56 protein-coding genes (1 of these 56 only partly in view) are annotated in these 57,671 nt (G+C 37.5%); 5 read left to right on the top strand and 51 right to left on the bottom strand.

Features of this window, described 5'->3' with window-relative positions; all coding sequences use genetic code 11:
- From M3189_RS21575 to M3189_RS21595, 5 genes are all read right to left on the bottom strand, one after another.
- A protein-coding gene (locus M3189_RS21575; RefSeq protein ID WP_251637819.1) for a sensor domain-containing diguanylate cyclase crosses the window boundary here: on the bottom strand, positions 1-58 show its beginning. Its footprint begins 1,268 nt before the window's first position; 58 of the gene's 1,326 nt are visible here — the first part of the coding sequence; it begins with the start codon at positions 56-58; the stop codon falls past the left edge of the window.
- 100 nt (positions 59-158) lie between these two features.
- Positions 159-923, bottom strand: coding sequence for a MerR family transcriptional regulator (locus tag M3189_RS21580; protein ID WP_251637821.1), 765 nt, complete (start codon positions 921-923; stop codon positions 159-161).
- 161 nt (positions 924-1,084) lie between these two features.
- Complete coding sequence (locus M3189_RS21585; protein WP_251637823.1) at positions 1,085-1,684, bottom strand: response regulator transcription factor; 600 nt, start codon at positions 1,682-1,684, stop codon at positions 1,085-1,087.
- Between the two features lie 3 nt (positions 1,685-1,687).
- Positions 1,688-2,821: a sensor histidine kinase gene (locus M3189_RS21590; protein WP_251637825.1), complete on the bottom strand. Its 1,134-nt coding sequence runs from the start codon at positions 2,819-2,821 to the stop codon at positions 1,688-1,690.
- A 143-nt stretch (positions 2,822-2,964) separates the two neighbouring features.
- Positions 2,965-3,996, bottom strand: coding sequence for a fatty acid desaturase (locus tag M3189_RS21595; protein ID WP_251637827.1), 1,032 nt, complete (start codon positions 3,994-3,996; stop codon positions 2,965-2,967).
- A gap of 274 nt (positions 3,997-4,270) precedes the next feature.
- Between M3189_RS21595 and M3189_RS21600 the strand changes: the two genes are divergently transcribed.
- Entirely contained in the window at positions 4,271-4,636 is a 366-nt protein-coding gene (locus M3189_RS21600) for a DoxX family protein (protein ID WP_251637829.1), read from the top strand.
- Between the two features lie 137 nt (positions 4,637-4,773).
- Positions 4,774-5,802 (top strand): UvrB/UvrC motif-containing protein, encoded by a 1,029-nt coding sequence (locus tag M3189_RS21605; protein ID WP_251637831.1) that lies wholly within the window; start codon positions 4,774-4,776, stop codon positions 5,800-5,802.
- 34 nt (positions 5,803-5,836) lie between these two features.
- Here the strand turns inward: M3189_RS21605 and M3189_RS21610 are convergent, their stop codons facing one another.
- From M3189_RS21610 to M3189_RS21745, 28 genes are all read right to left on the bottom strand, one after another.
- On the bottom strand, positions 5,837-6,439 hold the full coding sequence (locus M3189_RS21610; RefSeq protein ID WP_251637833.1) for a methyltransferase: 603 nt from the start codon (positions 6,437-6,439) through the stop codon (positions 5,837-5,839).
- Between the two features lie 27 nt (positions 6,440-6,466).
- Entirely contained in the window at positions 6,467-7,024 is a 558-nt protein-coding gene (locus M3189_RS21615; protein WP_251637835.1) for a hypothetical protein, read from the bottom strand.
- Positions 7,025-7,027: 3 nt separating this feature from the next.
- Positions 7,028-7,660, bottom strand: coding sequence for an SCO family protein (locus M3189_RS21620; protein ID WP_251637837.1), 633 nt, complete (start codon positions 7,658-7,660; stop codon positions 7,028-7,030).
- Positions 7,661-7,764: 104 nt separating this feature from the next.
- Entirely contained in the window at positions 7,765-9,447 is a 1,683-nt protein-coding gene (locus M3189_RS21625) for a cbb3-type cytochrome c oxidase subunit I (RefSeq protein WP_251637992.1), read from the bottom strand.
- A gap of 19 nt (positions 9,448-9,466) precedes the next feature.
- Entirely contained in the window at positions 9,467-9,934 is a 468-nt protein-coding gene (locus M3189_RS21630) for a cytochrome c oxidase subunit II (protein ID WP_251637838.1), read from the bottom strand.
- A 15-nt stretch (positions 9,935-9,949) separates the two neighbouring features.
- Positions 9,950-10,093 (bottom strand): cytochrome c oxidase subunit 2A, encoded by a 144-nt coding sequence (locus tag M3189_RS21635; RefSeq protein ID WP_251637840.1) that lies wholly within the window; start codon positions 10,091-10,093, stop codon positions 9,950-9,952.
- 183 nt (positions 10,094-10,276) lie between these two features.
- Entirely contained in the window at positions 10,277-11,215 is a 939-nt protein-coding gene (gene cyoE, locus M3189_RS21640) for a heme o synthase (protein WP_251637843.1), read from the bottom strand.
- A gap of 255 nt (positions 11,216-11,470) precedes the next feature.
- Positions 11,471-13,141, bottom strand: a complete 1,671-nt coding sequence (gene araB, locus M3189_RS21645) for a ribulokinase (RefSeq protein ID WP_251637845.1) — start codon at positions 13,139-13,141, stop codon at positions 11,471-11,473.
- A gap of 29 nt (positions 13,142-13,170) precedes the next feature.
- Positions 13,171-13,767: a KpsF/GutQ family sugar-phosphate isomerase gene (locus M3189_RS21650; protein ID WP_251637847.1), complete on the bottom strand. Its 597-nt coding sequence runs from the start codon at positions 13,765-13,767 to the stop codon at positions 13,171-13,173.
- 44 nt (positions 13,768-13,811) lie between these two features.
- Complete coding sequence (locus M3189_RS21655) at positions 13,812-14,492, bottom strand: fructose-6-phosphate aldolase (protein WP_251637849.1); 681 nt, start codon at positions 14,490-14,492, stop codon at positions 13,812-13,814.
- Positions 14,493-14,522: 30 nt separating this feature from the next.
- Positions 14,523-15,200: a D-allulose 6-phosphate 3-epimerase gene (gene alsE / locus M3189_RS21660; protein WP_251637850.1), complete on the bottom strand. Its 678-nt coding sequence runs from the start codon at positions 15,198-15,200 to the stop codon at positions 14,523-14,525.
- A 40-nt stretch (positions 15,201-15,240) separates the two neighbouring features.
- Positions 15,241-15,810, bottom strand: coding sequence for an SIS domain-containing protein (locus M3189_RS21665; RefSeq protein ID WP_251637852.1), 570 nt, complete (start codon positions 15,808-15,810; stop codon positions 15,241-15,243).
- A gap of 18 nt (positions 15,811-15,828) precedes the next feature.
- A complete protein-coding gene (gene hxlA, locus M3189_RS21670; protein ID WP_251637854.1) occupies positions 15,829-16,455 on the bottom strand; it encodes a 3-hexulose-6-phosphate synthase in 627 nt (208 codons plus the stop codon).
- A gap of 168 nt (positions 16,456-16,623) precedes the next feature.
- Entirely contained in the window at positions 16,624-17,292 is a 669-nt protein-coding gene (rpe, locus tag M3189_RS21675; protein ID WP_251637856.1) for a ribulose-phosphate 3-epimerase, read from the bottom strand.
- A gap of 30 nt (positions 17,293-17,322) precedes the next feature.
- Entirely contained in the window at positions 17,323-18,258 is a 936-nt protein-coding gene (locus tag M3189_RS21680; RefSeq protein WP_251637858.1) for a PfkB family carbohydrate kinase, read from the bottom strand.
- 16 nt (positions 18,259-18,274) lie between these two features.
- Positions 18,275-19,333: an ABC transporter permease gene (locus M3189_RS21685; RefSeq protein ID WP_251637860.1), complete on the bottom strand. Its 1,059-nt coding sequence runs from the start codon at positions 19,331-19,333 to the stop codon at positions 18,275-18,277.
- A complete protein-coding gene (locus tag M3189_RS21690) occupies positions 19,334-20,371 on the bottom strand; it encodes an ABC transporter permease (RefSeq protein ID WP_251637862.1) in 1,038 nt (345 codons plus the stop codon).
- 18 nt (positions 20,372-20,389) lie between these two features.
- Positions 20,390-21,868: a sugar ABC transporter ATP-binding protein gene (locus M3189_RS21695; RefSeq protein WP_251637864.1), complete on the bottom strand. Its 1,479-nt coding sequence runs from the start codon at positions 21,866-21,868 to the stop codon at positions 20,390-20,392.
- 193 nt (positions 21,869-22,061) lie between these two features.
- On the bottom strand, positions 22,062-23,150 hold the full coding sequence (locus M3189_RS21700) for an autoinducer 2 ABC transporter substrate-binding protein (RefSeq protein ID WP_251637866.1): 1,089 nt from the start codon (positions 23,148-23,150) through the stop codon (positions 22,062-22,064).
- Between the two features lie 69 nt (positions 23,151-23,219).
- On the bottom strand, positions 23,220-23,777 hold the full coding sequence (gene hxlB, locus M3189_RS21705) for a 6-phospho-3-hexuloisomerase (protein ID WP_251637868.1): 558 nt from the start codon (positions 23,775-23,777) through the stop codon (positions 23,220-23,222).
- A 301-nt stretch (positions 23,778-24,078) separates the two neighbouring features.
- Positions 24,079-25,728, bottom strand: a complete 1,650-nt coding sequence (locus M3189_RS21710; protein ID WP_251637870.1) for a response regulator transcription factor — start codon at positions 25,726-25,728, stop codon at positions 24,079-24,081.
- Entirely contained in the window at positions 25,715-27,571 is a 1,857-nt protein-coding gene (locus tag M3189_RS21715; RefSeq protein WP_251637872.1) for a cache domain-containing sensor histidine kinase, read from the bottom strand. Before M3189_RS21715 ends, M3189_RS21710 begins: the two co-directional genes overlap by 14 nt.
- Positions 27,555-28,586 (bottom strand): autoinducer 2 ABC transporter substrate-binding protein, encoded by a 1,032-nt coding sequence (locus tag M3189_RS21720; protein WP_251637873.1) that lies wholly within the window; start codon positions 28,584-28,586, stop codon positions 27,555-27,557. Before M3189_RS21720 ends, M3189_RS21715 begins: the two co-directional genes overlap by 17 nt.
- Positions 28,587-28,862: 276 nt before the next feature.
- The gene (locus tag M3189_RS21725; protein ID WP_251637876.1) at positions 28,863-29,615 is read right to left on the bottom strand and encodes a TPM domain-containing protein; all 753 of its coding nucleotides are present in this window, start codon (positions 29,613-29,615) and stop codon (positions 28,863-28,865) included.
- Complete coding sequence (locus M3189_RS21730) at positions 29,612-30,190, bottom strand: LemA family protein (protein ID WP_251637878.1); 579 nt, start codon at positions 30,188-30,190, stop codon at positions 29,612-29,614. The genes M3189_RS21725 and M3189_RS21730 overlap by 4 nt, the downstream gene beginning before the upstream one ends.
- Before the next feature lie 86 nt (positions 30,191-30,276).
- A complete protein-coding gene (locus tag M3189_RS21735; RefSeq protein WP_251637879.1) occupies positions 30,277-30,510 on the bottom strand; it encodes a hypothetical protein in 234 nt (77 codons plus the stop codon).
- 29 nt (positions 30,511-30,539) lie between these two features.
- The gene (gene hpt, locus M3189_RS21740; RefSeq protein WP_285889776.1) at positions 30,540-31,043 is read right to left on the bottom strand and encodes a hypoxanthine phosphoribosyltransferase; all 504 of its coding nucleotides are present in this window, start codon (positions 31,041-31,043) and stop codon (positions 30,540-30,542) included.
- A gap of 130 nt (positions 31,044-31,173) precedes the next feature.
- Complete coding sequence (locus tag M3189_RS21745; protein ID WP_251637881.1) at positions 31,174-31,374, bottom strand: hypothetical protein; 201 nt, start codon at positions 31,372-31,374, stop codon at positions 31,174-31,176.
- A gap of 279 nt (positions 31,375-31,653) precedes the next feature.
- Here M3189_RS21745 and M3189_RS21750 point away from each other — a divergent pair, with 279 nt between their 5' ends.
- A complete protein-coding gene (locus M3189_RS21750; protein WP_251637883.1) occupies positions 31,654-32,082 on the top strand; it encodes a VOC family protein in 429 nt (142 codons plus the stop codon).
- A gap of 49 nt (positions 32,083-32,131) precedes the next feature.
- Here the strand turns inward: M3189_RS21750 and M3189_RS21755 are convergent, their stop codons facing one another.
- From M3189_RS21755 to M3189_RS21775, 5 genes are all read right to left on the bottom strand, one after another.
- A complete protein-coding gene (locus tag M3189_RS21755) occupies positions 32,132-32,878 on the bottom strand; it encodes an amino acid ABC transporter ATP-binding protein (protein ID WP_353057479.1) in 747 nt (248 codons plus the stop codon).
- A gap of 15 nt (positions 32,879-32,893) precedes the next feature.
- Positions 32,894-33,553: an amino acid ABC transporter permease gene (locus M3189_RS21760; RefSeq protein WP_251637886.1), complete on the bottom strand. Its 660-nt coding sequence runs from the start codon at positions 33,551-33,553 to the stop codon at positions 32,894-32,896.
- Between the two features lie 64 nt (positions 33,554-33,617).
- On the bottom strand, positions 33,618-34,394 hold the full coding sequence (locus tag M3189_RS21765; protein ID WP_251637888.1) for an amino acid ABC transporter substrate-binding protein: 777 nt from the start codon (positions 34,392-34,394) through the stop codon (positions 33,618-33,620).
- A gap of 120 nt (positions 34,395-34,514) precedes the next feature.
- A complete protein-coding gene (locus M3189_RS21770; protein WP_251637890.1) occupies positions 34,515-35,060 on the bottom strand; it encodes a GNAT family N-acetyltransferase in 546 nt (181 codons plus the stop codon).
- 14 nt (positions 35,061-35,074) lie between these two features.
- Positions 35,075-36,319: an MDR family MFS transporter gene (locus M3189_RS21775; protein WP_251637892.1), complete on the bottom strand. Its 1,245-nt coding sequence runs from the start codon at positions 36,317-36,319 to the stop codon at positions 35,075-35,077.
- A 99-nt stretch (positions 36,320-36,418) separates the two neighbouring features.
- On the opposite strand from M3189_RS21775, the gene M3189_RS21780 reads away from it, so the two are divergent.
- Entirely contained in the window at positions 36,419-38,065 is a 1,647-nt protein-coding gene (locus M3189_RS21780; RefSeq protein WP_251637894.1) for an ABC transporter substrate-binding protein, read from the top strand.
- A gap of 44 nt (positions 38,066-38,109) precedes the next feature.
- On the opposite strand, the gene M3189_RS21785 is transcribed toward M3189_RS21780, so the two are convergent.
- The 12 genes from M3189_RS21785 to M3189_RS21840 form a co-directional block, all read right to left on the bottom strand.
- Positions 38,110-38,283 (bottom strand): hypothetical protein, encoded by a 174-nt coding sequence (locus M3189_RS21785; RefSeq protein ID WP_251637896.1) that lies wholly within the window; start codon positions 38,281-38,283, stop codon positions 38,110-38,112.
- 126 nt (positions 38,284-38,409) lie between these two features.
- Positions 38,410-40,203: an ABC transporter ATP-binding protein gene (locus M3189_RS21790; RefSeq protein WP_251637898.1), complete on the bottom strand. Its 1,794-nt coding sequence runs from the start codon at positions 40,201-40,203 to the stop codon at positions 38,410-38,412.
- Entirely contained in the window at positions 40,200-41,939 is a 1,740-nt protein-coding gene (locus tag M3189_RS21795; RefSeq protein WP_251637901.1) for an ABC transporter ATP-binding protein, read from the bottom strand. The genes M3189_RS21790 and M3189_RS21795 overlap by 4 nt, the downstream gene beginning before the upstream one ends.
- A 171-nt stretch (positions 41,940-42,110) precedes the next feature.
- Positions 42,111-44,486: a polyprenyl synthetase family protein gene (locus tag M3189_RS21800; protein WP_251637903.1), complete on the bottom strand. Its 2,376-nt coding sequence runs from the start codon at positions 44,484-44,486 to the stop codon at positions 42,111-42,113.
- A 130-nt stretch (positions 44,487-44,616) separates the two neighbouring features.
- Positions 44,617-45,822, bottom strand: a complete 1,206-nt coding sequence (locus tag M3189_RS21805) for an ABC transporter permease (protein WP_251637905.1) — start codon at positions 45,820-45,822, stop codon at positions 44,617-44,619.
- A complete protein-coding gene (locus M3189_RS21810) occupies positions 45,819-46,499 on the bottom strand; it encodes an ABC transporter ATP-binding protein (RefSeq protein WP_251637906.1) in 681 nt (226 codons plus the stop codon). The genes M3189_RS21805 and M3189_RS21810 overlap by 4 nt, the downstream gene beginning before the upstream one ends.
- The gene (locus M3189_RS21815; protein ID WP_251637908.1) at positions 46,483-47,709 is read right to left on the bottom strand and encodes an efflux RND transporter periplasmic adaptor subunit; all 1,227 of its coding nucleotides are present in this window, start codon (positions 47,707-47,709) and stop codon (positions 46,483-46,485) included. Before M3189_RS21815 ends, M3189_RS21810 begins: the two co-directional genes overlap by 17 nt.
- Before the next feature lie 167 nt (positions 47,710-47,876).
- Complete coding sequence (locus M3189_RS21820; RefSeq protein ID WP_251637996.1) at positions 47,877-49,343, bottom strand: protein adenylyltransferase SelO; 1,467 nt, start codon at positions 49,341-49,343, stop codon at positions 47,877-47,879.
- Between the two features lie 107 nt (positions 49,344-49,450).
- Positions 49,451-51,358 carry a ribosomal protection-like ABC-F family protein gene (gene abc-f / locus M3189_RS21825; RefSeq protein ID WP_251637910.1) on the bottom strand — a complete coding sequence of 636 codons (1,908 nt, stop codon included), beginning with the start codon at positions 51,356-51,358 and terminating at the stop codon, positions 49,451-49,453.
- A gap of 743 nt (positions 51,359-52,101) precedes the next feature.
- A complete protein-coding gene (locus M3189_RS21830) occupies positions 52,102-53,241 on the bottom strand; it encodes an NlpC/P60 family protein (RefSeq protein WP_251637912.1) in 1,140 nt (379 codons plus the stop codon).
- Between the two features lie 206 nt (positions 53,242-53,447).
- Complete coding sequence (locus tag M3189_RS21835) at positions 53,448-53,822, bottom strand: MmcQ/YjbR family DNA-binding protein (protein WP_251637914.1); 375 nt, start codon at positions 53,820-53,822, stop codon at positions 53,448-53,450.
- Between the two features lie 21 nt (positions 53,823-53,843).
- Positions 53,844-54,239: a VOC family protein gene (locus M3189_RS21840; RefSeq protein WP_251637916.1), complete on the bottom strand. Its 396-nt coding sequence runs from the start codon at positions 54,237-54,239 to the stop codon at positions 53,844-53,846.
- A gap of 420 nt (positions 54,240-54,659) precedes the next feature.
- On the opposite strand from M3189_RS21840, the gene M3189_RS21845 reads away from it, so the two are divergent.
- Complete coding sequence (locus M3189_RS21845; protein ID WP_251637918.1) at positions 54,660-56,171, top strand: DHA2 family efflux MFS transporter permease subunit; 1,512 nt, start codon at positions 54,660-54,662, stop codon at positions 56,169-56,171.
- 98 nt (positions 56,172-56,269) lie between these two features.
- Here M3189_RS21845 and M3189_RS21850 read toward each other — a convergent pair whose 3' ends face one another.
- Positions 56,270-57,511 (bottom strand): helix-turn-helix transcriptional regulator, encoded by a 1,242-nt coding sequence (locus M3189_RS21850; RefSeq protein WP_251637920.1) that lies wholly within the window; start codon positions 57,509-57,511, stop codon positions 56,270-56,272.
- Positions 57,512-57,671 lie beyond the last annotated feature (160 nt).

The following is a 57,671-nucleotide window of genomic DNA, read 5'->3' on the forward strand; positions in this document are numbered from 1 at the left end:
TCAATTGATAAAATAGATTAAGCCTATTCAAAATCTCTAAACTGTATTTTTCAGCCATAATTTTCGCCTTTCTATTGTAAGTTCTTTTTTTATTCTGCACTATTGCTCTGAAAATATAAAAAGCTCACCCAAAACGATTATTGGGTGAGCATTAACCATTAGTTTTTTAGACCTGTATAGACATGAATCGCATCCCTTAGGAATATTGCGGTTCCAGGTTGTTTTTTGTCATAATAAGCTGTAAACCTTTCATCATCCACATACATTTGAGCTAATCCTGCATGGGCTTCCTCGCTGTATTCTTTCCAATAATAGCTTAGCCATTGCTTATGGAGATGTGCCGCCTTTTGTGCTAACTCATCTGCAGGGTCTCCTGTTTTAAATGCTTCAGCTAAAGTAGTGTGGATTTGTTCAGCTAAAGCTGTTACTTCTTCGTATTGTTCCTGAGTCATATTCATTACTTTTGCATTAGACGCTTCAACTGTATCCTTGCCATATTTTTCACGGATTTCTTTTCCATATTTCTTCTCGTTATCTTCAATCATTTTCTTTTTAAATCCTTCAAATTTCTCTTTATTTGACATGGTTATTCTCCCTTCCGTAAGTGCTATTGTTTTATCGACATTGGCGATTAATAAATCTAGTTGTTCCTTCTTTTCGAGGAGTTTTTCACGATGCTCCCGCAGTGCTTTAGCCCCATCAAAGGTCGGTGCCGTTACAATGTCCTTGATGCTGTCTAAACCGACTCCTAGTTCTCGATAGAATAAGATTTGCTGCAAGCGATTCACTTCCGCCTGACCATAGATCCGATATCCTGATGAATTGATTCTTGCCGGCTTAAGAATTCCAATTTCATCATAATATCTCAATGTTCGGGTGCTAACACCTGCGAGACTAGCAAGTTTTTGTATTGTATATTCCATGTGATCCTCTCCTCATAAACAACAATACACCTTTACGCAACGGTAAGGTCAATACCTTAGTCTGCCTATTTTTTAAAAAATAAAGCCAGTCATTGCTGCGAAAAGACAATGGCTGGCCAAATAGATTATTCAATTTCTGCTAAGGCTGTTTCCTGATCGACCTATTTGAACCAGCCTTTTTCTTTGGATTGTTTGATGGCTTCGATTCGGTTTTTGACGTCTAGTTTGTCTAGTATGGTGGAGATATAATTACGGACGGTACCTGTTTTGATGCTGAGTTGCTCTGCGATTTCTTGAGTGTTTTTGCCATCAGCGACGAGTTCGAGTACTTCTTTTTCACGGTCTGTTAGTGGGTTTTCTTCGGAGTAAACATCGTCCATAAGCTCAGGGGCGTATATCCGTTTTCCTTCCATTACCCGTCGGATGGAGCTTGCCAGCTCCTCGCTTGGACTATCCTTTAACAGATAGCCTCTAACTCCTGCTTTTAGGGCACGTTGAAAATAACCTGTTCGAGCAAATGTAGTTAATATGATTACTTTGCAATCTAAACCTTTTACCTCTTCAGCCGCTTCCAGTCCTGTTTTTCCTGGCATTTCGATGTCCATAATGCAAATATCAGGCTGATGCTTCCTTACTAAAGCCACCGCCTCTTCCCCATTTGAAGCTTTGCCAACCACTTCCATATCCTCTTCCAAATTTAGAAGCGAACCGAAGGCGCCCAACAGCATTTGCTGGTCTTCCGCTATTACAATTCTAATCATATTTTACGCCTCCTCCTTAATTGACGGCTTAACGTCATTGGGCACTCTAATTATTAAAGTTGTTCCTTCTTTTGTTAGAAGCTCTAAGCTGCCATTAATAAACTCCAGGCGTTCTTTCATTCCTAGTAGCCCGCTTCCTCTCATTTCTTTATCATCTTCGCTTTTAAACACTCCATTATCATGGATGGTCAACACCATTTCCTTCCACGATTGCACAATGGATACAGAACAAGAGCTGGCACCACTATGTTTAACAACATTATTAACTGCCTCTTTCAAACACATGCTAAGAATGTTTTCAGTCAATAAAGGAACATTTTTCAAGGAAATTTCCTGGTCTCCTTCGAAGTTTATTTCGGCAGCCTTCAATATTTGTTTCACCCGGATAATCTCATCTTTTAACCTGATTCCTCTCATTGAAGAAACCATTTTTCTCACTTCACTTAACGCGGTTCTTGCTGTTTGCTGCACGTCTTTTAATTCACTACGTGCCTGCTCAGGGTCTTTGGTGATTAATCTTCTGGCTAAATCACTTTTTAAGCCAATCAGCGAGAGCTTTTGGCCTAATGTGTCATGTAGGTCGCGGGCAATCCGCTGACGCTCCTCTAACTTTACCAACTCTGAAATGCGCTTATTGGCATCCTCAAGCTTTTCCTCCAACTGGCCCATTTCCTTCTTATTATGAATATTGAAAGGCAGCAAAATGACACTTATCCAAATGATAATGACAAAAGGCAATTGCTTGAGAAAAAACTCATCCTGCTGGACAATGCTGAAATTAATAGAGGCGGATGTACTAATCAAATGAATAAAATATAAGGTTAAAAACGTTACTCGCTCCTTGATATTTCCAATAAAATAGGAAAGAAAAAAAGCAAAATACACATAGCTAAAAAGGCTGGTTGATGTAATTGAGATACCTATTAAGATGAAGGTCCAGAGATAAACCGGCCACCCTTTCGAAATGAAAGCAATCCGATAGAAGATAAAAAAGAGAATGGTAAGGATAATCCCAACAACGATTTTTATAGGCGAGGATGTTTGGAAAATAAAATAAAAGGGCAATATGCAAAGAATGGTCCAAATATATGGTGATATGCCGCTATTTTTCTGGAATGTCATATACCTTTTAATCATAGTAGAACCTCATTTTCAGTAATAAAAGTTTATAACCTTAATATTACCACAATTACCCACTCTCTTCATTTACTACTATTTATTCGACCCCTGCCATTCTTTAGAACAGAAATAACGACAAGCCCAATACAGGGCTTGTCGTTTCATACTTTCTCCGCTCTAAGAAACTTTTTCTGTTCTTTTACTAGCACTTTAATTTCCTTAAAGCCAACAAACTTCTTGTTTTGTTCATCGAAAAGGCGGAATTTAAGCGAACTTAGACTGGTTGCTAATGTAATGGTTGGAACATTTTGCAAGGGCAGTGTATTATTATGAGCTTCTTCTAGCTTGTAATTGGGTACCCTCGGGCTTAAATGGTGAACATGGTGATAGCCAATATTTCCAGTTAACCACTGTAAAACCTTTGGAAGTTTATAGAAGGAACTGCCTTCAACCGCTGCTTTCACATATTCCCAATGTTTATCTTCCTCAAAGTATGAATCTTCGAAGGTATGCTGCACATAAAACAACCATATTCCCAGCGAACCAGATAGTAAAAAGATAGGGCCTTGTACCAATAGGAATTGCTCCCAACCAAGCGTGAAGCATAGTACAGCTATTAAAGCAGCAATCCCTGTATTGGTTATATAGGTGTTCATACGTTCATTAAACCGTGCACCTTTTCGATTAAAGCGGTTTTTAAGCAAGAATACGTATATAGGTCCTAATCCAAACATTACAAGTGGGTTCCGATACAACCGATATTTTAATCTTTCCCATGTTGAAGCAGCTAAATATTCTTCCACTGTCAATACCCAGATATCACCCGTTCCCCGCTTATCTAAATTACTGCTCGTTGCATGATGCACAGAATGGTCATGCTGCCATTGGTGATAGGGAAAAACAGTCAATATTCCTGTAATCGTTCCAAGAATTGTGTTTGCTTTCCGGTTCTTAAAAAAGGAGTGATGACAGCAATCATGAAAAATGATGAAAGTCCTCACTAAAAATCCTGATGCAAGGATAGAGATTCCCAAAGTTAGTATGTATGAGATGGTAAGACTTTGATAAGCAAGAATCCACAGTAGAAAGAAAGGCAGCAGGGTATTTATTATCTGCCAGATGCTTGCTCGTAGATTTGATTTTTCATAAGGTGCAACTTGTTTTCGTAAATTCTTTTGGTTGTGTTCCATCATAACTTTATCCCCTTCCTTTTATTTGATATCAAAAGTATAACCCTAGTAATACACTCTTTTGTAGATATAGCTGTCATGATTTTGACATGATAAATGTCATAATCCCCCTATTACACGAAGAGAGGAGAAGCTCAAGTTTCGAGCCTCTCCTCCCCTTTTGGGTAGTTATATTTTCTTCTTTCAACGTCATTAATAACCCTAATTTTTAAAATTTTACTATTTCACTCATGGTATGTCCCATCATTTGAATACATTCTATAAAGGGGGAATGGACATGAATCAATCATTGGCAACAGCAAGTTTAATCCGATATGCTGTTGCATTTGTCTTTATTACGTCAGGTGTGATGAAATTATTCAGCACAGAACTTGCTGAAGTTTTTATCGGTTTAGGGTTGCCTTTTCCAGATATCCTGTTGTATGTGACGGCCTTTCTGGAGATAATTTGCGGCATACTTATTTTACTTAATCGCAGTGTAAAAAATGCAGTGATCCCCTTAATTGGAATCATGATTGCTGCCCTTCTGCTAACAAAGCTCCCTATCCTGCACAGCGGAATTTTACCATTTGCATTTAAAGCGAGATTAGACATTGTCATGTTAATACTTTTGTATATTCTCTATTCAAAATCACCTTCATAAGTGCTTATTACCAGATTGTTATACTCAATCTGGTTATTTTTTTATGATAAAATAAAGAAAAATGCGGAATGGGGGCGAGTATTATTTTTATAAAAGAAAAGGTGAAAAACCTTCCCTCGACACCCGGAGTCTATTTAATGAAGGATTCCCGGGGCTCTATCATTTATGTCGGTAAGGCAAAAAACCTTAAAAGACGTGTTCAATCCTATTTCCAACAATCAAAGGCACATCCGCAAAAGATTATTAAACTTGTCAGCAATATTCGAGATTTTGATATTCTGTTAACAGATACAGAATTTGAAGCGTTTATGCTGGAATGTAAATTAATCCAAGAGCTAAAACCGTTATTTAATAAAATGATGAAAAGTCCCCAATCCTACTCTTACATTGCGATTAATAAGAATAGAGAATACCCAGACATAGAGATTACAAACCAACGGGATGAGCAGGACGGAATACTTTATTATGGCCCCTTTCCTAGCAAAGCTAGAGTCGAACTGGCGATTATAGGCATCAAGGAAGCCTTTCAAATTCTTTGCAGCAATCCAAAATGGCAGAATTCACTGTGCTTCAACCATTCTCTTGGATTATGCATAGGAATGTGCGGCGGTGGACCTGCACTGCAACAGTACCAAACCATATTCAATGATATCATTGCTTTACTTAATGGTAAAAATAAGGTAATCCTTGATGAGATGAAAAGGAAAATGGATAAAGCCGCCGCCGATTTCGATTTTGAGGCTGCCGCTAGGTATAGAGATCGAATCGAGGCCATTGGGTTTCTGCTTCGAAAAGAAAGGGTTATTGAGTTTACACAGGAAAATAAGAATCTTGTTGTCATAGAAAATTTAAGCGAGGACTCCTTTAAGCTCTTTCTAATAAAACGCAACGAAGTCCTTACTAGTAAAGTAATTACCATTGATTGTGCCGACGTTACTAAACTTAGCAGCCTCATCACTTCAACCTTTAAGGATACAGCTATTCCTACCGGCAACCATATAAAAAGAGATGAGATTGATGAAGCTCAAATTATCTATAACTATTTAAAAACCAGCAACTGCCGCTATAAGAGGATTCCCGATAATTGGATTCGTAACCACAAAGATAAAACAATCGAAAATGCACTAACGAAATTAATATTTACTAAACAAACCATCAAAAAATAGCCCCGATTGTCGATTTTAGACGGCGAGGGCTATTTTAATAGGCCAAGCGATAAATCAAAAATCGCTCATTGGCATTATTCTCATATAAACCAGGAAGTTGAACCTCTTTTAGTAATTCAAATAAGGTGTGGTTTTCTAAATAGTAGATATAATCCTCTGATGGATAATATAAAATCACATCTACCTCCCGTTTGAATTTTTCTACCGAAACCAAAATATTATTTATGATTTTCCAAAATATTGGGATTGTAAATGGATTGAAAAAATAAAAACGATTATCAAGAGGATTGATTTCATATTTTTCTGCCAAGCAGCACTGAAATTGAATCTCACCTTTATCTTTAGCCTTTATCAAATAATTCGCTTTGTTCTCAATCGCTTCTTCGTATAGCTTTTCATTCATCTCAACCCCTGTAACAGAAGAATGAAATAGGTAATGAATAAAGAAGTTGAGTCTTCCTTTCCCACAGCCAAAATCAACGATATGATCACTGCTGTTTAATTCATATTCTGCGAATAATTTTTCAAGTGCAGTGTAGGGAGTCGGCTCGTATCTGTGATAATGGAAGGACTTATTATAACCCCTTTGATTTCCTTCCGTTTCGATATTCAGCAATTCATCGTAATTTGAGTTCATTCAATACATTCACTCCTGCCTGCCCTCTCATTCATATGCGGAAGGGTCGATAAAAAAGTTGTACCCTAAATAGACTATCATACCAATTGCAGTCAGTAAAAACCCCCATCCAAGAGTTACTTGCTCAATGATTAGATAGTTATTACATAATTGCACCGGGGACCAAATGTATAACCATCCCAATCCTATAAACAGAACCGTGAAACCAATAATAATAATATTTTTCCCCAATGAACTGAGTTTCTTCCAACTATCTCTTAAAGATACTCCAGCTAAAAATGGCAAACTAATAAATTTGAATACTTCAACGCTATTTGTGGTTAATGCCTCATCCATTGTTCGGGGTAACATCCAATATACCACGATGATGACAAATAAGAGAATTCCTGGAATACCGTTACTATTCCACTTTTCAAAAAACGTCGGAAATCTTTTTTGGAAAAATCTTGCCATTAACATTCCCGCAATCACCAGCATCGGCATTTGCATATGCATATGAATGACCATATGGGATTCCATAAAATGGGCGACAGGAGGAGCAACCAAGAAGATTAATAAAAGTAAGCCATAAAACGACTGATTCATCGATTACTCCTCCGATCCATTTTCAAGTATGTTTACTACTGTTTTAGCGGCTTCATCAATTTCTTTATAATCCATAACATTTGCCAAACTGCCTTTTTTATCAACTAAATAAAAGGCGGAGTTATGTGCAAAGTTTCCATATTCATCTGGAATAACAATGACGCCAAAGCTATCTAACAAAGATTTCAATTCAGCTTTATCATTAATTCTTGCCATTCTCCATGTTTCGCCATCACTCTTAAAAAAGTCTTTATATTTATTTAAGGTAGCGGGGTCATCCCGCTCCGGGTCAAAGCTGATACTTAAAAAAACAATATCCTCGCCAATATATTTGCTTGGAACCTTATCATACACTTGCTTCATGTTATATTCTAATTCTGGGCAAACCGTTGTACAGGAAGTATATAAAAATGTAATAAATACATATTTGTCTTCAAATTCAGAAATTGAATATTTACGCCCGGTGCTATCCTCGAGGGTAACTTCTGGGAATTTTGGTTTATCATTTAGTAGTTTATTCACTCTTGCCTTTTCAGCAGTAAATGCACTGAATCCATCGGTGCCTATAAAAAACAACCCTAAGCCAAAAAATAAAACGATAAAAACTGCTATTTTGTTATGTCTATTTTTGATCATACTGATCACATCCAACTCTGTTTTCTGTAGTCAAAATATCATCCAATTAAGCATAAAGAGATAGCTCTGAAACTACGAGCTATCTCTTTATCAATCCATTCACCTTACCAAGTCTTGAATGGTGGTGATCCTGGAGGTGCATTTACAATCATATCAGTCAATGGTATTACATAGGCCATTGCAACTACGATGATCATTAGTACAATCCATAAGCCCCAGCGTTCGGTCCAATAAGGTGTTTTCGTTGCATTTTCTTCTTCTTCAGCAATCGGGAATTCAGTTTCACCCTTTGGTGCAAAGAACATCATATTGAATACAGCGTAGACTTGAAGAATAACACCAATGATTAACAACGTACCGCCAACTGCTAATAACGTCAAGTATGGGTCCCAGCCTAATGCTGTTGCATGATCCCCATAAGTGGAGTAAGAAGTTCTTCTTGGTGAACCAAGCAAGCCAACATAGTGCATAGAACCAGACATACAGATCATACCAACTGTCCAAATCCATGTTTGGATAACACCTAATTTATTGATTTGCGGTGTTAATACCCGGTTTGAAATAAAAGGAACTAACCAATAACTAATTCCAAAGAATGTCATAACAACTGACATACCTAATGTTAAGTGGAAATGTCCAACAATCCACATTGTATTATGAACAACTTGATCTAATTGGTTTGTAGTTTGGGCAATACCACCAGCTCCAGCCGGAATGAAGGCAACCATTGCAATAAATGGTGCTAAGAATCGAACATCGCCCCATGGCATTTTCTTCCACCAGCCGATTAATCCTTTTCCACCTTTTCTTCTTGCTGTACGCTCAAATACTGCGAATAGTGCAAATGCTGTCATTAGTGAAGGGAATCCAATTGCTAAACTCATAAATACGTGCATAAATTTAACAATTTCATTGATTGCAGGGTCAATGATTTGGTGATGGAATCCACCAGTGATGTTCATAATAACTAGAGCGATAATTACTACACGTGTTAGTAGATCACTCCAGCGCTTTCCGCCGATAACTTTTGGTACAACTACGTACCATGCAGATACAGCTGTTAAATACCAGATATTGACCAATGTGTGTCCAAATGCCCAGAAAAGTGTACGAGCGACCATTACATTGATCCCATCAACCCAACCAAATACCCATGGTAGAATCATGAATAATACTTCAACTGCCACGAACATTAGTGCGAAGAATAATAGTACGAATACACCAGTTGCAAAGTAAGACAGGATTGGAACATGCTGTCCTTTGTGATTTTTTCTCCAGTTCGCTACTTGGATAAATGCTCCAATACAGCATAACCAAACACCAACTACGATTAATGCTAAACCGATATAAAATACAGGATGTGCAGCCATCGGTGGATAGAACGTGTACATAACCGAAGCTTCATTCATTAAGATTGGAATAACCGCTAATACAAATCCGACAAGCTTAACGAAGAAACCAACCCAAGCGAGCTTTCTAACTTTTGGAAGAAGCCCTCCTAAATTATGAGAAAGTGTTGCATAAAAGTATCCAATGGTAAAGAATGCAGTTAACACGAGGATTAGCAATAATCCATGTGCAGTCAATACTTGATAATAATTAAACCAAGTTGGTAACTCTAACAATCCTGCTCGGTTTAACCCTTGTAATAGTCCTAAAAATCCACCAACTAATAATGCGATAAATGCTACTGCTATATATGATTTCGATAATTTTGCATCCTGTGGGTGATATCCCAGCATTTTATTTGCTTTTTCTTTAATACCTACTTTTAAATCTGCTTCCATCTTCATCTAATATCCCCCCTTATTTAACCGTAATCGTTGTACTCATAACTTGGTGACCTGCACCACAATATTCATTACAGATAACTAAATAGCTGCCTGGCTTATCAAAGGTTTGAGTGATTTTTTGAATATGCCCTGGCATAACCATCGCATTGAGGTTTGTACCGGCCACTTCAAATCCATGTACTACATCTTTTGAAGTCATAATAAAAGTAACCTCTGCTCCAGCAGGTACTTCAATGTTATTTGGAGTAAAACCAAACGCTTGTAAAGTCATAACCACTTCATATTTATTGTCGCCAATTTCTTTAACTCCTGGATTATCGAATGGAGCTGTTTGATCCACCTTTTGAGGATCAATCGTTTCCATACCGCTTGGTGGTGACATTCCTTGTGCAAATGCTTGGTATCCAGTGATTATCATGAATCCCATGATAATACCAAAGCTTATCGTAAGCCATATTTTTTCATCAAGATGCATTTTCATCTCTCTAATCCCCCCTTATAATCTGGTCATATAAAGACCGTATAGAACTATATACGTAGCAACAATAACGACTCCAACTACTGTTACAGAAATCCATGTTCCCTTTAATGGTTCTTCCTGCTGTTTATTACTTTTATGAGTAACTTTTGAAGCTGCCATCGAAATTCAACCCCCTTTTGTTGTCCTTAGGTATATAATAATTGCGAATTGTTCTCACTGAAGTGAACTGAATCACATTGTGGCATTTTGATGTTTTAAAAGTGACAGATTTATGAACAACAAAAAAAGCTATCCCCGCAAAGTCAGCAGGGACAGCTTTTTTTAAACATTATTTAGTATTATTTAGAAAAGAGGCAGTGTAACAATTATCATTGTCAGGAATAGGATTGTTACATAATTTACAGAATACAGAAAAATAACATGCGCCCATTTTAGGTCATTTTTCGTGAAAAATCCGCTAATACTTACGACTAACCAACCTACGTTAAGTATTGTTGCAATAACAATAAATGGTGTACCGAGAGATGTTAAGTAAAAGGGTAAGGGCAGTAAACATGCGACATATACAACAATTTGCCGTTTTGTCATTTTAAACCCATGAACAACAGGAAGCATGGCAACACCTGCTGCTTTATATTCTTTACATTTCTTCATGGCGATCGCAAAGGTATGTGGCATTTGAAAAATAAATAAAATTAGAAATAATATAATTGGAACAATATGATTGCTAGATTCAATGGCTGTCCATCCGATTAACGGGGTTACAGCTCCTGACACACTTCCAATTACCGTATTAAGGGTATATCTTCGCTTTGACCACATCGTATACAAAATCACATAAGTGAACCAGCCCACGAATGCATATATGGCAGCTTCCACTGTAGTAAAGAGTAACAGGATTAAACCCAGTATGGTCAAAACAATTCCCATTGTTAAAACAACTTTTAATGGGATATTTCCCGTTACTGTAGGTCGATTTTTCGTTCTTTCCATTACAGTATCAATATCAACATCATACCAATTGTTAAGAACGAGAGCTCCTGCCATAACCAATGTACTGCCGACAATCGTTAGTAAAAATACTTCCCAGTAATCACTAAACGAATGATCAGTAAAATGTAATGCTAACCAGAAACCAGTAAAAACAGGCAGGACATTTGCGATTAAAACACCTGCTTTAAAAAGTGCTTTTAAATCGGTGATTAAGCTAGAGGTATTTCGTTCATCTAACAAAGGTTTGTTCCCCGCCTTCTGAATAGATGATATTTTGTCTTTAATCATAACTATACCTCCATACTTATTCTTACACCTCCATTAAACCATACCTGTCAAGCTTTTGCATGATTTTAACTTAAAAATTGCTACTCACTAGCCTCAGCCTGCACCGCCACCTTTAATTACAACGTATGTCTAAATAGTTCCTTATAGCTGTAAAATCTGGCCTGCAGCTACTTCTTCATACATTTTACCCAAATTAAATCATTCCTAAAAAAATGTCAAAAAAACCCCGACATACTTGACAGGGTCAAATCAAAATTATTTACTTTGTTCAATTTTAATATTTTTCAATCGCTTCATGATTTGCTTGTACTCTATCCCAAAGTGGTGATATAGTGTTGTGTATTCACGATATAGCTGGTCATAGACGTTTGCATTGGTAATGTTTGGATAATACACTTTATCCTCCAACTTACCCATTGCTTGCCCTGCTACAAACACATCATCGTATCCCCCTCGTTCCGAACCTGCAGCAACTGCCCCAAATATTGCACTTGCTAGTGCTGGCCCTTGAGAGCCACCGCCAACTTTCACCGGCATCTTAATGACATCAGCATAAATTTGCATTACAAGTGGGTTCTTTTGCGCAATTCCTCCAGAGGCAAAGAATTCGTTAACGGGGACACCATTCTTTCGAAATGTTTCAATGATTTTTCTTGTTCCGTATGCTGTACTTTCAATCAATGCACGATATATATCTTCAGCTTTCGTTTGAATTGTCAGCCCCACGATCATTCCAGTTAAATCAACGTCAACGAGAGTAGAACGGTTTCCATTCCACCAATCAAGAGCAACTAATCCATTTTCACCAGCTTTTAAATTCTCGGCTTTTTGTGTCAAATATTCATGAATACTTATGCCTTCACTTTTAGCCTTTTCATGATATTCCACAGGTACGCAATTATCAACGAACCAAGCAAAGGTATCCCCAACACAATTTTGTCCTGCTTCATAGCCGAAATATCCAGGAACAATTCCGTCCTCTACAACACCGCAGATACCTGGTACTCTTTGTTCTTCTTCACTCAAGATTAAGTGACAGCTTGATGTTCCGATAATATCTAGCATTTTACCTGGGCCATCTATCTTTACGGCAGGGAAACATACATGGGCATCCGCATGGGCGATGGCCACTGCAGTTCCTGCATTTAAACCAGTAAGTTTCGCTGCTTTTTCAGTTATTTCCCCCGCTCTTTGCCCAATCGGAGTAATATCTATGCTTAATTTTCCATCCACCACATTTTCCAAACGAGGATCTAACGATTTAAAGAACGATTTATCCGGATAGCCTTCTTGTTTATGCCAGATAGCCTTAAAACCAGCAGTACATACGTTTCTTGTATGAACGTCTGTTAACTGCCAAACCGTCCAATCTGATGCTTCAATAAAGTAATCTGCTTCATCATAGATATGTGGTGCTTCATCTAATACTTGCCAAATCTTCGGGAATATCCATTCAGATGAAATCTTTCCTCCATAACGACCTAGCCATTCCTCACCCATTTGTTCTGCAATCTCATTTAACTTGTTTGCTTTGTCTTGTGCTGCATGGTGCTTCCATAGTTTCACATAGGAATGAGGTTCCTCTTTATATTGATCGATAAAGCACAACGGCGTACCGTCAGACTTAACCGGCACAACTGTACATGCAGTAAAATCTACACCGACACCAATAATGTCATTCGGAGAAACACCGGACTGTTTTAATACAGAAGGGATAGCTGTGGATAATACATCTATATAATCTTGAGGATGTTGAAGCGCCCAATCAAGAGGTAGCTTTTTCCCGTTTGGTAGTTTCTTATCCATTACCCCGTGTGAGTAATTATGTGTAGCTGTTGCTAACTCTTCTCCTGTTTGTACATCTACTAATACAGCACGGCCTGAAAGCGTACCAAAATCAAGACCTATTGTATATTTTTTAGACATCACAATAACCCCCTAGGCTTGTTACTATTTTAATCGTTATCCTTTTTTGTTAAAGCTTCTCCTACTTTTCCACCTGGATGGATTACCGCAAATTGTTCTTTTGTGTATCCTCTAAACCGAGTCATCGCAATACAAATAGCATCAAAAAGAGCGATGGTTGTAATCGTACTCGATGTAGCTAACATGTTGAAATCATCTGGTTCCTTTGATACTTTAACTTTCAATAGGTAATCTGAATGCTTTGCAATGTATGAGTCTTCTACTTCTGTAACCGCAATTATTGTTGCACCTTTTGCTATACATCCCGGTAATAAATTATTGATTTCTTGAGTTGCTCCCCCCTTAGAAAATACAATAACAATATCTTCTTTTTGAACAACTCCTAATGCACCATGAACAGCATCAGATGGTGACAAAAATAATGCAGGACATTCCACACAGCTTAATGTATGTGCAATTTTTTTGGCAGCTGCACCTGAGGTTCCACAACCTGTCGTAATAATTTTCCCTTTACAGTTCTTTATAAGTTCAAAGACCTTTTCTACTTGTTCATGATCAAAGGTATTATTAATCTCCAAAATAGCCTCTGCTTCTTTTGTAAGTGTATCATGAACTGAATCTATCACATTGGCAAACAAATCTAATCACATCCCTAAAGTAATCTCATCTTTCAAAAATCTAAAAATGTTTTCTCCTTACCGTAAACCTCTTCCCAATCTTTTTTAAAGTCGACTACCGCCGACTCGATAGATGGCATTTTAAGTGAATTACTAAGCAATGCAGGGTCAACAGTTGCACAATGTGCACCACTTTCAAACGCTCTCATTACTTGCCCTATATTCTTAAAACTAGCAGCTAGTATCTTAGTTTGATAGTTACCCCTTTGAATTACTTTCGCATAATGACTAATCACACGATCAGGATCTATATTGGTATTTTCCATTCTATTAAAATAAGGTGCAATATAGTCCGCTCCTGCCATAATCGCGTAATCCCCTTGTGCTATTGTATAGATTGCGGTTGCTGTAATATTGAAATCTTCATTTTTCAGCTGTTTTATTGCTTTTAATCCCTCTTCATTGACCGGTATTTTGATATACACATCTTTTCCTAGTTTCTCTACTATTCTATACGCTTCTCCTATGATCTTTTCGGAATTATCTGTAGTCACTTGAATATGTAGAGAACGATTACTACCAATAATGTTCTGAATCTCTTTAAAATGATCTATAAGTTCTAGCTTTCCCTCATTTTTTAGAATGCTAGGATTTGAAGTGATGCCTACTATTGAGAAGACTCCAATATAATGCCGAATATCTTCTAAATTAGCCGTATCAAACATTAATTCCATTCTTAGTCCCCCATTTCCCTTTTATAATCGTTATACCTTCATTACTTCAGCAAAGTTTTCATATGCCTTGTTGCAAGCAAGGTTAATATCTTCGTTTAAATTAAATAATCCAGAGGACCCAAGCACATAAACATCCGCACCAGCATCTTTTAGTTTTTTGAACGTTTTTTTGTTGACCGCTCCATCTACTTGAATCTTAAACGAAAATCCATTTTCCTCCCTAAGCTTAGCTGCTTCTTTGATTTTTTCAATCATTTCATCAATGAAGGGCTGCCCAGGAAACCCAGGATCAACAGTCATAATGGTTAATAATTCTACTCTGCCCAAGTAGGATTCAATATAACTAAGTGGAGTTGCCGGATTCAGAACGATTCCTATCTTACAACCAACACTTTTAATCATATTTAAAACACGAAAGGCATGATGATTAATGGTCTCAGCTTGTGGTGAAATATATGTTGCACCTGCATTTGCACAAACTTCAATCCAATCTTCAGGATTTGTAGTTGCTAAATGGACATCCATTGGCTTATTCACTACTTTTCTAAAGGCCTTCATCAAGTCAGGTGAAAGGGAAAGATTCTTACTATAGTGACCATCAATAATATCTATATGGTAATAATCAACAAAGTTATTTAAAACTTCCAACTCATTCTTTACATGTAAGAAATCCATACACATAAGAGACGCCGAGAATGTAGGTTTCATAGTTAAACCTCCCGTCTTAAAATAGAAGTAACCTAAACCTCTATTCTAAATTTGCATGGTATTGCCATAAATCTTCTATCACATGTTTCTCTTCTTCCAATATCATCATCGTTGTAATATCACCAAATAATAATAAACTTTGTTCAAATAGTGTTGTCATTGGTTGCAGAGAATTTATTTCATCTACTCTTTTTGATTTACTTGCAACAGGGATTCTTACAAATAAGTCGGTGCATTCGGTAATACTGTTTTCTGGATTACTACCAATATGAATAATTGTTGCACCTAATTGCTTTGCTTTCTTTGCAATTGCAATTGGAAACAATGTATTTCCACTACCTGATCCTACAATTAGGACATCCCTTTCTGTCATTGCGGGTTCTGTAATGTCTCCTACGACAATAGAATTTATTCCAATATGTGCATATCTTTTGCATATTGCCTTTAAAGAAAGAAGTACTCGGCCAACTCCGACAAAGTATACTTTTTCTGCGTTTCTAAGTAAATGTATGTACTCGGAAACGATAACAGGATCAACTGCCTGCAAAGCCCTAGTGCATTCATCAAGTACGATATTACATTTATCTAAATAAAGATTTAGGTTTTGCATGTCGTTACCTTCCTTTCTTTAGTCATGTAAAATGTCACTGATTTTTTTTGCAGCTACTGCTTTATTCTTTTGACCTGTAATACCATTACCCACGATTACTATTTCAGGTTTGAACTCGATTACATTATTTATAGATTCTTCATTGATCCCACCTGCAATAGCACATCTCTCCGAACCAACACTACGTTGAACCTTAGCTAACGAGGCGAAAGGACTTTGTGTAGCTTGAACATCATGGGCAGTATGAACACAAATATAATCCACACCCAGTTCAACTAGTTCTATTGCTCTTTTTTCCAAATTGGTTACGCACATCATATCGGCTAAAACTTTTCCATTTGCTTTTTTAGCAGCTTTTACAGCACCTTTAATTGTCTCATCATGTGTGATACCCATAACCGAAACAATAGATGCCCCTGCATTAAAAGCAATATCAGCCTCAAATTCTCCTGCATCCATAATCTTCGTATCAGCAATCACCAACTTGTTAGGGTATTGTTCTGATACCTTTCGTACTGGTTCCATCCCGTATTCAATTATCATCGGTGTACCTATCTCCACGATATCGATGGAATTCTCCACTTCACCTACAATTTGTAATGCTTCCTCTGTATTACACGTATCTAAGGCAAGTTGTAGCTTCATGACTTTCCTCCCTTTCTAAATAATTCCCCATTAGCTATTTCTACATATCGGATTGCATGCCACGATTTTTTTGCTTTACTAGCATTTTTCAGAGAGTTATTGACCGGGTTAGTTAGTTTTAGGAATGTTTGAAAATCAACTAACTCTATATTAATCTGCAATCTATTATTAACTAATAATTTTTCTGAATTTCTTACAGTTCTCCACAACCGATGCTTCTTTACTGAATACACTTGATGATCCGCCTACGAATATATCAGCACCTTTTTCGTGCATTAGTTTCGCATGTTCAAAGCTTACATTCCCATCTACTTCTATGGATATATGATCGTATCCCTTTTCATCCAACAGCACTCTAAGTCTTCCAATCTTATCAAGCATACTAGGAATTAGTTTTTGGCCAGCAAATCCTGGGTTAACAGTCATTACTAAAACCATATCTAAATCAGGAAGTAGATCCTCAATAACTCCAATGGGTGTTCCTGGATTTAATGCAAGACCTACTTTCACACCCATATTTTTTATCATGCCTAGTGCACGATGAGTATGTGTCGTAGATTCATAGTGAATACAAACAAAATCTTCAGCAGTTAGGTCCTCTAAATAATGAAAACTTTCTTCAGGGTTATCAATCATTAAGTGAATATCTACAGGTATATCTGTAACCTTCTTAATCGACTTTATAAAATCAAAACTTAGTGTAACATTCGGAACAAAGTGGTTATCCATTACATCGATGTGTAAATAATCTACCTTTGCTTCTTCTAGTAATTTAATATCCCTTTCAACGTTCAATAAATCAACACACATCAATGAAGGTGCTATTTTGCCTTCCATAAGATTCCTCCATTTTGTTTATTTGATAGTTTATTTACATAATTGCTTTGTTAAAAATTGTTGCACCTCATCCTGAGAAGGAATCGATACTTGTGCACCTTTTCGGGAAACACAGATTGCCGCTGCTGCTGTTGCAAACTGGATGGCATCATCAAAATCATAACCCTGGCAAATTTTGTTAACAAAGGATGCATTAAATGTATCGCCCGCACCAGTCGAATCAATCGCATCCACTTTCCACGCAGGATACATTTTGGCTGCCTTACCATCGTAAACGTATACACCACGACTTCCCATTTTCAATACAACGTACGCAGGATTTGCTCTTTCATATAACTGTTTGGCAGCTTCAAGTGCTTCTTTCTCACTTTCAACAGCTATACCTGTTAGAGCTTCTGTTTCAGCCTCATTTGGTGAAATAATATGGATTCCCTTTAATCGATCAAGTGGAATATTCATTGCTGGACCCGCATCTAAAAACACCGGAATATTGCGTTCTTTAGCTAGTTCATAGGTTCTATATACGGTTTCTAAAGGCATCTCCAACTGCATGAGTACCATATCAAAGCTAATTTTATCGAGTGCCTTTTCGACGTCTTCAGGGTCCAATTTGTTGTTCGCACCAAGTGTCACATAAGAGAAATACCTGCCTGTGTCCTCTACCATGATCGTCGCTAAACCGGTTTGAGCATCTTTGTCTGGAACGACAAAACCTGTATGAATGCCTACCTTTTCAAGTTCTGTAATAAGGGCATGACCATTGGAATCATTACCAACTCTACCAACCATGGTTACGTTCGCACCCTGTACAGCAGCTGCATATGCTTGATTAGCACCTTTTCCCCCTGTTGCATATGCATAGCTGTCACAACCTACCGATTGTCCAAATTGAGCTATTTTTGGAACACCATATATATTCAAATCCATATTCATACTTCCAACTACCAAGATATTTGGTTGTATCAATTAGAAAACCTCCCAGTTATTGCGAAGTTAGTCGCATTAATTTCGCTTCACTTTTCTTATTTAATACATAGTTAATGATTAGTACTAAAATTAATGCTATACCCCAGATCATATCTCTGTAGAAATTACTGATTTGTGGAAACATGTTTAAGTATGATGACATGAGCTGTACGATAATGGTAGCTAAAAAGATTCCATATATTTTACCTTTACCACCATCCGGATTAATCCCACCTAAAACGGCAATTAAAATGGTTAACATCACAAAACTTGATCCAAAGTCAGCTTTTGCTGAGTTAATACGTGCTAGACTCAATAAACCTGCTGAAGCTGAAATCACACCTGAAAGCATATATGCTCTCATGATGATTTTATGATTTTTGATACCAGCAAATTTAGTAGCCTTTTCATTTGTACCTAATAAGTACAATTTCATTCCATACTTTGTCTTTCCAATGTAGTAGGAAAAGAATGCCACAATAACTAAATAGACAATGAACGATAATGTAAAGACCTGAAATACATTCGTTCGACCTAATTGAGCAAATGGCTGCGGTAATCCACTTACAATACTTCCTCCAGTCATAATGATTGCAATACCCATGTATAACTGCATTGTTCCTAAAGTTGCAAGCATAGCGGGGACACGTAGTTTGGCAATTAAGAAACCGTTAAATAGACCACAAACAACACCTGTAAGTAAACCAAGTAATATGCCTAATACGATAAACAAAATCTGTTCTGTGCCAGTCACAGCTGAAGCAAACGTTTTCATAAACAGCCCAGCAACTATTGCACTTAAGTTAGCAATATAGACAGCAGAAAGGTCGATTCCACCTGCAATCATAGCAATACCTACACCAATAGCCATTAAGCCATACTCTACTAATTGTTTCTCCATGGATAGGAAGTTAGCCAATGATAAAAAGGTATCTGGTTTGGTAATACTTGCGACGATGAATATAGTAAACATGATGATTAATAATCGTAGTATGTTACCATCCATTTTATTAAAAGAAAATTTACTTTTGTTCCTTAAAGTAGCTGTTTCATTTGTCTGTGCTACCGTTTTCATTTACGCCACCCCCACTTTTCTCCGTTTATTTCTTCTGAACCCTTTTAAATCAGAAATTTGAATAACGGATATTGCAGTACCAACAATGATAATTGCACCAATGATAAATTTCTGCCAATAAATTGGAACACCGATAAGAATCAAACTATTTGTAACAATTGTAAGTAGTAATGTACCTAACACACATCCAGTTAGTGTACCAACACCACCCAATAAACGTGTACCACCAAGAATTACAGCGGCAATAACAATCATTTCCTTACCAGCAAATTCAGTTGGTAAGAAATACGTAGATTCAATTGAGTAACATACACCTGCAATAGCGGCTATTCCACCATTCACAGTAAATACACCAAACCGAATTCTCTTTACATTAAAACCTGCTCTTTCTGCAGAAGTTTCATCTCCACCTACTGCAAAAACTCCTCGTCCCGCCATTGTGAAATTAAGGAACAAGTAAGTAAGAATGTACAAACTGACAGCAATTAAGAAAGTCATTGGTAATGAAGATCCTAATCCTGTTCCCGCGTTTGTAACTTCAAAGAGTGACTTGTTACCAAAAGCAATCATTGATTCTGGAAGTTTAATACGACCTGCTTCAAAAACACCTAACAAGATACCACTAAAAATAGATGTTGTACCCAAAGTAACAATCAAGCTTGGAAAATTATAATTTGCAATAATAAAACCATTAATTGCACCCATGATTAAACCGAAGAAAATTGCTACTAAAAACACAACAAAAATCGGTCCGTCAAATCCAGTTACGAAAACGAACTGTGTAGCAAGGTACCCACTTAATGCGGCAATTAATGGGAATGATACGTCTGGCCCTGTACTAATAAAACCTAAGTATGCACAAATCGCATAAATTAACGGAACCGTCATCGATTGCAATAAGTCAACAATGTTATTATTTGAAAAGAAAAGTCCTGACTTAGCCTGGATAAATAAGCTCAAAAGTAAGATAATTATAAATACATAAAATTCAGGACGTGTAGCCAGCTTCTTTAATGTCTTTGATGATAATGTATTCATCATTCACACTCCTATCTATTAAATGTAATTAGCTAAAGTTTTTGCGTTTAAATCCGCTTCTTTCACTTCAGCTGTTATTTGGCCCTTTTGCATCACAATGACACGATCACAAGTGTTGATTATTTCAGATACATCATCGGATACAATGATGATCCCCATCCCCTTACTAGCTAGGTCACGTAACAAATTATGAATATCATGTTTCGCTCCAATATCAACCCCAACAGTTGGACCATTTAAGATTAATACTTTTGGTTCTGAAGCAATCCATCTAGCTAGAAGTACTTTTTGTTGATTCCCACCTGATAGTGTTGATACAGGGAACTCATCATTTTTCGTTGCAACCCCAATATCTCGAACCCACTTGGCGGACTCATCATCTATCGAATTAGTATTTACTATACCTAGTTTGTTAGATAATTCATCTATTCTAGTAATTACGATATTTCTCTTTATTGATTGAGGCAGGAATAAGCCTTCTGTTAATCGATCTTCCGGAACTAATGCAATCCCTAATTCTTGAGCTTTAGCCGGATTTGGAATCTTTACTTCTTTACCTTCTATTTTTATTTCACCTTTATCTGGATTTAATAGTCCAAATAATGCTAGAGATAATTCGGTACGACCTGATCCAAGTTGACCAGTAATGCCAAGGATTTCGCCTTTTCTCAATTGGAGGTTTACGTCATTAAATCCTTGTGCTGATAACTGCTTTGTTTCTAACACTGTTCCACCGATATTTCTTGTTTTTGGAGCTGCATCTTCTTCAAAATGGCGTCCTGTCATATGATAACTAAACTTTTTTTCATCCATTTCTGATACAGGACAGGAGATAACGTTTTTACCATTTCGGAAGATCGTAACACTATCACAAATTTCAAATACCTCTTCCAATTTGTGTGAAACAAATAGGATTGTTACACCCTCTTTTTTCAACCTTTCAATAATCTCAAACATTCTTTTTACTTCTTTTTTTGTTAACGCTGTCGTGGGCTCATCCATAATTATTAACTTAGCATTATCTAGTAAAGCTCTTGAAATAGCGATTAACTGCTTATCTGCTACAGGCAGCGTTTCTACCAATGCGTCAAGATCTACGTCAAAGTCAATCTTACTTATTGCCTCTTCTGCAATTCTTCTAAACTCTTTTCGGCTCACGAATTTCTTCTTATTTGCTAATACTTTATTGAAAGCCAAATTTTCAATTACAGAAAGGTTTGGAAAAACAGAAAAGTCTTGATATATAATTTGAATTCCTTGTTTAATAGATTCCGTTGGTGTCATATAATCATATTTCTGCCCGTCAATTTCTATATCGCCGCCATCGGGTTTGTGAACACCAGATATTACCTTAATGATTGTTGATTTACCACAGCCATTCTCACCAGCTAAACAGTGAACTTCACCTTTTTTAATTTGTAAGTCTACCCCTTTTAAGGCATGAACTCCTCCAAAGTATTTGTGTATTCCTTTTACAGATATAAGGTTCTCAGACATTGTATTCCTCCTCGGATTTGAGCTTAGATTTACGTTATTCTACAATGTGTTCCCTTCCTAAACTATCTCACCAATAAGATTAAATTATGAGTTACCTTTTAATAAAAGAAATACCGTACCATTTTCCTTCCATTTGGAAATAATGCGATACGGTATTTCTAGTTTTTTATTAAAAGTTATTACAATTTACATTCTAGAAATCGTATTCGTCAATATTGTTTTTATCAATCTTTAATGGTGCATTACCAATAATTGTTTTATTAGTTCCTTTTATAATTTGAACGCTTTCATAACCAGTTACTCCAAGATCTGTTCCTTCCTTGATTTCTTCACCAGCCAAGATTTTAGCTGCTATAGAAACCATTGCATAACCAGCATCTTTTGGATCCCATAATAAAAGTTTGTTGATTGTTCCCGCTTTGATATAATCAGAGAACTCGTTAGGTGTACCTACACCAACAATATTAACTTTCCCAGATAGACCAAGTTCTTCAACAGCGTTTGCAATACCTGGGCTGTCAGTTGATGCTACTCCAGTAAACCCTTTCAAATCTGGATATGCTTTTAAAAGTTCTTTTGCTTTTTCATATGCTCCGTCAACACTTTCTTCAGACTCAGCACTTGGTACTTCTCCACCATTGATTAATTCCATTTCTGGATATGCTTCTTCTTGACGAGCTTTTTGAGCTTCAGCATATTCCATGTGTGTTGTACTTGTAGTGTAACCTACCATCATTGCATATTTTCCTTTTTCACCCATTGAACCAGCAAGTGAATCCATTAAACTTGCACCAAAATCTGCTGAAGTAAAGGCTTCTACGTCAAATAAAGTATTCTCTTGGTTAGAAGCTTCGTGCGTTACTACTGCAATACCTTGAGATAAAGCATTTTGTAAAGAGGCTTCGATTGCACCTGGATCAATAGGTACCACCGCTAGTGCATCTACACCTTGAGCGATTAAATCTTCAATTACTTGTACTTGTGATGCAGCATCAGCGTTAGCTGGTCCTTTCTGTATAACATTGATATTCATTTCTTCACCATATTGATTAACTCCAACTTCCATACGCTTGAACCACGCTGCAGTGTTATCTTTTGTTACAACACCAATTGTCCACTCAGATTTATCTTTATCAGATTTATAATTTGCTGGATTTAATAGATCTTTATTTGCTGCACCACCTGAACTTGCTTCTTCTGAACTACCACTTTCACTAGAACAAGCTGCTAGCATTAAACCCATTACTATAACTAAAAATAATGCAAAAAACTTTTTCTTCATCTCTTGATCCTCCATATATATTTTTTTTTTATCAGTTGTGAAAAGGTTTCACAACCGCCCATTAAGGCCCTATTCAAGATTGGCATGGTTACCAAACATTTGCTCTGCATTAGCTGATTTGGATTCCATTAGATCCATAATCAAAATATCCAAGCAAATCAGTAAAGACTGTTCAAAAAGTGTACCCATTGGTTGAATCGAGGTAATTTCGCTTATCTTTGTTGACTTCGGTGTTGGAGAGGGAATTCGTAAAACTACATCAGCCATTTCTCCTAATGTCGAATCTACAAAGCTTGTTACCGTTATCATTTTAAGACCTATTTTCCTAGCTTTGTTTGCATAAGAAATTAAACCACCAGTTTCACCAGAACCAGTACCTACTATTAACAGGTCTCCTTTTCTTGCACCTGGTGTGGTTGCGTTTCCAATCACATGAACATTAAAGCCTAAATGCATTAACCTCATTGCGAACGCTTCCATCATGAAGCCAGATCGGCCCACACCCTTCACATAAATGCGTGGGGCATTCACTATATACTTAACAACTTCTTCAGTTTGTGTTTCATCAATACTTCCAATTACCGAAGCAAGCTCAGATGTAATGGCTTTCAAATTTGTTTTTATCATTTTACAAGCCTCCTTTCTCTTCACAATAGCTAAGTAGTATTTCTAATTAGTACTATATAGTGTATCGATGAGATCTTGTAGGAGATAAAGTTCAGAATAGGTAGGTAGTATTCGGTAATGTGTAAAAGAGAAAGAAAATTGAAATCAAAAGAGGGTGTTTCAAAAGGTTTATTTACCTTTTGAAACACCCTCTTTGCCATGAGCGTAGTTGTGACTCTTATTAAAGTCCATTATGAGTACTTTCCCATAGCGGGCAAATGTAAAAAAAATAACCTCACTGATTTTGACCATTTTTTTACCTTTATTGGATGAATGATCGTTTGAAAAATAAGTCTCGATACTGAGAAGGTGAATACCCTTGCCACTTCTTAAATAATTGACTAAAATATTTTGTATCATGGTAACCAACTGAACTTGAAATATCATAAATCTTAATATCTGGAATCTCTAACAATTCCTTTGCCTTCATCAGACGTTTTTTTGTAATGTAATCCAGTACAGTTACTCCAGTACTATTTTTAAAGTATTCGCAAAAATAAGTAGGGTTCATATAAACATGATCCGCTATCTTTTTTATAGTTATATTATCTCCAAGATTATCATTAATCCAATGTTTAGCCTGCTTTATGGTGTCAGGCTGCGTATCCGTCAATGATTGTATTTTGCTCATCATACCCATTATCCAATACTTTGTTCTTTCTTTAAGTTCATTTAAACTGGTGGCTTGTTTTGTAATTTGCATTGCTTCAGCTAGTAAATAAGGATCTACGCAGTAACCATCATTATCCATCCACATATTAACTATCTTAATAAATAAATAGTGTATAGCCTCTTCAACCAAACTAGGCGATGATATAGTTTCAATCTCATCAAAATAGATTTGTAAATTTTCCATTACTTTTTTCTCATCTTGTTGTTCAATCCTGTACATTAATTGTTGCGTGTGCATATAGATTCCGGAAGATATCCCTTTTGGCCTTTGACCAAACTCATTTTTTATTAAATCAGATTTAAAGATGTTATTTCCACCTTTAATAATTCGAAACTGTAATAGCGACAACAATTGGTTCTTATAACTTGGTAATTGCATTATATCCTGAAACTCAATTCCAATAGCAACGGAAGCAGTAAAGTGAGTAACCTGGTTTATATTATGTTGTAACTTTTTAATAAATTGTTCTGTCAAAGTTGAAAAAGAGTTTATATCTATTTGGGCTTGTTCATTTAGCAGCAGCCAATAGTTAAACTTTCCGTTTCGCCACCACCATGTCATTACGTTAGCGTCTTGAAATTCATTTGTTAACATTTCTTCTAATAGCTTTTCAATAGCAATACTCAGAATCTCCAATTCCTCTGATTCCAATTCTTTTTTCTTCGTTGTAACTTGATCGATACTAATATATACAAGCTTATAGTTACCTATTGGAAATTCCTCATTCCAATTTAGCATGGAGACATCTTTATCCTCCATCCATGTCATCTCACTTAAAAGCTGTACTTGTCTTGTGTAAGTTAGCTTCGATGCTTTATCATAAACATCGTCCAATTCTTGCTGTACTTCTCTCTTCTTCATTACCTTTTCTTTTACTTCTTGTATTTCAATACGAAATTGTTCTCGATCTATAGGCTTTAAGATATAGTTAATAGCACCCTCACGAATTGCTCTTTGTAAGTATTGAAAGTCATCAAAACCACTAATAAAAAATGCAAAAAAAGAATGTGTTTTCTTTAATTCCTTAACGAAAGATAATCCATCCATTTCAGGCATTTTTACATCTGTAATAACTAGGTCTACTTTCATATTATTATTTATGATAGTTTCATAGGCTTCTTTTCCGTCTGAATATGTGCCAATTATGTCCCATTCATCTCCAAGGGACTTCACTAAACGCTCAATTCCTCGGCGAATCCTGGCTTCATCATCAACAATAATTGTCCTAATCGTTGTCATCTCTAAAAACCTCCATGCTTTGGTCGACATACTTGGTCAGATCATTTTCATCAATTAGTTTTGTACGTATGATAACTTCCGTAACTTCATCCATAGTACTATTAATGCTAATACCGTACTTATCTCCAAACATCGTAGCTACCCTTGCATGTACGTTTGTAATTCCAAATCCAGAGTCACGCTTTACAATGGGATCAGATTTCAATAACTCATATATCCTTTGCAATGTTTCTTTATTCATTCCTGGTCCGTTATCACGAATGACGAATAATACATCCTCTTCCCCTAATTCGTTATATTCATTCGTCACATCAATATTAATAGTAAGTTCCCTTCTTTTTTCTAAACCGTACTTAATCGAATTTTCAACAATTGGCTGCAAAATAAATTTTGGAGTGTAGTAATAGTCACAATCTATTGTTTCGTTAATCTTAAAAGTAAGGCGGTCCTCAAATCTAATAGTTTGAAGACTTAAAAAATCACGCACATGCATAACTTCTTGTGAAATACGAATTAACCGGTCCTTATTGCTAAGTGAAAAACGCAGCATTCTACCTAGTATTGTGACCATGTCAACGACTATTTCTGATTCTCCATCCTCTACTGCCATACTAATTGTTTCTAACGTATTGTACATAAAATGTGGATTAATTTGTGATTGCAGTGCATATAACTCAGCATTCTTTTGTCTAAGTTCATTCTGATAGTTCTTTCGAATTAGTTCTCTTATTTTTGTAACCATAGAATTAAAACTTCGAGCAAGTAAACCGACTTCGTTCTTAGAGTGAATAGGAATTTCAACTTGAAAGTTTCCTTTCTCTACTTCCTTCATCAGTCTTCCTAAGGTTTTTATAGGTCTAGTAACAGTTAGAGCTAGGTATATGGAAATCATTGTTGCGATTAGAACAAGGATAATAAAAAATAGAATAATGCCCTCTGCAACAACGTCTGTTCTTTCAGTTAGAAATTTAGTAGGCATACTGTGGACAAGTACCCAATCCATGTTTGTAGTTTCATCCACACTTATCAAAGAACTAGCACCAGCATCTTTATAACGAAAACTCCCATTTAAAATAGGAAAATCCTTAACCCTTTCAAATTTACTGCCTATTTTATCTGGATTTGTATGATAGATAATTCTGCCTTCTTTGTTCATTAGCCAGATATCAGCTCTATCTTGGTTATCTAAATTATTAAATACGCTTTCCATAAAAGAGGTTTCTACAGCAATAAACAGCGTACCTAAAGTTTCTCGATTATCGAAATCTATTATATTTTTCATTAATAAAAAGTAAGGTGGATTACCTTGAAACACTAAATTGCTTTGATTTGGCGGCAGAATTTTTATCCCCTCCACTAAAAGAACCCCTTCTTCATTGGAAGAAAAATCACTTCTAAGACTAAATCCCTCATGATCTAAACGAGAATTTTCAAATACGCGATTATTTGATACCAAGAAAACCCCCAATATTTCAGAATTATTACCTAGGAATGTCTTTGAAAAGAAATTCTTTAAAATATAATGATCTCTATTTAACTCTGAAAGACTTTTATATTTCTCTTTTCTTAAAATGGCCATTACATTTTCTGAGTTATAAACTAATTCAGGTAGAGTAACCAAATCTTCGAAGTTATTTTCGATATTTTCATTGGATTGATGTAATAATCTTGGAATATATTCGCCTACTTGTTGCTCAATGGATTTTGTATATTGCGAATAAGCGATGTATCCCAACAAGGTCATAGGTATAACCGTTAACAAAACATAAGTGATTATTAACTTAGTAGATAATTTGAAATTTTTAAATTTAAACTTATTCCACAGATTAGAAATCATATTCATCTATATTTTCCTTTGTAAAATCAATGGGCAGCCCCATAATTACCATATCTGCATTCACTTTTATCGCTCCAACTTTTGATATAACCTGTCCATCATAAGGAAGCTTTTTGTCCAATAGATCTTTTGCTAAGCTAACAGTTAAGTAGCCTAGTTTCTGAGGACTCCATAGTGTATTAACTTGAACGGTACCATCTTTGATATGTTCCCTAATTAAGTTAGGAGTTGTTGTTCCGATGATAACAATTTCTCCTTCTTTTTTAAGATTTTTAACAGCTTCTGCTGAAGCTGAGGGATTGACCGTCGAAATTGCAACAATTCCTGCTAAATCTGGATACTTTTCTATAATCTTTATAGAAGTTGAGTGAGCCTTCTCATAATTCTCATCCGTCGCAATGATTTCTAATAATTTCAAGTTTGGATAGTATTTTTCATTTTGAATTTTAATCCACTTAATCCAATCATTTAAATTTGCTGAGCTTTCTGATCCTGTCAAAATAATATAATTACCTGACTCATTCGTTCCTAGAGCTAAAGAATCCATTAAATGCCGCCCTAAAGTTTCAGGATCAAGCATATTGATATAAAACTCTCTAAATTCGGGATCAGTGTCTGAATCCCAGGTAATTACTTTTATACCTTGATTTTGAGCTTTTTGTAAGATAGGACTAAGTTTTTTTGGGTCATTAGCAGCAATTGCAATAACATCAACTTCACTTTTTATCAATTCTTCTATTATTTTTTCCTGTCCTTCCCACGTAGCATCACTAGGTCCCCTGAAGATGACTTCTACTCCTAAATCATCTGCTGCTTCTATTACCCCTTCTTGAACAGCATTAAAATACGAAATACCCCTAATTTTAGAAACTATCCCTATTTTATAGGAATCAAGATATTCTTTTTTTTCTTCTTCCAGTGATAGTTGATTATCATTACTATAAACAACTTCATATTGTGCTTTCGTGCTACAACCAGTACTTATCATAACTATGAATAAAATGATAATAATCCTGAACATATTTATCCCCCATACTTTATTAAAACATTAATATTAATTATCACGTTAGTTGAAATAAATGTGAAAAGAATAAAAAAGTTGATTAGAATGCAGCCACTTTCTAGCGTATTCTATTTCTGTTATTCATTTGTTTCATATTTCTTAAGATAGTAATCCACATGATAATGTTTATCAAAGAATATTTATCTCGAGATTATTTTTTTCTATTGCATAAAAATACCACAGCTCCAAGAACTATGGTAGACCCCAAATTTCTAATCTTAGTAAAAAAGGAACTCACCAGCCCCGGCCAGCACCCCCGCCGCCTGAGGAACCTCCCCCGCCACCTCTGGAACCGCCGCCGCCTCCACCTCTGCCAAGAGAGATGATGGATAGAAGTAAATAGGTTAGTGTCCCGCCAAAAAATTTAAAGTCTAGAAACACAACGACAATGACTATGAGAATCACAAGCCATGAAGGTATTCCAAACCCGCCATCGCTGGTCTGTTCAACTTGTCTGTCAGGGGAAGACAATCCACCTTCTTCTTGCCCATTTTCGGCTAAAACTTCATCCGCTAGTACCTTATAAGTTTCTAGTATTGCTTTGTTTGGCTGTTCATTTTGAAGGTAGGGGATGGCATGCTCATCAAGGATTCTTCCCGCTTTACCATCTGGAATTCTCCCCTCCAGCCCATAACCTACTTCGATTCGGATTAATCGATTGATAACAGAAATAACAAGCAAGACACCATTGTTTTCTGTTTCATTTCCAATTCCATATTGTCTGAAGGCTTCATTTGCATATTCCTCCATACTGTTTTCTCCAATGGAATCTACCGTTAACACAGAAATTTGTGCAGTTGTTTGATCTTCTACTGTTCTTCCTAAGCTTCTAATTTCCTCTACTTCAGCTTGCGTTAGTACCTTAGCAAAATCTTGTACATAAATATCGCCAATCGGAGCTGGCATTTTGATATTCTCAGCAAGTGCTTCACCTTGAAATAGAAAAAAAACGAAAAAAAGAAGGCTGAAGACCGCTTTCGGTTTCATTCTCCATTGCCTCCAAAGTCTACTTCAGGGGCTTCTGCTGCTTTAGGATCAGCAGTGAAATATTCTTTTTCATCAAAACCTGTCATCCCTGCTATCAGTGCCCCAGGGAATTGTTTTACTTTTTTGTTGTATACAGCAACCTGGTCATTGTAATCCTTCCGTGCTACAGAAATTCTATTTTCTGTTCCAGAGAGCTCGTCCATTAATTGTGTAAACTGTTTATCAGCTTTTAGGTCCGGATAGTTTTCAACTACTACGAGCAATCGACTAAGTGCACCTGTTAATTCTGCATTTGCCGTAGCCTCTTCTTCCACTGTATTCGCCCCTGCCAGCCTTGCTCTTGCATCAGAAATCTCTGCGATTACCTCTTTTTCATGTGAAGCATATCCTTTAACGGTATTCACTAGGTTTGGTATCAAATCAAGCCTTCTTTGCAGTTGGTTTTCAATCTGTGCATATGATTGGTCTACATTCTCTTCAAGGGTAACAAAGTTGTTATAACTCGACATTAACGATATACCAAATATAACAATCACAGCAAGAATAATTCCTAGGACCAAAAATCCTTTTTTCATTTTGAACACACTCCTTTCCTATAGTATGTATCATTACCTATTCGAAATATGAAAAGCTGCGTGGATTTTACCACACAGCTTTGGAGTTACTTCTTCTCTTTATTTTCATTTAATTCATCGATAAGCTGCTTTGTCCTTTTGGCATTACCTTCTGCAAAGTTTTCGAGGCGTTCCTTTAATTCATCATCATCGTGAATCCGCTCTGCTGTAATGAGATACGACCTCATGAGATCTTCTTCTACCTCAATTGAATGTTCAAGAATTTCTTCTAGATTATTTTTTTCATCTTCATTTTTCCCTTTAAAAATATTTGCAGTCAAAGCATACTACCTCCTCTAAGTTGAGAAAACTAATACTCTTCCACGGTCGCAATATAAGGTAAATTTCTATAATTCTGTGCGTAGTCGATTCCATAACCGACGATGAATTCATCTGGGATTACAAAGCCAACGTAATCCACTGGTAATTCCACTCTTCTTCTTTCAGGCTTGTCTAAGAGTGTGCAAATCTTAATTTGTTTCGGTTTATGCATATTCAAATGGTCTCTCAAAAAATGCAACGTTAAACCGCTGTCTATGATATCTTCAACCACCACAACATTTTTATTCGTGATATCCTCATCAAGATCCTTTAATAGTTTTACTTTCCCAGTTGTTTCTGTTTGGTCGCTATAACTTGAAACCGAAATGAAATCGACGTTTATATTCCCCTTCATTTCACGTATCAAATCTGCTGCGAATACAAAGGAACCTTTAAGTACAGCGATTAACATGATTGGCTCATTCTTAAAATCTCTTTCAATTTCCTCTGCTAATTCTTTCACTCTTTGTTTTATTTCTGTCTCTGAAATCATTGTATCTTTCACTCTATAGGGCACGAATCATACCTTCTTTCTTAAAAATCCTAAGTGAGACTACACTATTATTTCAAAAAATAATTCTGAATACAAATTTTCAAAAAAAGACTAGTTGATTTCGTTTTAACTACACACTTCTTTTTTCCGTAACTGCCTCACTTACCATCTTGTACATACACTCAACTCCCTCTTCAGAAGCTTCAAAGCTATATGCATTCTCGCTCTTAATTCCAAGACTGTCTGCCTCCTTCTCGGCATCAATGTTTGCTCCTAAGAAAATGAATTCCCAGTTATATTTCTCCTGCTGATGCTTAATTAACTCTTTCACTTTTTTGTAGGTAAATTCCCTGCTGGCATTTTCAAAACCATCTGTGGTGATTACAAAAATAACCTTTCCAGGCCGATAGTCCTCCTTTGTTTTTGATAATCGATAACCAACATCTAGAATGGTTTTTCCTACCGCATCAAGCAGAGCCGTACACCCTCTTACAGGCGTTGGACTATTTTAGTTTAAATCCATTGCTATAAAAAAGGATTTAAACAGTCTAATACCGAATTAATCGGATATAATGAAATTTGTACATAGCCTTTAAGAGGAGTGAAGAAAATGCCAATAAATGCTTATCTTGTTTTCAATGGTAACACCCGTGAAGCAGTTGAATTTTATGCGAGAGTATTTAAAACAGAAGCACCGCAAATTATGACTTTTGGTGAACAACCGCAACATCCTGATTACCCTATGCCAGAGGAAGCAAAAAATTTAATCATGCATACTCGACTAAACATCGATGGAAGTACTGTTATGTTCTCTGACAATTTCCCTGGATCACCATTTATTGAAGGCAACAACATAACAATGGCATTAGTAAGTAAAAATTTGGATGATATCCAATCTTGGTATGATCAATTAAAAGAAGGCGGCACTGTTACGATGGAGCTCCAAGAAACCTTTTGGGCTAAACTCTATGGCCAGATAACGGATAAATTCGGAATCCACTGGCAGATAAGCCATGACACCGGAGAATATGGCAGTTAATTAATCCATACAAAAAGGGCACAGTCTTTTCATGACTGTACCCTTTTTCTTATTTCAAGCTTCTACTTAAGAAGGCCTTTGTCCTGTCATTTTGGGGATTTGTAAATAAATCAGATGGGTGTCCCGTTTCAATAATTTCACCGTTATCCATGAAAACAACTCTGTTTGCCACTTCCCTGGCAAAGCCCATTTCATGTGTCACAACAATCATTGTCATCTGCTCTTGTGCTAGTGCCTTCATAACCTCTAGAACCTCTCCTGTCAATTCAGGATCCAATGCTGAAGTTGGTTCGTCAAACAAAAGGATGTCAGGATTCATCATCAGTGCTCTCGCAATCGCCACCCTTTGTTTTTGACCGCCCGAAAGGCTGGCTGGATAGGCATCCGCTCTTTCTGTCAGACCAATTTTTCCTAACAGCTCTGTACTTCTTTGCTGAATGGATGAAACGGGCTCGTTCTTTACCAATTTAGGAGGCAATTCTAGATTCTCCTTAACCGTCAGGTGCGGGAATAAATTAAAATGCTGGAAGACCATTCCCATTTTCGAGGTAATCTTCTTGATTTCCTGTGGCTTTGCATAGACTCCATCCTTAACAAAGGTTTCACCAGAAATCGTAATGCTTCCCGAATTTATTTCCTCCAAGTGAACTAAGCTCCGAAGCAGCGTACTTTTCCCTGATCCAGATGGACCGATAATCGCTACCACATCATTTTTGTTTACGTCAAAGGTGATTTGCTTTAGTACATCCACCTTGCCAAATGACTTTTTCAGGCTGGATACTTCAATGATTGCCACATTAACCAATCCTTCTTATTCAAATTTATATCTGCGTTCAATCCCTTTAAATACAAATGTTAAAAACAGCGTCATTATGAGATATATCAAACCAGCAACGAAAAATGGGACAATCGTAAAGTCACGGTTTACTGCTGTCTGAGCATAGTGAAGCAGCTCCGGTACGGCAACTGCATAGAGCAGTGCGGTATCCTTAACGAGTGTCACGGATTCATTCGCAATCGCCGGAAGGGTAACCCGAAACATTTGCGGTAAAATAATTCTTGTGGTTGTCTGCCATTTACTTAAACCAAGAACCTTTGATGCCTCATATTGTCCTTTATCAATCGCCAATAGACCACCGCGGAATATTTCTGCAAAGTACGCTGCGTAATTTAATACGAATCCTAAACAAGCAGCAACGAATCGATCTAATACTAAATATTCTCCGACCACTGGAAGCATCGGCAGGCCAAAGCAGATTAATAATAATTGTAGTAATAGCGGTGTCCCTCTCATAACGTAAATATAGCCCTGGGCAAGTAATGATACTGGCTTTAAGCTGCTTTTTACAGCAAGAGTAAGCAGGAAACCAAGTGGCACGGAGACGATAATTGCAATGAAAAACAAAAGAATCGTCATCTGCGCCCCTTCAAGCATAGGAACAAGAATCGATGCGAAATATTCAAGTGACATACTAATTCCTCCAAAAACAAAACAGGGTTCCCACTAGGAAATCCTGTTTTGCCTTATTTTCATATTACTTTAGAACTTTATCTTCTCCAAACCAACTTTTTGAGATTTCTGCAGCAGTTCCGTCCTCATTCATCTCATCAAGTGCCTTTTGGAGCTTTTCTAATAATTCCTCGTTGCCTTTTTTTACACCAATACCATATTCTTCAGGTGCAAGCGACTCTTCAAGTACCGTAAATGTGTCTTCCTCTTTAGACATGTAGTAATTGATGACAACTTCATCAATGACCACAGCATCCAAACGACCACTCTTTAAGTCGGTTAATGCCTGTACATTGTCAGCAAACTCTGTTACGGTCTTAACTTTTTCCTTAATAGATGAAGCATTTAAAGCGTCAGAAGCTGAAGAAAGTGACTGCAGCCCAACTACCTTTCCTTCTAAGTCAGCTAATTTAGTAACCTTTGAATCAGAGAGAGTTACAATCACCTGTGCATTCTTTAAATATGGTTTTGTGAAAAGAACCTTTTCTTTCCGTTCATCGGTAATAGTGTATCCGTTCCAAATAAGGTCAATTCGTCCGCTGCTAAGCTCAGCTTCTTTCGTTTTCCAGTCAATTGGCTGGAATGTAACTTCCGTTCCCATCTTTTCTGCTGCTGCTTTAGCGTAATCAATATCAAAACCTACAATATTATTATCCTCATCACGGAATCCCATTGGTGCAAATTTATCATCAATTCCGATGACAAGCTTATCATCCTTTTTACTAGCTGAGTTGGAACATCCAGAAAAAATTAAAAGTACTGCAGTTACGATAAGAATCATGGTTGCTATTCGTCTCTTCATTTGTATGTACCCCTTTTATTTAAGATAATTTTGCTTTAGTACGTTACCATATTATCATACTACCACATTATAACACTATAATATTATGGATTACAACTAAATAATAAAAAGGAGCCTATTTTAGAAATAGACTCCACTCGTTGGTATTTTCCAAATCATATGATTTTGCCCTTGACCCCAATAATCCTTCAAACAATACTCAGGTTCTTTGAATTTCTTTTTCCAGATGGTTTGGGCTGTTTTGAAGCCGCTGTCTAGACAGAATTCTTGGATCCCCCTGGCATTTAATGTCCTCAACATCTCAGCTAAGAGTTTATTTCCTACGCCCTGTCTTTGATATTCAGGAAGTACGTATACCGTCCCTATTTCAATCGTATTCACCAGTTCTCCGTTGGTACACTCTTCTATCAGTTCATTCGCATTCCCACAGGCTATGGTTCCAATAATTTTATTTTGTAACAAAGCTATTAAAAAATACCTTTTCTCGCCGCTAGTCTCAAAATCCATCTTCAAATACTTTTTCTTACTTTCAATATCAGCTTCAATCTCTTCCACTAAATCTGCTAATCCTTCTCTTGCAAATGTATCGGTAAGGACCGTCCTAAAAAATAGGTTCAATTCCTCTAGGTCTTCGATACTAGGTCTTCTAATCTCTACCTTTAGCATTTTAGCCTCCTAATTCAAGTTGACATGTTTTTTTGAACTCTGATCTTATTTACCACAAAAAGTCCACTATAGAGAAGGAAAGTCCCGGCCATTACTATCATTCCAAGGAAAACGGACATCATCGTCGGCAGTAAAAATGCGCCCAATACGATGGCACCACGAGCGATTAAATCTGCTCCGCTAAAGCCTAAATTAGAAAAAGCAGAATAGGAACCGCGTTTATCCTCCGGCATCATGTTTGCCTTTTCAGCATTGGCAATCGGTGAATAAATAAGCTCGCCAATTGTCGCAATGGCATTAAATAAAATCAAGACATACCAGATATTAGCCGATGTGACGATGGTATAGCCCGCACTATAAAGTAACAGCCCCAGCAGCAGCATCTTTCGCGGCGAAAATTTATCTGTCATTTTCGTAACAAAAAAGGTTAGGGCGACAACCATCAGCATATTTTCGATATTTAGAAAACTAAGCATCCTTACGCCAGCAACTTCAAAATCTCCTACAAATACGGATTTAAACTCTTCTGCCAAACGAACACCTATGTAACTATTTAAAGAAAATTCTGCTGCAAAAATAAACATCGACCCTGCCACTGCCATGACAAATGGTTTATCCTGGAAGGCAACTTTGTAGTTTTGGACGAGATCCATAAAAATGTTTTCATGTTTCTTTTCAAGCAGCTTTACACGTGTATCTTTTAGCCAGATGCCATAGGCAATCGGCAAGCTGGTAGATACAATGGTTAATGTAATAAACAGCTCTAATTGATGATTTACATATAAAAGTCCGCCTAATGCTGCCCCAATCGCCATGGCTAAATTAACCAGCCAATAATCGAGGGCATAAACACTCTTTCGATTTTCGGGTGTTGTTGAGTCAATGATGATTGCGTGTACGGCAGGACGTCCGAGAGAGCTTGTAATCGTGAAAATTACATAACTGATTGCAAATAATACAATCCATTTTTCTTCAGGCATTAAGCTTACCGTCATAAGTGCAAACATAAGTGCACTGGACGATGACGATAAGATGATTATTTTTTTTCGAGGGAAGCGGTCTGAAATATAGCCGCCGATAAAGTTAATAAAGAAGCTTATTATGACCGTGATTGCTAAGAAAACGCCTGCCCACACCGCACCCTTCTGCTGCGCAAAGAAGAGCGCCATGAACGGCATTACAGAGCTTGCAATTGCTCGATTAAAAAACGAGGTAATCAGTCGAACCTTAATATTTTGGGGATATTCTTTCCACGCCATATTTATCAACACCTTTCATACTCTTTATAGTAAACTAGACGTAACTATTTAAAAATGACCAATTTTCAAAAAAATGTCTACTTTTAAAGGAATGTGAATATGGACCATTATTTATTAACATTATGGAATTCATCCGCTACTGGGGAAGTCAAGGTACAGGAGCTTGCTGAGATATTAAATCTTAGCGCAAAGCAGACACGCCGGAAACTTAGCCAATGGCAAGAAGAAGGCTGGCTGACATTTCAGGCTGGCAGAGGAAGAGGAAACGATTCGAAATTGCAGTGGACGAAGGATGTTGAATCAGCGTATGAAGAACATTTCCTATCCAAGTTGGAGTGCTATTCGATTGAGCAAGTAAGTAAATTATTATTGTTTAACTGGTCGACTGAAACAAAGCAACGATTGATGACTAAATTTCAATCCAAGTTTGGGTTTCATCAAGAGGGGCAGGACAGGCTCATTATTCCTCGATTTTACCGTTTCTTAACCTATCACCCATTAAAAGCTGCAGACGTACATAGCGCCAATCTTGTTGCAAACATTTATAACCGTGCGGCAACATTGGAGGAAGATAATACAATAACCCCTGAGCTAGCACATAGCTGGGAATTAACGAATACTAAGTTGACATTGTACTTGAGAAAAGATGTACCCTTTCATGATGGTTCCATTCTAAAAGCTGAGGACGTCGTCCACTCTTATATGCGAATGAAGCAAGATGAGATATATGCTGAACTATGGAAACCCATAACAAATATTACCTCACCCGCTTCACTCGTGGTTGAGCTTGAATTTCCAAATGGCTGTCCATATATTTTACCGCTGCTTAGTATGATGACTGCAAGTATTTATAAAGAATCCAACGGACAGGTCATCGGAACAGGCAGTTTTTATATGGGGGAAAATACTGAAGAGAAAACCGTACTACATGCTTTTAAACACTATTATCGGGAGCGTCCACTATTAGATAGTGTTGAATTCATTCAGGTTTCGAGAGAGTTTGGAAATGTTTATTATGGTGCTCATGAATCTAGGGAGGTAGGCACGTTCGAAGTTGAAAGTGATTCAGGCTTCGGTATTGTGGTAATGAATCCATATCGCCAATCAGATATGGCTAGAAAAGAAGTACGAGATTACATTCATATGCTAATACAAGAAAATCGCTCACAAATTTCTACAATAGATTCACGTATTTCAGAAAACAATTCTGGCTGTTTAATAGGTTATTCAAAGCCTTATTCAATCCCAAAAATATCAATGCCCTTACTTTCAAAGCCGTTACGATTGAAGTACACAGGATATGCAAAGGATGTATCCTATTGGTTAAAATCCATCCTTGAACATGCTGGATTATGTACAGAGTTAGAGGAAGTTTCGTTTCATGATGCCCTGTATCATGATCATCTAAAAGCAGAGGCGGATTTATTTATTCACGGAGAAATTTTTGAGTTGAACCAAAGCTTTTCTTATTTTAATTTTATAAAAAATAAGCTTTCCCCACTTCGAAAATTAACACAAAGTGATTCTTATCTGGAAAAGTTGATTCGAGCCTATGATGAATTGCCCTTTGAACAGTGGATTGGTCAGCATTTGAAAATAGAAAAGTATTTAATTGAAAATTCCCTTTGCATTCCACTCTATTATTCTAAGCGACAAATACCGTTTTCCATTAATTTGATGAACATCGAGATTAAGCATTTTGGGTATGTAGATTTATCAAAAATCTGGATGAAGCCTGAATATTAGTACAAAAAGAGTGCCTGACATTCGAATGTCAGGCACTGTTTTTATTAATCTTGATATCCTGATAATTGTTCCTGCACAGAGTTCAATGAATTAATTGCTTGTTGAATCTTGTTTTTGTTATCTGGTTTTTCAGCGTTATTTAAAGCTTGCTGTAATGTACTTACCGTACTTTGAACCGATGACATACTTTGATCAACGTATTGTTTAGCGTTTGGCATATGTAGCACCTCCTTATTTATTTCAAAGATAGTATCTCTCAAGATTAAAAAAATATTTAAATTTCACTTACAAAAAAAAGGCAACTCCCATGATTTCTCTGGGGTTGCCTTTTTTACTATGATGGTTTAGATAACAGGGGTGTTCATGGTTTCTTCTCCAATTTCTACTTCTCTTCCAAATAATCTTGCATAGACACCATTGGTATTATTCAGTAAATCCGCATGTCCACCTTGTTCGACAATTGCCCCATTTTCAAGAACAATAATCTTGTCTGCTGAGAGAACGGTAGAAAGACGGTGAGATATAATAAGGATGGTTTGCTTCTTACCGGTTTTCAAAACGGACTCATTGATTTTTGTTTCGGTAATCGGATCAAGCGCTGAACTTGCTTCATCCAGAATAAGGATTGGTGCGTCTTTAATGATTGCTCTCGCCAGCGATAGCCGCTGCTTCTGTCCTCCAGAAAGAAGGCTGCCTCGTTCCCCGACCATTGTGTTCAAACCTTCTGGCAGGCTGTCAACCAGTTCTTCCAAACCGCTATCCTGCAAGGCCTTTAGTAATTCCTCATCAGTAGCATCTGCTTTTCCGATTCTTAGATTATCTGCCAATGAACCGCTCCGTAATTGAACATCCTGCGTTACAATTGCTATTTGTGACCGCAGCCATGCTGTATCCCATTCAGTAATGTTTCTGCCATCCACTTCAATTTGGCCTTTATTCGTTTCATATAACCTAAACAGCAAGTCAACGATAGTAGATTTTCCTGAACCACTCGGTCCAACCAAAGCCACTTTTTCACCCGCTTGAATATCAAACGTAACACCTGATAATACATTTTCTTCTTTTTCTGGGTAGGCAAACGTAACCTCTTTCAGTCTAATCCTGCCGCTTGCCCTTTCCCCTCGAATGCCTTTCTTTATTTCAGCGTCGGCTGGCTGGTTAGAAAGGAGAATATCTGAACGATCTAGCGCTGGTCCAGTTCTTCTGACAGATAGCCAGTTACGCAGCAGTCTTTGCATTTCATTGGCTGCAATCGTGACTAATCCGCCCGCAGTAAGCATTTGTCCACTGGTTAAATTGTCGTTCCAAATTAATAATGTACTAATTAAGTAGACTATCCCTAAGGCAAATCCGTTATAACTAGCAATGACCACTACCGATTGCATTCTTGCTTTTAGTTCCTTAATCGAATGCTTAACGAAGGAGTTCCTGATGGCAACAACACTATCTACCTCATTCTCAGAAACACCCATAACACGTGATAAATGGATGCCCGTAACCGATTCTCTTAGTCTTTCAAGATATCGGGAAGCCTCCTGTCTTGCATCCGCGGAGGCAGCTCTAGTCCTGATTCCTACATAATTGGAGGTCCAATAAAAGATAATACCTAGAACCACACTGGTAATCATTAAATAAGGATGAATCCAAAGCAGCACCAGACTATAAATGATAACCCCCTGAACGCTTGCCATGAAGGTCGAACCTTCCCATGCAAGGAAGTTGTGAAGTGTATCTGGGTCATCCGAAACTCTTGCCAATAGTTCCCCTGATGAATTGTTATGATAAAAGGAATATGGAAGCACCTGTAAATGACTAAAAAGGCGCAGCTTTTGCCAGTTGGTTACCGTCTTAGCTGTCTGATGACAAAAATATTCATCAATAACCATCATGACTAGATCAAAGATGGCGGAAAAGATTAATAACCACATTAACCCCCACAGCCAGGAATGGTTTTCATTCGGAATGATGGTATCAAGTAACCAGCTAAGTGCTAACGTAGGAATTAATGCTGAAAAAACCTGACTAATCGCAATAACGACTGAGTCGGCAATGACCCACTTTTTATAAGGCCTTAAAAAAGCTAGGACTCTGCGGCCATCACGATTCTTTTTTTGTTGGGAGACGGTGCTTGCATTCATCCGATCATCTCCTTTTCTAACTCGCTATATTGAGCTTTGTATAATTCGTAATACTGCCCTCTTAATGCCAGCAGTTCTTCATGTGTCCCTTGTTCTGCCACCATCCCCTGGTCTAAGAGGAGGATTTTATCTGCGTTCCTAACTGTAACTAAGCGATGGGCAATCGTAATGGTGGTTCTTCCTGGAATTAGTTGTTCAAGTGACTCTTGAACCTTTTCCTCTGTTTCCCCATCTAAGGATGATGTCGCTTCATCAAAGATTAAAACAGGCGGTTGACGTAAAATGGCCCTTGCTAGTGCTACACGTTGTCGCTGTCCACCAGAAAGCTTCAAGCCGCGTTCTCCCACTACCGTTTCATACTTATCTTCCAAGGATTCTATTAAATCCTTCAATCCAGCAGCTTCTACCGCTTTATCTAATTCTTCTTGGGTCGCTTCTTTCTTTCCATATAAAAGATTATTGCGAAGCGTGCTGTTTAAGAGAAAGGTTTCTTGAGAAACAACTCCTACCTGCTGCCTAAAGCTGTTTCGGTTAAATGCGAAAAGGTTCTTTCCATCAATAAGGACTGACCCTTCATCAGGTTCATATAATCCGAGCAGAATTTGAATGAGTGTACTCTTTCCGCCGCCGCTTGTACCAACAATCCCAATGTGGCTCCCTTGTTCCATTGAGAGCGAAACGCCTTTTAGGATTTTTTTATCACTGTTAGGGTAAGAAAACCAGATATTTTCTAAGTCGATCCTTCCTTCTACCTCACCGAAGGACGGAAGCTTCTCCTCATGCTCTTCAGGTAAATCAAAATATTCATAGATTCTCTGCAAAGCAGGTATCGCCTGTTGGATGGTTAGCGCATTTTCAGCTAATGAGCGGACAGGCAAAAACATGATTGGAATGAAACTAAGACAAGCAACGAGGGTTCCAATGGTTATATTCCCTTCCCAAATCGAAAATCCACCAATTAACATCACAACACCAGGAGTTGCAATATTGAATAAATTTCCTAAGCGCCAGTTGACTTTTCCAATCAACGCTGCACGAATGGAGAAGTTTTTCCAATCAGACAATTTCTTTTGCTGTGTTTCTATCTCAGCATTTTGTGTCTGAAAGGTCCTGACTAATCGAATACTTTCAATACTTTCCTGTAAATGTTGATACATATCTGCACTCATATCTCTCTGAGTGGCACTCATTTTTCTCATTACTTTTCCTAATTTAAACGAAGGAAAAATATAAATGGCAAAAACGGCAAACATCACGATTGCAGCTGGCCAGTACAAAACAAATACCGCGGAAAATGCGGCAATTGCGCCAATAACCTGCTGCAAAATACGGGGTACCACCGTATTATTTAAGTTTTGAATAGACTCTACATCGTGAGTCAGACGGTATAACATATCACCTCTTGGTGTGGTTGTAAAAAAAGACATTGGTGTACGGTGCAGCTTTTTGAAGGCTCGAATCTGCATATCGGTAATCACATCTAAGCCGATTTTCACTTGTACATATTCCTGCAATGTCTCAAATAGTGACTTTCCTAAATAGGCAACGAGAACTCCACCGACAACCAAAAGTAAAAAGGTCATTTCTCTATCGCCTATAACCTCATCTACCAGTTTTCCCGCCAAGATAGGGGGCAAAATTGTAAATGCTCCACCCACTAAAGAAAAAAACAGGGCAAGCAAAAGCTTTCTCCAATATGGTTTAAAATGCTCTACTGTAGTTTTTAATAAATTCATACTATTCCTCCTCGCAAGAATTTATTGTATTACAAAAAGTGAAAATATTCATTAATTTTATTCAATGGTTATTTTAATTTTTAAGGTTGTATAAGTAAGAAGTTAAACAGCCAAATAAAAAAGGCAACAACCGTTAGGTTATTACCTTGCTTTTGGACCTTTTTATTACTCTTAATGATCTCGGTGGACTATATAATTTAGTAAATGTTTTAGAAATGTGGTGTTGCGTGGAACTACCTGCAAGGTTTCCACAGCATCACAATAGTGCTCCCACATCGCTTTTTTGGCACCATCAGAACCTAGAATTGATACAAAAGTTGAGTTATTGTTCTCTTCGTCTTTTCCAATAGGTTTTCCGAGTAGGTTCAAATCCCCTTCCACATCCAGCAAGTCATCCTTTATTTGAAAGGCAATGCCGACATGATAAGCAAATTTTTTCAAGGCAGTTAACTCGGATTCTTTCGCTTCTGCAAGAATGGCAGGCATGATTAGTGACGCCTCGAAACCAAGTCCTGTTTTATAGAAACACATAGTATTTAAGTCTTCTACGGTTAACACTTTTCCTTTAGAATATAAATCCATTGCCTGCCCTTTGCACATTTCTTCCGTCAATCTAGAAGAATATTGTATCAAGCTTAGCACGGTCTTCGAATTGAACTGTTCGAGTGATGCTTGTTCCTCTATTGCCTTCTGTGTTAAATAGAGACCTGTTAATTCAGCTATGGCACTATCGTACACCATATGGAGAGTTGGACGTCCCCTGCGAATAGCAGCATTATCCTGTGTTGGCAGATCATCAAAAATCAGTGAAGCTGTATGCATGTATTCCAGTGATTTGATTAGCGGTAAAATGGCCGACTGATCTAGTCCGTATTCCTGAATGCCCATAATCCAAGTAATGATAGGCCTTAATCGCTTTCCATCACCCTCTAGGCTATAGTTTGCAGCCTTAACAATTGGACTATTCAAAGTATCATCTATAGGGATTGGTAAAAGATGATTGATCTCGTTACGTACATTTTCGATTAAATCTGCGAATTCCTCTTGCTCTTTTCGTTCCTTTTTTAAGTTTGTTATCATATGGTCACGCAGGAGTTTATCGAAGAAATCCACGTCGTCTGCTTTAGCTACCATCTTTTGAATGAGGCTATTGAAATTTGGATTTCCTGAAGAAAAGAGATCCATCACTTCATTGTATTGTTTTACGCCCATTCGTTCTTTATATCGCTTTAACCCGTTTATGGCACGATCTAAAATGACTTCACATGCCTTTTTATCCGAGTGATAGACACGATGAATTAAATTGGCAATGACACTCCAATATAATTCAAATGGGTTAATGAGATCGTCCCTTTTATCGTGATATTTCAGATAATAGGTATAGGGTGTTACGGCACCATTCTTCAAATCATCAAACATATCCGCAAAGTCATCTGCCAGCTGGTTGTATATGCCGTAAAAAAAGGTTCGTTTGTCGAAGCCCTCATCTTCGGCTGCATTGATAACAGATCTGACGATTAATCGTGAAGAAGAAGATTTGAGAATAACCGGAATATAAAGGTCTTCATTTGTGTAATTTCCATTAGACAAATGCTTCTCACGATCCACTTCCTGCGAATGAAAAAATACATACGCTTGTTCGAAAAACGATTTGATTGCCTCTGGCTCCTGTTGTGCTTTAATATATTCAAATCCCTCTCGAAGTTCTGAATGAATGAAGGTAATCAAAGCTATATTCTTATCGTCCCATTCCCCTCCCAATTTCGGTACTGCTCCAGTAGTAAGAGTAGTACGGATGAGGTTAGAGTATTGTTTTTTCTCTTTTTCGGATAAGACTTTTGAATCGAGAAGGTCATCAATATAGGGGTAGGTCAAACCATAGGCATAACCTATCCTAATGGCTCTATCAAGTCTGCGAGTCCGTTCTAGAGAGGGAGTTTTATCCCCCATTTCTTCAATCTCATGCATCACGACACCAGCTATAATTTTAATAAGTTTTCGTTGGGCATGATTAGCATCCATCCCCTCTGGAAGGTGGTTGGATACTACTTTAAGTTTATTTATCATCCAGATAATAGTTGATTCAATAGATTCCTGCTGTCCCCACCTGTACAACCAGGCCATTGAGAGAATCTCATTGTTATTTTCACGATTTTCCTTTGGCTGCGTCAGGTTGTTTTTTAAACTGTTAACAACACTCTTAATTCTAGCCTGTGATTCTTTTGAATCCAGCGCTTTACCCAAATCACGCATGAAAATATAAGATATGCTTCGATCCAGGTAATTGTCTAGTTTGCCAGTGTAATCCAGATATTTAATATAATTGTGATAATCACGGGGATCTGCTTTACTTTTACCACGAGAGAAAATAGAAAATAATGAATGATGGAGAATATGGTTGTGCTTCCAGGATTGTATATCTCTAGTTAGCGTAGGAACATAATCTTTTTGCATAACTTGCTGGTAAAGTGATTGAAAATACTCACTCGCCTTTTGCTCAGCCAATGCATAGCATGTATCTTCATTTATTAATACCGACTTAATCATTAAACATTACCTCAACTTCACGTTCACTTATGTATATTAATAATACACGTAAGCTGCAGCTTTATAACTAGTAAACTAGAAATAAAATAAAAAACCCTCAGAACTTTTTACTGAGGGAAAAAAAATTCTGTTACTCGTATCGCAATGCCTCAATTGGACTAAGCTTAGAGGCTTTGTTTGCGGGAAGCAATCCAAAGATAATACCAATTAGTGCTGAAAAACTAACACCTATGAGAACAATTAACGGACTAACACTAGCTGTAATCGGTGAAAACTCGGAAACGAGGATACTGCCTACTGCTGCCAGACCAATTCCAATCAATCCTCCTAAGGAAGTTAACGTGATGGACTCGATTAGAAACTGTAGGAGGATTTTACTTCTTGTCGCACCAATCGCTTTCCGAAGTCCAATTTCTCTCGTTCTTTCTGTTACAGAAACTAGCATTATATTCATAACACCAATCCCGCCTACTAAGAGGGAAATACCTGCGATACTACCTATTAGTAGTGTTAGTAACGAAATCATTGTGTTTAATTCTTTTTCATAATCTTCAAAGTCATTTGTCGAATATTGGCCGTTTTCAAGGCCTTTTTCTACGGTTAATGTATCGGCTGCGAGTCTGCCTGTTTCAGATATGTTTTCAGGATCACTAGCAATCACCTGCAATTGTTCAATTTCTCGGTTACCAAACATCATCGAGATGACAGTACGCGGCATAAGCATCTCCCCGGTTTCCTTATTTCGGAATTGTTCAGGCAGCGGTGATTCATACACTCCCACGACTTTGTATGGATTATCATTAAGGTCAATAATCTCCCCGATTGGGTTTTCGGTCTCCTTAAAGAATTTTTCTCTTGCTATGGTATCTATCAACACTACTCGATTTAAACCATCATTATCTGCGGCATAGAGAGCACGTCCCTCTACTACCTGAATATCCCTGGCTCGGAAGAATTCCGCACCGACACCGGTAATTTGCATTTCACCCTGCTCATCTTCATGTGTCATCATTCCCCAGCCTTGATTCGTTGCAACCACAGCCTTAACACCAGGAACTTCCGCAAGGGTTTCGATATCTTCAGAGGTTAATTCAGGTTCCTGCCAAAACACTTCGGTTTCCCCTTCAGGCGGGATATATTCATAATATATATCAATCGCATTTTTATCCGTACTAAACAATTCATCTGTCATCTGCTTCTTCGTACCTTGACCAATTGCTACGATAATAATAACAGCGGCTACCCCAATGATAATGCCGAGCATTGTAAGCATGGACCTTATCTTATGGTTCCAAATAGACGAAAGGGCGATTTTAAAACTATCCCATATATTCATGAAGACACCCTCCGGTCTTCAGTTATCCTGCCATCCTTTATCGTAATAATTCTCTTAGCATATGCTGCTATTTCTTCTTCATGGGTAACAATGATCACCGTTTTTCCTTCTTCATTTAGCTGTGTGAACAGCTTCATTATTTGTTCACTCGTTTTCGAATCAAGTGCACCCGTTGGTTCATCGGCTAAGAGAATAGTAGGATTATTAACCAATGCTCTAGCAATCGCAACACGCTGCTTCTGGCCTCCAGACAATTGATTAGGTAAATGCTTCATCCGGTCACCTAACCCTACTTTTTCAAGGAGATTTTTTGCCCTTGCTGTTCTTTCCCGCCTAGAAACTCCGGCATATACAAGCGGAGAAGCAACATTTTTAATCGCATTATCTCTAGGAAACATGAAGAATTGTTGAAAAACAAAACCGACATGTTCATTTCTTAGCTTAGCTAAGATGCTCTCTTTTGCAGAGGCGATTTGTTCACCATTTAGTTCATATGTACCTGATGATGGATAATCTAAAAAGCCAATGATATTCATTAAGGTAGATTTACCAGATCCAGATGGGCCCATAATGGCGACAAACTCCCCATCTTCTATCGTTAAATCAATTCCATGAAGTACCGGTACCTCTAATGAACCCTTACCATAAACTTTTGTAATGTCACTCAACTTCATCATATGCGGTCACTTCCATTCCATCATGCATTTCTTCCGTTGGTGTAAGGACCACGAGTTCCCCCGGTGTAATTCCTGATGTAACTTCAATAAAGGCATCGTTCATCACTCCCATTTGAATCTCACGTCTTTCTAACTTACCATCCTTTAAAATATATACAATTTTTATTCCTGCTTCATCGATAAGAGCCGGATGTGGGATAGCCACTTTTTTGCCCGTCTCACCCGCTTTTATTTCTAAAGAAACATGGAAGCCTTGCCGTAACTCGGTCGTATCATCGGTAATTGTAACCTTAAAAGGATACATGGTTACATTGCCAGCTCCGCCACCGCCTTCGAATCCTTCTCCACCGCCGCCATCTGCACTTGGGAATTGTGAAACAGATTCAATCGCACCCTGCCATTCACGATCCTTAAAAACCTTTGGCCGGATGATAACCGGTTGCCCTTCCTTAATCTTGACGGTATCGAATTCACTCATCGATCCAATAACTTTATAGGGTTGACTTGAAATAATGTGGATAACAGGTTCTGCTCCTCCTGCTTCTGTATTGGCCACATTTTGATTAACCTTTACGATAATCCCATCCATTTTACTTACAATGGTCATCTCACTTTTCTGTGCATTTAATTCTTTTATCCGTTCTTCAGCCGAAGTAATTTCCGACTTTGTACTTTCATATTGCATCTCTTGTTGGATTTTTTCATTGGAAAGCTGGTTTACGTCTTCTTGTGAAACAAGCCCTTCAGCGGCCTCTACAGTTTCAGCAACTTGTGTTTCTAGCTTCTTTTTAGCTTCTTTAATCCGGCTGTTGAGATCAGAAATTTGATTTTGCTCTGTTTTCCCTCTACTTTGCAGCAATTCTTTCTCACGGACAGCTCTTTTAAGTTCACTATCAATTTTTGAAGAATCATAGATTATTAGTGGATCTCCAGCTTTGATAGCTTGGTTCTCTGTTACTTTAAATTCACTTATTTCCCCTTTTTCCGGTTCGATAAAGACCTTTTGCTCGCTTTCTGGAACAATTTTTCCTGTAACAAGAATTGATTCTACCAATTCTTGTTCACTCACCTTTTGTACGCTAATACTCATGACACCTTCATCCGTACTTACTGTTTTAATCCCTGTTTTGGCATATAAAAATGTACCCGTGCTCGCAATGACAAGTATTCCTACAATGACTGATATCCAAATCCAAATCTTTTTCTTCACCTATATACCCCCGTAGAATCTATTGTTTATCTAGTATCTACTATAAAGGTACTGGAAATATTTTCAATAGTTTTTAACGGTTTGTTTTTCTATTAATAATCGATAGATTCCATAGGAAGACAAAAAGCCTTTCAGCTGAAAGGCTTTTGTTTTGTAATTTAACATTTTTAAGTTCCACAAAAGGTTCGATACGGACGAGGTGATGCCGCTGGCAGAGCAGCATATTCCATTTGTTCTGAAGAGTACGCATATGGATTGGATAGTGCCTCAAGAAGGCCCTCCATCACACTATAATCTCCATTATTCGCTGCTTCCAGTGCTTCCTCTACCCGGTGGTTTCGAGGGATTACCGCAGGATTACTATTTCTCATTAACTGAATGGAAGTGTCCTTTGATCCCTGCTGCCTGCCTAGTCTTGCCTGCCACTGTTCAAGCCACTGAGTAAATTCCGTTGTTCCATGCAGAATCGTTTCTTCTGGTTTATTCAAGGTTAAGGCTCTGAAGGTGTTCGTATAGTCTGCACGATGCTTTTGCATCATATCTAGAAGGTCTTTTATTAGCGATTTATCATTTTCCTCTACATTAAAAATTCCTAATTTCGCTCTCATTCCCTCTAGCCAGTTCGATTCAAAAAGCTGAGCAAAGTCGGAGAGCTTATCTTGTGCGAGTGTAACTGCTTCCTCTTGATTCTCATGTAGAAGCGGCAACAGAGCCTCAGCTAACCGTGCTAAATTCCAGACACCAATATTCGGCTGATTCCCATAAGCATAGCGGCCTTCTCGGTCAATAGAACTGAACACAGTAGCAGGATCATAGGTATCCATAAAGGCACAAGGTCCATAATCAATGGTTTCCCCACTTATCGTCATGTTATCAGTATTCATTACCCCATGGATAAAGCCAACCAGCTGCCATTTAGCAAGCAGCATCGCTTGACAATTAATCACTTCCTGAAGAAACGAAAGATACCGGTTCTCAGCACCTTCAACTTTAGGATAATGGCGTTTTATTGCATAGTCTGCTAACTCCAGAAGTTCCCCTTCACTGCCCCATCTTGCGGCATATTGAAAGGTGCCAACCCGAAGATGACTAGCAGCTACTCGAGTTAAAATAGCACCTGGCAGATAGGATTCTCGAGCTATCTCTTCACCAGTTGTTACTACTGCTAAACTGCGTGTGGTAGGTATACCTAAACAATAAATTGCTTCCGAGATAATATATTCACGCAGCATTGGTCCAATTGCTGCCCGGCCATCTCCCCCACGTGAGTAAGGCGTCCTTCCTGAACCCTTAAGCTGGATATCAAATCGCTCACCGGTTGGTGTTATCTGTTCTCCAATAAGCACCGCCCGACCGTCACCTAACATTGTAAAATGCCCAAATTGGTGTCCCGCATATGCTTGTGCAAGAGGGGAAGCACCTTCAGGTATTTTGTTCCCAGCAAACACCGCTGCTCCTTCTTCACTTTGTAAATTCTGTACGTCTAAACCCAGTGATATCGCCAATGATTTGTTAAAAATAGCAATCTTAGGTGATTGTACAGGGGTTGGGTTCTGGCTGGTGAAGAATACTTTCGGCAAACGAGCATAACTATTATCAAAGTTCCATCCTGTTTCACTTACCTCTTTCGTCATCGAATCCCCCTTTTCTTCTACCATCGAATATTCAATTTGCTCTGAACTATTTTTCATACTGTTTTGCTTATGCTGTTTTATTATACCCAATGAGGTCTTTCTATAAATTAACTAATACTGATCCACCATACCAAGGCTGAATCAAGTTCTTCACTTAAAAGGTTTTTTCTACGAAAAAGCTTGTTTAGCTCCTCGTAATCCATATGTTCCTGGGACATCGATAAATCAATATCCTTAATTTCTTTTTCAAGACTATTAATCCTTGCCAGAGCATTTGCCATTACTTCCTCTTGATTTATACCTTCGGATTTAACTCTTTGTTTCTTATCTTTTTCACGATTAACGATTGGTTCTTCTTTAGGCTGCTGACTTTTATAATAATCGTAATTTCCTGGGTAGCTTTTTAAACCATAATCCTCCAATGCAATTACTCTTTCAGCGATTTTATTAATAAAAAATCTATCATGAGAAATAAAGAATATGGTGCCTTTAAAATCGTCGAGCGCTTCCTCAAGGGTTTCAATCGAGTCAATATCAAGATGATTCGTCGGCTCATCGAGGATCAATAAATTAATGTCATGGTATAAAAGCATTGCTAGCTTTAGTCTGATTCTTTCACCACCAGACAAATGCTTTACCTTTGTGAATGGGCTTTTTTTATAAAACATGAACTTAGATAAATATTCTCGAGCTTTTCCTTCTAGGATAGAAATATCTTCTCTAAAGGCTTCTAACACCGTGAGCTCTTCATCGTTAAAGGTAATTTTCTGTGGTAAGTAAGCTGCCATTACATTTGCACCTAGTTGCACTACACCATTGTCTGGCTGCTCTTCCCCTACTAGCATTTTTAAGAAGGTGGTTTTCCCGCTTCCATTTGGACCAACAAGCCCCACTCTTTCACCATAATGAACCATTAAATCTGAGTCCTTAAAAATCAGCTTATTCTGATACCTTTTTGAGAGTCCAATGGCTTTAATGGTTTCATTTCCAGACCGCTGCCCTTCTTTGAAATCAAGTCTCATATTTCGTCTGTCAAAAACGGGCTTATCGATTCGCTCCATTTTATCAAGCTTTTTTTGAATACTGGCGGCCCTTCGAAAGAACTTATTATTATCAGCTCTCATTGCCCAGTCTCTTAAGCTTGTAACGGTCTTTTCCATGTTATTTATTTTCTTCTGCTGTTCTCGAAAGTGCTCATATTGAATGCGCATATTTTCTTCTTTTTGACTTACAAAAGCAGAGTAATTCCCTTTATAGGAAATCGATTCCATATCTTCGATTTCGACAATTTTAGTTGCTACATTGTCGAGAAAGTATCGATCATGAGAGACGATAATGACAATTCCTTTATAGTTTCGAAGATAGCCCTCCAGCCATTCAATGGCATCCATATCCAAATGATTGGTTGGCTCATCCAGCAGCAGGATATCCGGATTATGGGTTAACAGCTTTCCAAGCACGACTGTTGTTTTTTCCCCGCCGCTTAGTAAATTAAATTCTTTGTTTAAAAAGGTTTCAGCAAAATTAAGACCCGTACAAACCCTTCCTAATTTTTCATCACGTTCGTATCCGCCCTTTACTTCAAATAGTTGGACCAAATCGCTATATTTATTTAGGGCTTTTTCTAGGGCAGTATCTTCCAATGTTTTCATTTGCTCTTCTAATTGACGCATTTGAATTTCGATTATGTCAATTTCCTCAAAGGCCAACTGTAAAACATCGATAACCTTTAATCCTTTAGGATATACAGGTGATTGCTCCAAGTAAGCCTTTGAAGCTCCTCTTGGCAAGTTAATTAGACCTTCATCATACCCAGGGCTTGAGGTTTGCGGGTATCCAGGATAATAATGCATTTGCTCAATTCCGGCGATAAGTTTAAGAATGGTGCTCTTGCCGCTTCCGTTGGCCCCGATGATACCAATCTTCTCTCCTTCATAAGCCTCAAACGATATATTTTTAACCACAAGGGTAGCTTCCATAAATTTCTTAACACCATGTAATTTCAGTTCTAACATAAAATCTCCTTCTTTCATCCATAATCTAAGTTATGCATTTATGGACAAGGCAAAGAAGAACCTGCATTTACTTATTTATTTTTAATATTGAGGCTGTATTAAACTAGGCTGTTGATTTGCACTCCAGGGCGCTATGCTTTCCGCGGGCTCGCCCGTGAGCCTCCTCGCAGCTTCGCTCCTGCGGGGTCTCACTCAGCTCGTTCATCCCGCAGGAGTCAAGCGCCCTTCCGCTCCAATCAACAGGTTCTAAAAATCAACAGTATCCTTTAACACAGCAAAAATTAAAAAGACCGTTAGAAGATGGTTCTTCTTACGGTCTACATAATCATGGATATAATTTATTTAAAGTAGATAGGAAAATACGCATATGTTAAATTAGCGCATAGTTATGCCTAAACACCTCGCATAAAAACGGAGGAGTGCTTCAAATAAATGATTATCTTGATTCAGTAAAGTAAGTTACCTTCTAAATTGCCATAATTCCATAAGAGCATAACAAATAAGCCTATGTTTAATAGGTGAATGTACACTCATTACAAAATTCATATTAATTTTCAAATGAATTAATATTAGCAATTAGTTGGTTCCATAAACTTACTTTCCCCCTTCAAAATTTTCTATATTATCTCACTTTTTCATTATTTTGTAAATAATCTGTATCATAATTTTTCTTAAAAAAGACAAGAAAAAAGGCAACGCCCAACAGGGTTAGTTGCCTTGCTAAATTATAAAAAGTTTCGAGCCTACTTTAAGATTCTAGATGCTGTTGAAAATTTAGATGGATTAAACGATGCAATTTTCACGACATCACCCGTTTGTGGAGCATGGATATATTGTCCGCCCCCAATGTAGATTCCAACATGATAGGCAGGAGAGCCTCTGAAAACTAAATCTCCAGGCTGTACTTGGCTTAGAGAAATTCTTGTTCCAACATTTTGCTGTGCACTAGAAGTTCTTGGAAGACTAATGCCAACAGAACGAAACACATATGATGTAAATCCGGAACAATCAAACCCACTTGGCGTTGAACCACCCCAAACGTAAGGAACTCCCAAATACTGTTTAGCAGTTGCAATAACACTATTTGCAGTAGCTGAATTTGTTATGGGTGCAACTACAGATGGTGTTGGTGCTTGTGTTGATGCTTGTGCTGTTGCTTGTGTGGTTACTGGAGCTTGTGCTTGAGACTGTTGCTGCGTTTCTAAAGCAGACTCTCGAAGTGCTTGCTCAGCGGCCAATTGTGCCTCTTGTTGAGCCCTTAATATCTCTAACTCACCTTTTGCAGCTTCAAGTTCTTGTGCAATTTGTTGTTTGTTTTCTTCTATCTGTTTTTGTTCCGCAGCTAATTCTACTTTGCTCTTTTCTAATTCGTTAATATGATTTTGTAATTGTTCCTTTGCCTCTTTTAACGTTACTTCCTTTTCTTTAAAACCTTCTAGTAGTATATTATCATTTTCAATAATTTTAGAAATAGCAGTAAAACGGTTAAAAAACTCTGAGATGCTGCCAGCTGAAAGTAAAACTTCTGCGTAGGTAACGACCGACTGATTTCCTTTTTCCTGAATGCTCTTTAATCTTTCTGAATAAACCTCTTTATGGTTAGCTAGATCCTCGTCTGCTTTGATAATTTCAATCTCAGTTTCTTTAATTTTTCCTTGTTGTGTGACAATTTTTTCATTTAGTATTTGACTTTTTTCAATAGATAACGAGATTTCGTTATCTAATTGTTGGAATTTTGTTTCAAGGTCATCAATATTTTGGTTAACAGCATTGATTTGTCCATTTGTCACTGGAACTTCTGGATTTGCAAATGCAGGTGTTGCTTGTATTGTTGTCGCTAAAACAGTAGTTGCGACAATATATTTTATGTATTTTTTTATCATCATTAGTTCTCCTCTTGGAAACTATCATTTATTAAAAACTTCTTAATATATTCCTAGTTTATATTCCAATAGGACTAAAAACAATAATACAGTCGATTTTGTAATTAAAATGTAATTTAATGTAGAATAATCTGTCACAAATGTAAACACTTACACATATTATCAAAAACCACAAAAAAATGAAGACAGATAAATTCCGCCTCCCCTTACCTTTTATGTATTTCATTCCACTGCTTTACCAAACGCTTAGGTGCAGCACGTAAATAGGCTTCTTGAATTAAATCCTTCAACTCATCCCAGTTTTCTTCAGCCGGATTCTGGATAGAAACCCAGCCGTGTTGACCGATATATGGAGTTTTGTAGAAATGCTCTTTCTGTAGCAATATCTCTTGCGTTTCGCGGTCTGATTTGAAAGATAGGCTGAACCCCTTCTCATTTTCACCTGATATTACAAACGATTTCCCATTGATTTTAAACGTATTGTGACCGAAACCGTCGATATGTTCAATGGCTTCGGGCATGGAAAGACAAATTTCTCGTAATTTTTCAAGTATGCCTGTCGATTCTAGTGATTTCACCATTTTATTCACCTAACATAGATTTTATTTTGCATTAGCGTCGGGTTGATGAATTCCAAATATATTTCCTTCGGTATCAATATAATATCCTTGCCAAGCCATTCCGGGCAGGGCATACTTTGGCAGTGCCACTGTGCCGCCATTCTCAATGATTTTTGCCTCGATTGCGTCATAATTTTCCACACCCATTGTACAAGCAAATCCATTTAAAGCTTGGTTTGCTTCCGGTGCAGCTCCATGACGCTGCATCAATGCACCGTTGATTCCAGGTTCATTTTCATCCCCTGTTACTGCTCCAAAATAAGGCATTCCTGCATACTCACTATAATCTTGAAAGGACCATCCAAATACCTCTCCATAAAACTTCTTTGCTCGGTCCATGTCACTCACATGAATTTCAAAATGAACTAATCTACCCATTATAGCCTCCTACAATACTTTTTTGTGTTTACGCTTACCATTTCCTATTATAGCCATAAAAAGAATAATTTAAATTAATAGCACAAAATAGATTTCTCTATCCAATATGTAAATACAGTATTGGGGTTTAGACTCACATACTGTTTCATTTTCAAATACATATCTATGCCATCAGAAACATCGTGCCATAAATCAGTAAACACAAAATCATAGTTATCCTTAGACACAAAAAAGCAATAACAATCAACTATATACTATAATCAAGCAGTTTTGGAGAATGTTTTTTATTATTGGAGAGCTTAAAATAGAATGTATGCTAGCGCTTACTTAAGCTGGGTAAGTGTTTGGGATAGCACCCCGAAAGAATTATCCAAACCAATTTTCGCACTGAGAGTCTTTTATACACGAAGGAGAGACACAATGAATAAATCGATAAAAAAGACTCATCATCCACCGTATGGGATTCTTGCTGTACTTATGATTGGCACATTTATAACATTTTTAAATAATACATTATTAAATATCGCACTGCCATCGATAATGGTGGACTTAGATATTGACACAGCAACCGTTCAATGGTTAACAACAGTCTTTATGCTAGTGAACGGAGTTTTGATTCCAACAACTGCATTCTTATTTCAAAAATTCTCAGTCCGGCAATTATTCTTGGCAGCAATGAGCATATTTGCATTAGGGACGATTATTGCCGGTAGTACTGATTACTTTTCCATTTTATTAATTGGACGGATTCTTCAAGCTGCTGGAGCAGCAATCATGATGCCGGTATTAATGAATGTGATGCTAGTGAGCTTCCCAATTGAAAAGCGCGGTGCAGCGATGGGAGTGTTTGGTTTAATTATCATGTTCGCTCCAGCAATAGGTCCTACTTTATCAGGGTGGATCATTGAACACTATCACTGGAGAATGCTTTTCCACTTTATCACGCCAATCGCTATTGTCGTTATTTTGATTGGATTTTTTTCGCTCAAAGACAAAAAGAATAAAACTGATATTAAACTCGATTTATTTTCGCTTTTGATATCAAGCATTGGTTTTGGGGGTATCCTATTCGGGTTTAGTTCCGCCGGCAGTAATGGCTGGAACAGTGCGCTAGTTTATATACCGCTTATTATTGGAGTTATCTCCCTAATATGGTTTATCTTACGGCAAACGAAGCAAGAATTTCCCATGCTAAATTTTAGTGTGTTTAAATACCCAATGTTTTCTCTATCTGCAACGATTACTATTGTGCTTAATATGGCCATGTTTTCAGGATTTTTACTACTGCCTATCTATGTCCAAACAATACGCGGTATATCTCCGCTGGACACCGGATTATTGCTGCTTCCAGGAGCGCTATTGATGGCCATTATGTCACCTATTATAGGTAGATTATTTGATAAGTTTGGGGGGCGTATGTTAGCGATAATCGGCCTAGCTATCACAACGATTACAACCTATTATTTCAGCCAGTTAACTTTTACAACACCCTACAATTACTTAGTGATTTTACATGCTGTAAGGATGTTAGGTATATCAATGGTGATGATGCCAGTTTCAACAAATGGTTTAAATCAATTGCCAGCAAATCTCTATCCACACGGTACGGCCATGAACAACACAATAAATCAGGTATCCGCTGCCATCGGTACGGCCCTTTTGGTCACGGCTATGTCCAATTATTCGAAATCATACGCCGCTCAATTAACAGAAGAAGCTTTAAAAAATGCACCAGAAGCAGGGATGGCTGAAATACAGGAGCAAATTGCCATGAAAGCCATGCTTGAAGGAATCAATTATACTTTCTTTTTGTCAACCTTAATTGCTTGTTTTGCCCTGCTGCTTTCCTTCTTTATCAAACGGGCAAAACAGCCAGAAGATCAAATAGAAGGAAAAACATCTAAAAAAAGGATTACACGTAAATTGGCATAGAATTAGATTTTATCTTACGCATAAAAAAAGTCCCAAGTGAAGAATAATCACTTGGGACTTTTTCAACGCTACGAATAGTGCCTCACTTAATTCCTTTATTAAACAAAGATAATTTCTTCTGTCGCTCTGTACTCCCTTGGAGAAAGGCCAACATACTTTTTAAAGGTACCACTGAAATAATTTGGTGTATTGAAACCTAGTTCTTCAGCGATCCACTCAATCGTATGATTCGTATGACGCAAAAGCCACACTGCACGCTGCAAACGAACAAAGGTGACATATTCAACAAAATTGCGTCCTGTTTCTTGTTTAAATATCCGACTGAAGTACGGTACACTAAGATTAATTTGATCAGCTACCCGTTTTAACGAAAGATCTTCGATACAATACCGTGCTATATAGTCTGTACATTTCTGAATCTGAACATCCTTTGTAATCTCTTCAAAATAACGCAGTGAAGGCCTGGCATACGGCGTGGTACGCCTAGCCTTGCATGCTTCTCGATAGGAATGATGCAGGAGGAGCGGTTCACGGTAGATGGAGCCTGCACCTATATATAGATAAATTCCATACTCGTTTTTCAATGCTTGAATAGTATCAAGAATCCTGTTCTCCCCTTCTTTCCAGTGTATTAAGGAAACGTACTCGGGAGGCACCTGGATTAGCATAAGTAAATGTTTTCGGTAGGAAAGGAAAGTAAGCTGATACCCTTGAAAGCGGTTTCTAAAATATTCTTGAATCTCCCTCGGTTCCCATCCTTCCAGTTCCCTGCTGCCAGAGCATCTGACAAATCCCTGAATAAAACAGACCACATTTGGCATCGCCTCTCCTGGAAGAAAAAAACGAGATTGAATTAATTCCTCTTCCGTTGTTTTATCGCCAGCCAGCAGCCGGCGCAAAAATGCCTCTTGAAATGGTATCGTGTTGCGCTCCGTATTTTGTTCCTTATGAATCTGATAATATAATTCATCATAAACAATAGAGTTAGCATTCGTAATTGACAGTTCCCGAATAGCCCGTTTCAATGTACGAAGAAATATATGTTTTTTCACGGATTTCACTAGCAAGTACTCTAGCTTGAACTCGATGGCAAGCGGTGAAGTATACAATAAGGTTGGGTCTAGTAAGGGAATAATCCTGCATTCTTTATTGCGTTTGCGGAATCGGTGAATTTTAACCCAATCATGCCATTTTCTTACTTCGATAACAGCTATATGTATATCATGTTGATTAAACTCAGCTTCTGTCAGTATAGAACTTCCCATAAATTCTTCTTTAACCCAGTCTGCCAGCTTTTGATATTCAAGTTCATCTTCTATTGCTAGACTAATTGAATACATTCTATATTCTCCCTCCTTTCTGAAAATATGGAATTTAAAGTTATTTTTATATACAAATTATAGTATGAAAATTAGACTATAATAAATATTTGTATATTTCTGATAATTTATTGTAAGGTATATGTCCATTTTATGACGTAAAATCATTTTTATAGTATCT

This window comes from Neobacillus niacini (genome assembly GCF_023715415.1).
Lineage (GTDB): Bacteria > Bacillota > Bacilli > Bacillales > Cytobacillaceae > Neobacillus > Neobacillus niacini_C.

What these genes read in the sequence shown, in the direction of transcription:
- M3189_RS21625 (WP_251637992.1), bottom strand. Translation starts at nt 9,447, where the DNA reads ATGGAAGCAGATTTAAAAGTAGGTATTAAAGAAAAAGCAAATAAAATG.
- M3189_RS21590 (WP_251637825.1), bottom strand. Translation starts at nt 2,821, where the DNA reads ATGATTAAAAGGTATATGACATTCCAGAAAAATAGCGGCATATCACCA.
- M3189_RS21810 (WP_251637906.1), bottom strand. Translation starts at nt 46,499, where the DNA reads ATGATGAAGTTGAGTGACATTACAAAAGTTTATGGTAAGGGTTCATTA.
- rpe (WP_251637856.1), bottom strand. Translation starts at nt 17,292, where the DNA reads ATGGAAGGCAAAATAGCACCTTCATTGATGTGTGTTGATTTATTGAAC.
- M3189_RS21775 (WP_251637892.1), bottom strand. Translation starts at nt 36,319, where the DNA reads ATGGCGTGGAAAGAATATCCCCAAAATATTAAGGTTCGACTGATTACC.
- M3189_RS21760 (WP_251637886.1), bottom strand. Translation starts at nt 33,553, where the DNA reads ATGTCACTTGAATATTTCGCATCGATTCTTGTTCCTATGCTTGAAGGG.
- M3189_RS21730 (WP_251637878.1), bottom strand. Translation starts at nt 30,190, where the DNA reads ATGAAAAAAGGATTTTTGGTCCTAGGAATTATTCTTGCTGTGATTGTT.
- M3189_RS21610 (WP_251637833.1), bottom strand. Translation starts at nt 6,439, where the DNA reads ATGAACTCAAATTACGATGAATTGCTGAATATCGAAACGGAAGGAAAT.
- M3189_RS21720 (WP_251637873.1), bottom strand. Translation starts at nt 28,586, where the DNA reads ATGTTCAGGATTATTATCATTTTATTCATAGTTATGATAAGTACTGGT.
- M3189_RS21695 (WP_251637864.1), bottom strand. Translation starts at nt 21,868, where the DNA reads ATGTCTGAGAACCTTATATCTGTAAAAGGAATACACAAATACTTTGGA.
- M3189_RS21710 (WP_251637870.1), bottom strand. Translation starts at nt 25,728, where the DNA reads ATGACAACGATTAGGACAATTATTGTTGATGATGAAGCCAGGATTCGC.
- M3189_RS21635 (WP_251637840.1), bottom strand. Translation starts at nt 10,093, where the DNA reads ATGGCAGCTTCAAAAGTTACTCATAAAAGTAATAAACAGCAGGAAGAA.
- M3189_RS21655 (WP_251637849.1), bottom strand. Translation starts at nt 14,492, where the DNA reads ATGGAATTAATGTTTGATACGGCTAATTTAGAAGATATTCGGCATTAT.
- M3189_RS21765 (WP_251637888.1), bottom strand. Translation starts at nt 34,394, where the DNA reads ATGAAGAGACGAATAGCAACCATGATTCTTATCGTAACTGCAGTACTT.
- M3189_RS21600 (WP_251637829.1), top strand. Translation starts at nt 4,271, where the DNA reads ATGAATCAATCATTGGCAACAGCAAGTTTAATCCGATATGCTGTTGCA.
- M3189_RS21620 (WP_251637837.1), bottom strand. Translation starts at nt 7,660, where the DNA reads ATGATCAAAAATAGACATAACAAAATAGCAGTTTTTATCGTTTTATTT.
- M3189_RS21715 (WP_251637872.1), bottom strand. Translation starts at nt 27,571, where the DNA reads ATGAATATGATTTCTAATCTGTGGAATAAGTTTAAATTTAAAAATTTC.
- M3189_RS21585 (WP_251637823.1), bottom strand. Translation starts at nt 1,684, where the DNA reads ATGATTAGAATTGTAATAGCGGAAGACCAGCAAATGCTGTTGGGCGCC.
- M3189_RS21790 (WP_251637898.1), bottom strand. Translation starts at nt 40,203, where the DNA reads ATGAATGCAAGCACCGTCTCCCAACAAAAAAAGAATCGTGATGGCCGC.
- M3189_RS21690 (WP_251637862.1), bottom strand. Translation starts at nt 20,371, where the DNA reads ATGAATACATTATCATCAAAGACATTAAAGAAGCTGGCTACACGTCCT.
- M3189_RS21615 (WP_251637835.1), bottom strand. Translation starts at nt 7,024, where the DNA reads ATGAATCAGTCGTTTTATGGCTTACTTTTATTAATCTTCTTGGTTGCT.
- M3189_RS21770 (WP_251637890.1), bottom strand. Translation starts at nt 35,060, where the DNA reads ATGCTAAAGGTAGAGATTAGAAGACCTAGTATCGAAGACCTAGAGGAA.
- M3189_RS21820 (WP_251637996.1), bottom strand. Translation starts at nt 49,343, where the DNA reads ATGACGAAAGAGGTAAGTGAAACAGGATGGAACTTTGATAATAGTTAT.
- M3189_RS21580 (WP_251637821.1), bottom strand. Translation starts at nt 923, where the DNA reads ATGGAATATACAATACAAAAACTTGCTAGTCTCGCAGGTGTTAGCACC.
- araB (WP_251637845.1), bottom strand. Translation starts at nt 13,141, where the DNA reads ATGTCTAAAAAATATACAATAGGTCTTGATTTTGGTACGCTTTCAGGC.
- M3189_RS21830 (WP_251637912.1), bottom strand. Translation starts at nt 53,241, where the DNA reads ATGATAAAAAAATACATAAAATATATTGTCGCAACTACTGTTTTAGCG.
- hxlB (WP_251637868.1), bottom strand. Translation starts at nt 23,777, where the DNA reads ATGATAAAAACAAATTTGAAAGCCATTACATCTGAGCTTGCTTCGGTA.
- alsE (WP_251637850.1), bottom strand. Translation starts at nt 15,200, where the DNA reads ATGAAACCTACATTCTCGGCGTCTCTTATGTGTATGGATTTCTTACAT.
- M3189_RS21805 (WP_251637905.1), bottom strand. Translation starts at nt 45,822, where the DNA reads ATGAATATATGGGATAGTTTTAAAATCGCCCTTTCGTCTATTTGGAAC.
- M3189_RS21840 (WP_251637916.1), bottom strand. Translation starts at nt 54,239, where the DNA reads ATGGGTAGATTAGTTCATTTTGAAATTCATGTGAGTGACATGGACCGA.
- M3189_RS21725 (WP_251637876.1), bottom strand. Translation starts at nt 29,615, where the DNA reads ATGAAACCGAAAGCGGTCTTCAGCCTTCTTTTTTTCGTTTTTTTTCTA.
- M3189_RS21605 (WP_251637831.1), top strand. Translation starts at nt 4,774, where the DNA reads ATGAAGGATTCCCGGGGCTCTATCATTTATGTCGGTAAGGCAAAAAAC.
- hpt (WP_285889776.1), bottom strand. Translation starts at nt 31,043, where the DNA reads ATGATTTCAGAGACAGAAATAAAACAAAGAGTGAAAGAATTAGCAGAG.
- M3189_RS21685 (WP_251637860.1), bottom strand. Translation starts at nt 19,333, where the DNA reads ATGAAAACGGTAGCACAGACAAATGAAACAGCTACTTTAAGGAACAAA.
- M3189_RS21800 (WP_251637903.1), bottom strand. Translation starts at nt 44,486, where the DNA reads ATGATTAAGTCGGTATTAATAAATGAAGATACATGCTATGCATTGGCT.
- M3189_RS21665 (WP_251637852.1), bottom strand. Translation starts at nt 15,810, where the DNA reads ATGCAAAACCTAAATCTTTATTTAGATAAATGTAATATCGTACTTGAT.
- M3189_RS21700 (WP_251637866.1), bottom strand. Translation starts at nt 23,150, where the DNA reads ATGAAGAAAAAGTTTTTTGCATTATTTTTAGTTATAGTAATGGGTTTA.
- abc-f (WP_251637910.1), bottom strand. Translation starts at nt 51,358, where the DNA reads ATGTTAGAACTGAAATTACATGGTGTTAAGAAATTTATGGAAGCTACC.
- M3189_RS21845 (WP_251637918.1), top strand. Translation starts at nt 54,660, where the DNA reads ATGAATAAATCGATAAAAAAGACTCATCATCCACCGTATGGGATTCTT.
- M3189_RS21835 (WP_251637914.1), bottom strand. Translation starts at nt 53,822, where the DNA reads ATGGTGAAATCACTAGAATCGACAGGCATACTTGAAAAATTACGAGAA.
- M3189_RS21850 (WP_251637920.1), bottom strand. Translation starts at nt 57,511, where the DNA reads ATGTATTCAATTAGTCTAGCAATAGAAGATGAACTTGAATATCAAAAG.
- hxlA (WP_251637854.1), bottom strand. Translation starts at nt 16,455, where the DNA reads ATGAAGCTACAACTTGCCTTAGATACGTGTAATACAGAGGAAGCATTA.
- M3189_RS21780 (WP_251637894.1), top strand. Translation starts at nt 36,419, where the DNA reads ATGGACCATTATTTATTAACATTATGGAATTCATCCGCTACTGGGGAA.
- M3189_RS21595 (WP_251637827.1), bottom strand. Translation starts at nt 3,996, where the DNA reads ATGATGGAACACAACCAAAAGAATTTACGAAAACAAGTTGCACCTTAT.
- M3189_RS21795 (WP_251637901.1), bottom strand. Translation starts at nt 41,939, where the DNA reads ATGAATTTATTAAAAACTACAGTAGAGCATTTTAAACCATATTGGAGA.
- M3189_RS21630 (WP_251637838.1), bottom strand. Translation starts at nt 9,934, where the DNA reads ATGAAAATGCATCTTGATGAAAAAATATGGCTTACGATAAGCTTTGGT.
- M3189_RS21750 (WP_251637883.1), top strand. Translation starts at nt 31,654, where the DNA reads ATGCCAATAAATGCTTATCTTGTTTTCAATGGTAACACCCGTGAAGCA.
- M3189_RS21785 (WP_251637896.1), bottom strand. Translation starts at nt 38,283, where the DNA reads ATGCCAAACGCTAAACAATACGTTGATCAAAGTATGTCATCGGTTCAA.
- cyoE (WP_251637843.1), bottom strand. Translation starts at nt 11,215, where the DNA reads ATGATTAAAGACAAAATATCATCTATTCAGAAGGCGGGGAACAAACCT.